The organism is Ectothiorhodospira shaposhnikovii (genome assembly GCF_016584105.1).
GTDB lineage: Bacteria > Pseudomonadota > Gammaproteobacteria > Ectothiorhodospirales > Ectothiorhodospiraceae > Ectothiorhodospira > Ectothiorhodospira shaposhnikovii.
In genome coordinates, this window is the sequence record NZ_NRSM01000022.1 from 1 (window position 1) to 57,671 (window position 57,671).

50 protein-coding genes, 2 tRNA genes, 1 other RNA gene and 2 pseudogenes (1 of these 55 running past the window's edge) are annotated in these 57,671 nt (G+C 60.8%); 27 read left to right on the plus strand and 28 right to left on the minus strand.

Translation table 11 applies throughout. From position 1 onward, the window contains the following. Window positions 1-111 (plus strand): annotated as a pseudogene (locus tag CKO35_RS12365) (adenylyltransferase/cytidyltransferase family protein); the annotation flags it as partial. Between the two features lie 20 nt (window positions 112-131). On the opposite strand, the pseudogene CKO35_RS18020 reads toward CKO35_RS12365, so the two are convergent. The 4 genes and pseudogenes from CKO35_RS18020 to CKO35_RS12380 all read right to left on the minus strand — a co-directional run. Next, window positions 132-374, minus strand: a pseudogene (locus CKO35_RS18020) (transcription termination/antitermination NusG family protein); the annotation flags it as partial. Then, window positions 374-1,981, minus strand: coding sequence for an MraY family glycosyltransferase (locus CKO35_RS12370; RefSeq protein WP_200176456.1), 1,608 nt, complete (start codon window positions 1,979-1,981; stop codon window positions 374-376). The gene CKO35_RS12370 and the pseudogene CKO35_RS18020, both read right to left, overlap by 1 nt. Before the next feature lie 92 nt (window positions 1,982-2,073). Then, on the minus strand, window positions 2,074-4,317 hold the full coding sequence (locus CKO35_RS12375) for a polysaccharide biosynthesis tyrosine autokinase (protein ID WP_200176457.1): 2,244 nt from the start codon (window positions 4,315-4,317) through the stop codon (window positions 2,074-2,076). After that, entirely contained in the window at window positions 4,317-5,573 is a 1,257-nt protein-coding gene (locus tag CKO35_RS12380; protein WP_200176458.1) for a polysaccharide biosynthesis/export family protein, read from the minus strand. Before CKO35_RS12380 ends, CKO35_RS12375 begins: the two co-directional genes overlap by 1 nt. 591 nt (window positions 5,574-6,164) lie before the next feature. Here CKO35_RS12380 and CKO35_RS12385 point away from each other — a divergent pair. The 5 genes from CKO35_RS12385 to pufB all read left to right on the plus strand — a co-directional run bounded on the left by CKO35_RS12385 (window position 6,165) and on the right by pufB (window position 9,836). Continuing rightward, window positions 6,165-7,193, plus strand: coding sequence for a PEP-CTERM sorting domain-containing protein (locus CKO35_RS12385; protein WP_200176459.1), 1,029 nt, complete (start codon window positions 6,165-6,167; stop codon window positions 7,191-7,193). A gap of 141 nt (window positions 7,194-7,334) precedes the next feature. Further along, entirely contained in the window at window positions 7,335-8,513 is a 1,179-nt protein-coding gene (locus CKO35_RS12390) for a lipocalin family protein (protein WP_200176460.1), read from the plus strand. A gap of 100 nt (window positions 8,514-8,613) precedes the next feature. Then, complete coding sequence (locus CKO35_RS12395; RefSeq protein WP_200176461.1) at window positions 8,614-9,060, plus strand: low molecular weight protein-tyrosine-phosphatase; 447 nt, start codon at window positions 8,614-8,616, stop codon at window positions 9,058-9,060. Between the two features lie 436 nt (window positions 9,061-9,496). Then, window positions 9,497-9,682, plus strand: a complete 186-nt coding sequence (pufA, locus tag CKO35_RS12400; protein WP_200176462.1) for a light-harvesting antenna LH1, alpha subunit — start codon at window positions 9,497-9,499, stop codon at window positions 9,680-9,682. Between the two features lie 16 nt (window positions 9,683-9,698). Then, a complete protein-coding gene (pufB, locus tag CKO35_RS12405; RefSeq protein WP_200176463.1) occupies window positions 9,699-9,836 on the plus strand; it encodes a light-harvesting antenna LH1, beta subunit in 138 nt (45 codons plus the stop codon). A gap of 176 nt (window positions 9,837-10,012) precedes the next feature. Here the strand turns inward: pufB and CKO35_RS12410 are convergent, their stop codons facing one another. The 9 genes from CKO35_RS12410 to CKO35_RS12450 form a co-directional block, all read right to left on the minus strand. Then, window positions 10,013-10,351 carry a hypothetical protein gene (locus CKO35_RS12410; RefSeq protein WP_200176464.1) on the minus strand — a complete coding sequence of 113 codons (339 nt, stop codon included), beginning with the start codon at window positions 10,349-10,351 and terminating at the stop codon, window positions 10,013-10,015. A 150-nt stretch (window positions 10,352-10,501) separates the two neighbouring features. Beyond that, window positions 10,502-11,233, minus strand: coding sequence for an LrgB family protein (locus CKO35_RS12415; protein WP_200176465.1), 732 nt, complete (start codon window positions 11,231-11,233; stop codon window positions 10,502-10,504). Next, complete coding sequence (locus CKO35_RS12420) at window positions 11,226-11,585, minus strand: CidA/LrgA family protein (protein ID WP_200176466.1); 360 nt, start codon at window positions 11,583-11,585, stop codon at window positions 11,226-11,228. Before CKO35_RS12420 ends, CKO35_RS12415 begins: the two co-directional genes overlap by 8 nt. A 67-nt stretch (window positions 11,586-11,652) precedes the next feature. Next, window positions 11,653-12,087: a DUF3617 domain-containing protein gene (locus tag CKO35_RS12425; protein ID WP_200176467.1), complete on the minus strand. Its 435-nt coding sequence runs from the start codon at window positions 12,085-12,087 to the stop codon at window positions 11,653-11,655. 532 nt (window positions 12,088-12,619) lie between these two features. After that, on the minus strand, window positions 12,620-15,379 hold the full coding sequence (locus tag CKO35_RS12430; protein ID WP_200176468.1) for a putative bifunctional diguanylate cyclase/phosphodiesterase: 2,760 nt from the start codon (window positions 15,377-15,379) through the stop codon (window positions 12,620-12,622). Window positions 15,380-15,496: 117 nt separating this feature from the next. Beyond that, window positions 15,497-16,201 carry a metal-dependent hydrolase gene (locus CKO35_RS12435; RefSeq protein ID WP_200176469.1) on the minus strand — a complete coding sequence of 235 codons (705 nt, stop codon included), beginning with the start codon at window positions 16,199-16,201 and terminating at the stop codon, window positions 15,497-15,499. 80 nt (window positions 16,202-16,281) lie between these two features. Beyond that, window positions 16,282-17,034, minus strand: coding sequence for a lysophospholipid acyltransferase family protein (locus CKO35_RS12440; RefSeq protein ID WP_200176470.1), 753 nt, complete (start codon window positions 17,032-17,034; stop codon window positions 16,282-16,284). Between the two features lie 53 nt (window positions 17,035-17,087). Beyond that, window positions 17,088-19,403 carry a carbamoyltransferase HypF gene (gene hypF / locus CKO35_RS12445; protein ID WP_200176471.1) on the minus strand — a complete coding sequence of 772 codons (2,316 nt, stop codon included), beginning with the start codon at window positions 19,401-19,403 and terminating at the stop codon, window positions 17,088-17,090. A 149-nt stretch (window positions 19,404-19,552) separates the two neighbouring features. Then, window positions 19,553-21,004, minus strand: coding sequence for a TrkH family potassium uptake protein (locus CKO35_RS12450; RefSeq protein ID WP_200176472.1), 1,452 nt, complete (start codon window positions 21,002-21,004; stop codon window positions 19,553-19,555). Between the two features lie 157 nt (window positions 21,005-21,161). Here CKO35_RS12450 and CKO35_RS12455 point away from each other — a divergent pair, with 157 nt between their 5' ends. The 4 genes from CKO35_RS12455 (at window position 21,162) to CKO35_RS12470 (ending at window position 23,922) form a co-directional block, all read left to right on the plus strand. Continuing rightward, complete coding sequence (locus tag CKO35_RS12455; RefSeq protein WP_242467178.1) at window positions 21,162-21,626, plus strand: hypothetical protein; 465 nt, start codon at window positions 21,162-21,164, stop codon at window positions 21,624-21,626. 82 nt (window positions 21,627-21,708) lie between these two features. Then, window positions 21,709-23,145 (plus strand): sodium:solute symporter family protein, encoded by a 1,437-nt coding sequence (locus tag CKO35_RS12460; RefSeq protein ID WP_200176473.1) that lies wholly within the window; start codon window positions 21,709-21,711, stop codon window positions 23,143-23,145. Between the two features lie 222 nt (window positions 23,146-23,367). Beyond that, on the plus strand, window positions 23,368-23,712 hold the full coding sequence (locus CKO35_RS12465; RefSeq protein ID WP_200176474.1) for a DUF1820 family protein: 345 nt from the start codon (window positions 23,368-23,370) through the stop codon (window positions 23,710-23,712). Between the two features lie 119 nt (window positions 23,713-23,831). Beyond that, window positions 23,832-23,922 (plus strand) — tRNA-Ser (locus CKO35_RS12470). 57 nt (window positions 23,923-23,979) lie between these two features. On the opposite strand, the gene purU is transcribed toward CKO35_RS12470, so the two are convergent. The 3 genes from purU to ffs all read right to left on the minus strand — a co-directional run bounded on the left by purU (window position 23,980) and on the right by ffs (window position 25,850). Then, window positions 23,980-24,837, minus strand: coding sequence for a formyltetrahydrofolate deformylase (purU, locus tag CKO35_RS12475; RefSeq protein WP_200176475.1), 858 nt, complete (start codon window positions 24,835-24,837; stop codon window positions 23,980-23,982). Window positions 24,838-24,858: 21 nt separating this feature from the next. After that, the gene (locus CKO35_RS12480; RefSeq protein ID WP_338031796.1) at window positions 24,859-25,632 is read right to left on the minus strand and encodes an FKBP-type peptidyl-prolyl cis-trans isomerase; all 774 of its coding nucleotides are present in this window, start codon (window positions 25,630-25,632) and stop codon (window positions 24,859-24,861) included. A 121-nt stretch (window positions 25,633-25,753) separates the two neighbouring features. Beyond that, window positions 25,754-25,850, minus strand: an RNA gene (gene ffs / locus CKO35_RS12485) — signal recognition particle sRNA small type. 295 nt (window positions 25,851-26,145) lie between these two features. Here ffs and CKO35_RS12490 point away from each other — a divergent pair. From CKO35_RS12490 to ispG, 4 genes are all read left to right on the plus strand, one after another. Further along, window positions 26,146-27,243: a cache domain-containing protein gene (locus CKO35_RS12490; protein ID WP_200176476.1), complete on the plus strand. Its 1,098-nt coding sequence runs from the start codon at window positions 26,146-26,148 to the stop codon at window positions 27,241-27,243. Between the two features lie 47 nt (window positions 27,244-27,290). After that, on the plus strand, window positions 27,291-27,758 hold the full coding sequence (locus tag CKO35_RS12495) for a DUF8082 domain-containing protein (RefSeq protein ID WP_200176477.1): 468 nt from the start codon (window positions 27,291-27,293) through the stop codon (window positions 27,756-27,758). A gap of 106 nt (window positions 27,759-27,864) precedes the next feature. Next, window positions 27,865-29,616, plus strand: a complete 1,752-nt coding sequence (locus CKO35_RS12500; RefSeq protein ID WP_200176478.1) for a sensor domain-containing diguanylate cyclase — start codon at window positions 27,865-27,867, stop codon at window positions 29,614-29,616. A 104-nt stretch (window positions 29,617-29,720) separates the two neighbouring features. Further along, window positions 29,721-30,947, plus strand: coding sequence for a flavodoxin-dependent (E)-4-hydroxy-3-methylbut-2-enyl-diphosphate synthase (ispG, locus tag CKO35_RS12505; RefSeq protein WP_200176479.1), 1,227 nt, complete (start codon window positions 29,721-29,723; stop codon window positions 30,945-30,947). Here ispG and CKO35_RS12510 read toward each other — a convergent pair whose 3' ends face one another. Then, complete coding sequence (locus CKO35_RS12510; RefSeq protein WP_200176480.1) at window positions 30,948-32,423, minus strand: HDOD domain-containing protein; 1,476 nt, start codon at window positions 32,421-32,423, stop codon at window positions 30,948-30,950. A gap of 117 nt (window positions 32,424-32,540) precedes the next feature. Between CKO35_RS12510 and motA the strand changes: the two genes are divergently transcribed. Then, complete coding sequence (gene motA / locus CKO35_RS12515; protein WP_200176481.1) at window positions 32,541-33,398, plus strand: flagellar motor stator protein MotA; 858 nt, start codon at window positions 32,541-32,543, stop codon at window positions 33,396-33,398. A gap of 6 nt (window positions 33,399-33,404) precedes the next feature. Further along, a complete protein-coding gene (gene motB / locus CKO35_RS12520) occupies window positions 33,405-34,265 on the plus strand; it encodes a flagellar motor protein MotB (RefSeq protein WP_200176482.1) in 861 nt (286 codons plus the stop codon). Here motB and CKO35_RS12525 read toward each other — a convergent pair. After that, window positions 34,255-35,718 (minus strand): carboxysome shell carbonic anhydrase, encoded by a 1,464-nt coding sequence (locus CKO35_RS12525; protein ID WP_200176483.1) that lies wholly within the window; start codon window positions 35,716-35,718, stop codon window positions 34,255-34,257. The two genes, motB and CKO35_RS12525, sit on opposite strands and share 11 nt — an antisense overlap. Before the next feature lie 222 nt (window positions 35,719-35,940). Here CKO35_RS12525 and CKO35_RS12530 point away from each other — a divergent pair, with 222 nt between their 5' ends. From CKO35_RS12530 to CKO35_RS12540, 3 genes are all read left to right on the plus strand, one after another. Further along, entirely contained in the window at window positions 35,941-36,855 is a 915-nt protein-coding gene (locus CKO35_RS12530; RefSeq protein ID WP_200176484.1) for a LysR family transcriptional regulator, read from the plus strand. 65 nt (window positions 36,856-36,920) lie between these two features. Beyond that, window positions 36,921-36,995 (plus strand) — tRNA-Val (locus tag CKO35_RS12535). 381 nt (window positions 36,996-37,376) lie between these two features. Further along, a complete protein-coding gene (locus tag CKO35_RS12540) occupies window positions 37,377-37,667 on the plus strand; it encodes a DUF4282 domain-containing protein (protein ID WP_200176485.1) in 291 nt (96 codons plus the stop codon). A 58-nt stretch (window positions 37,668-37,725) separates the two neighbouring features. On the opposite strand, the gene hslO is transcribed toward CKO35_RS12540, so the two are convergent. Next, on the minus strand, window positions 37,726-38,583 hold the full coding sequence (hslO, locus tag CKO35_RS12545) for an Hsp33 family molecular chaperone HslO (RefSeq protein ID WP_200176486.1): 858 nt from the start codon (window positions 38,581-38,583) through the stop codon (window positions 37,726-37,728). Then, window positions 38,580-38,948 (minus strand): arsenate reductase, encoded by a 369-nt coding sequence (locus tag CKO35_RS12550; RefSeq protein ID WP_200176487.1) that lies wholly within the window; start codon window positions 38,946-38,948, stop codon window positions 38,580-38,582. The genes hslO and CKO35_RS12550 overlap by 4 nt, the downstream gene beginning before the upstream one ends. A 563-nt stretch (window positions 38,949-39,511) precedes the next feature. Between CKO35_RS12550 and CKO35_RS12555 the strand changes: the two genes are divergently transcribed. Continuing rightward, window positions 39,512-40,438: an ABC transporter substrate-binding protein gene (locus CKO35_RS12555; protein WP_200176488.1), complete on the plus strand. Its 927-nt coding sequence runs from the start codon at window positions 39,512-39,514 to the stop codon at window positions 40,436-40,438. Next, on the plus strand, window positions 40,417-42,783 hold the full coding sequence (locus CKO35_RS12560; protein ID WP_200176489.1) for an ATP-binding protein: 2,367 nt from the start codon (window positions 40,417-40,419) through the stop codon (window positions 42,781-42,783). The genes CKO35_RS12555 and CKO35_RS12560 overlap by 22 nt, the downstream gene beginning before the upstream one ends. A gap of 21 nt (window positions 42,784-42,804) precedes the next feature. On the opposite strand, the gene CKO35_RS12565 is transcribed toward CKO35_RS12560, so the two are convergent. Beyond that, window positions 42,805-44,358 (minus strand): methyl-accepting chemotaxis protein, encoded by a 1,554-nt coding sequence (locus CKO35_RS12565; protein ID WP_242467180.1) that lies wholly within the window; start codon window positions 44,356-44,358, stop codon window positions 42,805-42,807. After that, window positions 44,340-44,633: a hypothetical protein gene (locus CKO35_RS18025; protein ID WP_242467181.1), complete on the minus strand. Its 294-nt coding sequence runs from the start codon at window positions 44,631-44,633 to the stop codon at window positions 44,340-44,342. Before CKO35_RS18025 ends, CKO35_RS12565 begins: the two co-directional genes overlap by 19 nt. A 412-nt stretch (window positions 44,634-45,045) precedes the next feature. Between CKO35_RS18025 and CKO35_RS12570 the strand changes: the two genes are divergently transcribed. The 4 genes from CKO35_RS12570 (at window position 45,046) to ppk1 (ending at window position 50,196) form a co-directional block, all read left to right on the plus strand. Then, on the plus strand, window positions 45,046-45,630 hold the full coding sequence (locus tag CKO35_RS12570) for a superoxide dismutase (RefSeq protein WP_200176490.1): 585 nt from the start codon (window positions 45,046-45,048) through the stop codon (window positions 45,628-45,630). 337 nt (window positions 45,631-45,967) lie between these two features. Then, window positions 45,968-47,146, plus strand: a complete 1,179-nt coding sequence (locus tag CKO35_RS12575; RefSeq protein WP_200176491.1) for an acetylornithine transaminase — start codon at window positions 45,968-45,970, stop codon at window positions 47,144-47,146. 10 nt (window positions 47,147-47,156) lie between these two features. After that, entirely contained in the window at window positions 47,157-48,092 is a 936-nt protein-coding gene (gene argF, locus CKO35_RS12580) for an ornithine carbamoyltransferase (RefSeq protein ID WP_200176492.1), read from the plus strand. Window positions 48,093-48,117: 25 nt separating this feature from the next. Continuing rightward, window positions 48,118-50,196, plus strand: a complete 2,079-nt coding sequence (gene ppk1, locus CKO35_RS12585) for a polyphosphate kinase 1 (protein ID WP_200176493.1) — start codon at window positions 48,118-48,120, stop codon at window positions 50,194-50,196. An 8-nt stretch (window positions 50,197-50,204) separates the two neighbouring features. Here the strand turns inward: ppk1 and ppx are convergent, their stop codons facing one another. The 6 genes from ppx to phoB form a co-directional block, all read right to left on the minus strand. Continuing rightward, a complete protein-coding gene (gene ppx / locus CKO35_RS12590; protein ID WP_200176494.1) occupies window positions 50,205-51,704 on the minus strand; it encodes an exopolyphosphatase in 1,500 nt (499 codons plus the stop codon). 96 nt (window positions 51,705-51,800) lie between these two features. Beyond that, entirely contained in the window at window positions 51,801-52,331 is a 531-nt protein-coding gene (locus tag CKO35_RS12595) for a SixA phosphatase family protein (protein ID WP_200176495.1), read from the minus strand. 34 nt (window positions 52,332-52,365) lie between these two features. Further along, window positions 52,366-53,616, minus strand: a complete 1,251-nt coding sequence (locus tag CKO35_RS12600) for an inorganic phosphate transporter (RefSeq protein ID WP_200176496.1) — start codon at window positions 53,614-53,616, stop codon at window positions 52,366-52,368. Between the two features lie 33 nt (window positions 53,617-53,649). After that, complete coding sequence (locus CKO35_RS12605) at window positions 53,650-54,330, minus strand: TIGR00153 family protein (protein WP_200176497.1); 681 nt, start codon at window positions 54,328-54,330, stop codon at window positions 53,650-53,652. Window positions 54,331-54,424: 94 nt separating this feature from the next. Further along, complete coding sequence (phoR, locus tag CKO35_RS12610; protein ID WP_200176498.1) at window positions 54,425-55,792, minus strand: phosphate regulon sensor histidine kinase PhoR; 1,368 nt, start codon at window positions 55,790-55,792, stop codon at window positions 54,425-54,427. Between the two features lie 9 nt (window positions 55,793-55,801). Further along, window positions 55,802-56,494: a phosphate regulon transcriptional regulator PhoB gene (gene phoB, locus CKO35_RS12615; RefSeq protein WP_200176499.1), complete on the minus strand. Its 693-nt coding sequence runs from the start codon at window positions 56,492-56,494 to the stop codon at window positions 55,802-55,804. A 190-nt stretch (window positions 56,495-56,684) separates the two neighbouring features. Between phoB and CKO35_RS12620 the strand changes: the two genes are divergently transcribed. Beyond that, window positions 56,685-57,518, plus strand: coding sequence for a tetratricopeptide repeat protein (locus tag CKO35_RS12620; protein WP_200176500.1), 834 nt, complete (start codon window positions 56,685-56,687; stop codon window positions 57,516-57,518). A gap of 95 nt (window positions 57,519-57,613) precedes the next feature. Then, window positions 57,614-57,671, plus strand: partial view of a ParA family protein gene (locus tag CKO35_RS12625; RefSeq protein ID WP_200176501.1) — the 5' end (the start) only. Its footprint extends 725 nt past the window's final position; only the first 58 of its 783 coding nucleotides appear in the window; its start codon is at window positions 57,614-57,616; the stop codon falls past the right edge of the window.

Sequence of the window (57,671 nt, forward strand, 5' to 3'; positions counted from 1 at the left end):
GCCCACAACCTGAGGCCCCGCCACCGGGGCTCGGTAGTCACCATCGGCAATTTCGACGGCGTCCACCTGGGGCACCAGGCCGTGCTCGGGCAACTGGCCGAGAAGAAGGCGTAGCGTGGGAAGTAGACCTCGCGGATGCGGGTCCAGCGGCGTTGACGACGTTTCCAGCAGGCGTGCAATGGCAGGTAGGTATGGTAGCCCTGCTCCGCCAGGTGGCTGACGGCGATGTGTTCCTGGCGCGGCTTGGTCTGGACCACATACCAGGGGGTGCCGGTGTTGAAGTCCCGAACGAAGGTGCCGATGCCGGGATCACGCACGGAGGCGCGGGTGTCGAAACTTCGTTGGGTCGGGCAGGTTTGCGTGGCGGTCGGCATCAGGTGTCTCCCTCCGTCTTGATGCGTTCCTGTGCGGCCAGCCCTTGGGGGCGGGTTTTGGGAAGTGCCTGGGGATCAGGGTGGGAGAGCCAGTCCATGTCCCGTACCTGGCCGTCCACGATCAGGCCGCGCTGGACGAAGGCGTGGGCTTCGAAAATCAGGGTACAGGCATGGTGGATCCGCCGGTCGCGGCAGCGCTGGTTGGCGTTGTGGGCCAGGTTTTCCTGGCGCGGGTCGTTGTCGCGCTTGCGGGCCACCAGGGCGCGGACGGTCAGGTCCTGGTGGGTGCTCAGGTTGTTTTTCAGGCGCCGGGTGTAGCGGGTGACGGCGTCGGAGTTGGCTTCTTCGTCCTCCAGGGGGATCTCCACCAGGGCATAGCGGATGCCCGACTGGGGGGTGCAGGGATTGTGTTCATAGATCCGCAGGCAGAAGGTTTCGCTGGGGTCCAGTTCCTCGGCCAGGGCGCGCATGAGGGCCTTGGGGTCGCGGGCGGCCTTGTCGCCAATGTAGATCCCGGTGGTGGTCGCCGGCACCAGTGTCATCCGGGTATGCAGACGGCGCAGCGTGGGGACGACCCGCCAGGGGCGGACGGTGAGGTAGAAATACCCCCCGAACAAGGCCAGGAAGCCTGCCAGCATGAGCCATTCCGGGACACCCGCATGGAGCAGCACCAGGCCGGCGGTGGCAAGCACCAGATGCAGCAGGGTGATGAACGCCACCGAGTGGTCCACCCGGAATCCGGCCCGCTGCAGCAGATGGTGCAGGTGGCTGCGGTCGGGGGTGAAGGGAGAGCGCCCCAGCCACAGGCGGCGCAGGATCACGCTCAGGGTATCCAGCAGGGGAATGACGAACAGGGCCAGGGCCGCCACCGGTTGGATTACACTCCCCTCCCCCTGGGACAAATCCACCAGGATCCAGGCAAACAGCAGGCCCAGCAGCATGCTGCCGTTGTCGCCCATGAATACCCGGGCGCAGGGCTGGCCGTGATGCCGCAGGTTGAAGTACAAAAATCCCGCCAGTCCGCCCAGCAGGCACAGCACCAGCATGTAGTAAGGGGAGCCGCCGGCCAGGGCGATGAGCACGGCGATCAGGGCCATGGTGACGAAGGACAGGGTGCCCGCCAGACCGTCGATGCCGTCCATCATGTTGAGGGCGTTGATGCCGCCCACGGTGGCAAAGAGAGTGAACGGGATGGCCAGCATGGCCAGGTGCAGGGGGTGGCCGAGCAGGAGCGGCCCCAGGTCGACCAGGATCACGCCGGCGCCCAGGGTCATGACCAGGGCGGCGCCGGTCTGGACCAGCAGGCGAAGGCGAAACCCCAGCCGGATGAGGTCGTCGGTGAGGCCGGTGATGAAGATGGCGAGCGCCGCCGTGGCCATGAGGAGCCACTGGAAGCGCAGTTCCGGGTGGGTCTGGTCCAGGATGACCACCCCCAGGGCAAAGGCAATAAGGATGCCAAAGCCCCCAACGAAGGGAGTGCTGCGCTTATGGGCCTTGTGGTCCCCGGGATGATCCACCAGACCATAGGCCTCTGAAAAGGCCATGGCCAGTCGGATGGCGGCCACGGAAAAGAGCGCGGCGGCCCCGATGATCAGTAGTTCCAGCACGTTCTGTCTCCTTGGAGCACGTCCGTTCTCCGGCACTCCGACGGCGGGTCGAAGGTGACTGCATAAATCCCTGACAGGGGCGCTTGATCAGGTCATGACCGATAGCCGTAGCGATACACGTAGCCGCGATATCCATAGCGATAGCGCTGGCGATTGACGTCCAGGTCGTTGAAGACAATCCCCTTGACGGCGACGCCCGCCTGGGACAGGCGCTTGACCGATTGTTCCAGTTCATGAATCGGGTGCCGGCCTGCCCGGGCCACCATCAGAGTGGCACCCCCCAGGTTGCGACCGATGATGGCCGCATCGGAAACCGCCAGAACGGGCGGAGCATCGACAATGACGATGTCGAACATGTCAGAAAGGGTGTCCAGCAGGACGGTGAACCGCTGGTGCATGAGCAGTTCCGAGGGGTTGGGCGGGATCTGGCCGGTGGTGATCACCTTGAGTCCGTCCTGAGGGGTGGCGCGGATGATGCGCGGCAGTTCGATGGTGCCGGCGATGTATTCGGTGACGCCCCCTTCCCTTGAGATGGAAAACTCCCGATGCATGTGGCCCTTGCGCAGGTCCGCATCCACCAGCACCACGGTCTTGCCGGACTGGGCCAGGACCACGCCCAGATTCTTGGAAATGAAGCTTTTGCCCACCCCCTGGGACGGCCCGGTGATGAGCAGCGAGCCACGGGAGGCGTCCAGCAGGGCGAAATGGATGGTGGTGCGCAGGCTGCGCAGGCTTTCCACGGCATCGTCGGTGGGACGGGTGACGGCCAGTAGCTGACCGGAGATACGGCCGCGACGGGATTGCCGGGAGATGATCTCCTCCTCCTTGCTGTGAGGAATCGTGGCATAGACGGGCAGGCCCAGGTGTTTCTCAATGGTTTCCGGGTCTTCCACCACCACCCGCAGGGCGCGGATCAGAAAGACCAGGCCCAGGGCGGCCATCAGGCCCAGGATCACGCTGATGAGCAGGATCCGCTGCTGGCTGGGGGCCACCGGGCCACGGGAGACCACGGCGGAATCGATGATGCGGGAATCGCCCACGGTGCCGGCCCGTGCCACGCGCAGTTGCTGGGCGCTGTGGAGCAGGCTGGTGTAGAGGGCGGTGGAGACTTCCACGTCCCGGCGCAGGCGCAGGGCGGTCTGCTGGGTATCCGGCAGTTCGGAGACCTGCCCTTCGAGCTGGTTACGCCGGGTGCTCAGGCGAAGGATCTGGGCATCCAGGGCCACCATGCGGGGATGTTCCGCGGTATAGCGCTGGCGCAGTTCCTCCCGCTGCTGCTGGAGACGGATGATGTCGTTGTCCACCTCGACGATGGAGCCCAGCACACTGCGGGTTTCCATGGTGAGGTCCACGGAGCCGCGGGTCTGTCGGTAGTTGTTGTAAGCGGCTTCGGCGGCATCGAGCTGGCTCTTGAGCAGGGGTAGCTGGGATTCCAGGAAGACCAGGGTGCTTTCCGCCTCGGCGGAACGGTGTTCCACGTTCTGGCGCACGTAGGCGTTCATGATCTCATCCAGCACCGTGGTCAGGCTGGCGCGATCGGGGCCACGCAGGGCCAGTTCCAGCACGCCGGACCCCCTGCCCCGTTCCCGGACCTCGAACTGGCCGCGCAGTGCATCGATGGCGGCGCCCCGGCTGCGACGGCCGACGGTGAATTCCGTGCCGGGGCGTGCGTGCAGTTCGGAGATGAAGATCTGGATGTCGCTGCCGGAGGCGGGTTCACCCACCCGACCGGTGACCAGGATGTGGCCGTCCCGGTCCCGCAGGGTGTACATGCCGTTGTGGCCAGTGAGCAGGGCCATGCCCTGGCCGATGCGGCCGGAGGGCACGTCCAGGCTTTCGATGCGGATGCGCTCGCCACCCCAGGCGTAGCGTTCCAGACCGAACCGGGGGGCGGCCAGCTCGCTGCCGCCGTGGCGTCGGGCAAAAGCATCGCCGAATACGGGGGGATAAACCGGCTGGGCGAAGATTTCCAGTCCCAGACGGTCCACCACCCGGCCCAGGATCATGCGCGAGCGCAGGATTTCCAGTTCGGCGCTGACGGTGACGCTGTCGGACATGATGGCCTGCACGTCCTGCAGGGCGGAGAGACTTTTACCCTTTTCCTCCACCTGCAGCAGGGCATCGGACCGGTAGATGGGGGTGGCGGTGAAGGCGGCGAAGATGCCGCCGCACAGGGCCAGGGCGGTGATGGCCGCGATGAGCCACTTGTACTGCAGGACCGTGCCGATCAGTTCGCCGATGTGGATGGTGTCGCCGTCGTCTTCCACCGGCGCGGCGGGCGGATGACCCACGTGGGGTGGTTCGTTGATGGGGGTATGCGGCGGGGGACGGTTCATCACTGACGCCCCCCGAACAGGGGATAACGCACGCCGCTGACGGTGTTCAGCAGGCTCCAGGTGGGCTGGATGTTGGCGATCACCCGGTTGAAGCGAACGATGTCGGCCACGTCCACATAGACGATGTCACGGGGCTGCATGTGGAAGCGTTCCGCCAGCAGCAGGGCGTCGGGGGATTTGGCGTTGAGGTGGTAGAGCCGGGGTTGCCCGCCCTCCTCGTCACGCATGACGAAGATCCAGCCGGGGTCGGAGCGGTCCTGGTCGACGAAGCCGGCATCACTGAGCACTTCGGCCAAGGTGGCGCGGCGACGGTTCATCACGTAAGAGCCGGGATTTCTGACCTCGCCCAGCACGAAGATCTTGTTGAACTGGCTGTCGAGCACGTTGACGATGTCGCCGTGCTGGAGCAGCGGGTTCTGGGTGATGTCGCCGTCCTCGTACAGGGCCTGGACATTGACCCGATAGGTGGCGCCATCGCGGGTGAGTAGCACGTTGCCGTGGTCGGCCTGTTCGCTGAAGCCGCCGGCACGGTTGACGGCCTCCAGCAGGGTCATGGGGATGTCGTCGATGGCCTGGATGCCGGGTGAGGCCACCTCCCCCACCACGTAGACGCGCTTGCTGCGAAAGGAGACCACGCGCACGTCCAGCTGGACCCGTTCGATCACCCGGGAGAGGTGTCGGATGAGGACCTGGCGCAGTTCGCGCACGGACATGCCGGCCACTTCGATGACGCCCACGTAGGGATAGAAGATGGTGCCGTCCTCGGCCACCAGGGTGCCGGCCTGTTCGGCGGAGCGGAAGGAGCCGGCGGGGATGGTGAGTTCCGGGTGATCCCACACGATCACGCTGATGATGTCGCCGGGGCCGAGCCGATAGTCCTGATGTTGCAGGCCGAAATCCGGCAGGGCGGCCCCCATCACCTGGGTCTGGGCGGCGGCGGCGCGCCCGGGGAAGGCGCCGATACCGTTGTTGAGCTGCTGGATGATCAGCTCGGCGGTGATGGGCCGTACGCTGATGTTGGCGGCGGTGAGCTGGTCGTCCTGGATCACCGGCAGGGGGATGGATGAGGTATCCCGCATGCCGCTGGCGGTGGTGCCCGGCGCCACGGCGCAGGCGGACAGGCTGAGGATCAGCCCGATCGGGATGACGAGGGTAAGCCAGGCTTTCCAGCCCCGACCATGGGTATTCCCGGGCTTGACCGGTGAAGTCCCTGCCCCCCCGGGGCAGTATCCAAGCCACATCCAAGCACTACGCATTGAGATGGTTCCATCAGGCTGTGTCAGGACTGCGCCCTGCCCATCACTCAACCGGGGTAACGATTGTGCCGTCATTGGCCCGGGGCGGCGTTCACATCACCGGATCTCTTCGGTGACCAATCAGTCCTGAGGGTTGCATTATTCGGGGATCAGAAATAGCAAACATCATGCCAAAAATAAAAAATACGGATAAACTGATTGCCGTTCAGTGCAGTTACCGAAATAAAATTTCATGGGCATTGCTGAAGATTTTAAAGTAAACACATTATTTGTAAGCTTATTCGACACAGGACACCATGAGTGACGGGCGCAACGAACTCCGCTCCCAGCTAGAGGCTCGTGGGCGCAACGACAACACACATGTAGAGTATTACTGGCAATGACCGGGAGAAAAGGGTGTGAGATGATGATTGCTGCGGATTGCAACAAGGTTCATGTTTGAATCTGAAATTTGTAATTATTTTCGACGATACGTGACGGTCGGATAAGCGCCCATCATGCCCGCGCAAGTGAAAATTCCTGCTTGGCCAAGCGGGGATCCCTGCCTCTGGATAGAAATCCTGGACTCCCGACTTCGCGGGAGTGACAGCAATGGGGCTGGCCAACATTGTTGGGCCTGGATTCGCCCCAAGCCATGTCGATCCTTTTTACACCTGCTTTTTTCCAAACTCTTTTCCTGCTGACCCGGGCTGGGAAAACTCCTTTATATTCAAAATGGATTATGGAGTGGTGCAAATTTTGCTACCTGCACGGCAGTACATGAGCTTTGCACTCACGAATCAAGGACAAGGAAAGGAAGAACACATGAAAAAGCTACTGACTGCGGCATGCATGACCACCGCCCTGGCGGTCGCGGCACCGGTTTCCGCGGGCTGGATACCGGTGACGGAGAGTCTGACTGGGAACTTGACGATTTCAGGATTGAATGATGGTGATAGAGCATTCACTATCACGGCATCAAATCTTGTCGGGGATGTCGATTTTTTCGCCCTGCCGGAGACCCAGCTGAAGGGAGTGTATGTCAGGGGACAGCTGGATTTGTATGCGCCGGATCTATCGCAGATTCCGTTTCCGATTCCGATTCCGATCCCAACGGATCCAATCTTTTCGGTCACCTCCGCCGGCTTCATGAACATCTTTAAGGGGCTGCTCGGGATTCCGGATCCAGGATTGAATGGCATGGAGATTATTCCGCTGTCATTTGGTCCACTGTCAGCCCAAACCGGATCCGGCTCTTTCGATATTGTTTATGATGGTTTCACAAGCGATGCCTTCATTACCGCGATCAACAATAGCATCGGGACCACGCTGGTCAATACACAGGGATCAGGGGTCTTGACGGTTGCTTACACCTACGAAGGCGACTCTGTGTCCATGGATATTTCCGAGACATTTGACGGCTGGATGGGTTTTGAGAGCCTGCTGAATCTGGCCGGCGAGTATTTGGTTGAAGCCCTCCCGTTCCCTTTTAATCAAATCCCATACACCGGCACCATCGCCGGCAGATTCGAACTAACCAATGCAGACATCAAGTTCGTACCCGAGCCCGGCAGTCTGGCCCTGTTTGGCCTGGGCATGGCCGGCCTGGCGGCTGTGGGGATGCGGCGACGGCGCATGTAGGGGCGGCCCGGCCTTTGTGAGCAGTTCCTGACTCCGAGGGCAGTTCCGACCGTGCGGGAGTTCTGACTCTGTGGGCAATCCTGCCCCTGTGGGAGCGGACCTGAGAAGGCCCGCTCCCACGGCCGAGAGGAAATCAAGCGGATGACTCAGGAAGGTCAAACCACACCCCGACGCAGCGGGCGTTCCAGACATTCCAGAAAGCGCCCTCCCCTCTGGCGACGGTTCCTCGGTCCCTTCATTGCCCTGACCCTGATCGCCACGGTCATCCTGCTGTACTGGGTACTTCTGGTTCCAGGCCCGGATAGTCAGGCACGGCATCACCACGAAGCCCCCATGCCGTCGGCACGGGAACGCACCTCGGCCCTGCCGCCCCTCGTACTCCCCCGAGATGAAGCCCCCCATGTCAGCGCCACCGAATGGTGGTATTACAGCGGCCATCTGTTTGGCGAACAGGGCGAGCATTACAGCTTCCATATCACCGTCTTCCTGCGCGACGGCATCGTGCGGCATACCGTCTTCCATGGCTCGTTCACCGATCACGACAATGATCAGCGCCACACCGCCCAGCACCGCACCGCCGGCATTCCATCCCCGGTCAACACCGAGGGTTTCGATTTCCGTTACGCGGACTGGCGGGTATCCGGGTCTGGTGACGAACATCTGCTCATCATGAACGAAGAAGAGTTCCAGCTGACCCTGAGCCTGACCGACCCCTGGCCGCCAGTCCTGCACAAGGCCCACGGCTCGGCCACCCCGGGTCTGCTGGACTTCGGCGACGCAGGCATCAGCTATTACTACTCCCGCCCACGCATGCAGGCCCGGGGCCAGATCCGGCTGGGTCAGGAGACCCCCACCCCGGTGACCGGGGAGGTCTGGTTCGACCACCAGTGGGGGGATTTCGAAGCCACCAGGCTGGGCTGGAACTGGTTTGCCCTGCACCTGGAGGACGGCACGGAGCTGATGATTTACGAGCTCTATGATCAGCACGGCAGCCCGCTGACGACCCTGGGCACCCGTTCCCGCCGGGGGCATTCGGAAGCGATTTCTTCCGGGGACATTCGGGTCCGCAACCTTGGGGAATGGACCAGTTCGCAGTCAGGCCTGCGTTATCCCGCAGCCTGGGAGATCGAGATACCGGAAGGTCGATTACAGGTCGAACCCCTGCGTCAGAACAGCGAGTTCGATGGCCGGGAAAGTATATTCATGATCTACTGGGAAGGCGGTGTGCGCGTCAGCGGTATCCTGGAGGGCGTGGGTTTTGTGGAAATGAGCGGCTACGACGGCATCATCCCGGCACCCGACATGACCGGAACCCGGTGAACATGGCCACTCATCCCAACCATGAAGTTGTTCACTCATACTTCGGATTGGACGCAACGCTCACCTGCTCAGGCCTTTATCTTTCCCGGATCCATATCGCATGTTCCGACACTTGCTGACCATCTGCACAGGAAATATCTGCCGCAGCCCTCTGGCCCAAGCCTGCCTGGAGGCCATGGCATCGGATTCAGGGCGAGAACTGGTGGTTCAATCTGCCGGGACAAGTGCCCTGGCGGGGCACCCCGCCGAGGAAATCACGCGCAGGCTTGCGGCTCTGCGTGGCCTGAGCCTGGATGACCACAAGGGGCAACAGGTTTCCATCGAGCACCTGCGTTGGGCAGACCTTGTTCTTGTCATGGAGCCACATCACCAGCAGTACTTGCTGGACCTGTACCCGACAGCCCGGGGCAAGATCTTTCTGCTGGGGCACTGGACTGAGCAAGTCATTGATGACCCTTTTCAGCAGGCAGAACACGTCCACTTGCGGATTCATCAGCAAATCCACGAGGCCACGAAAACCTGGATCGATAAAATGATGAAAAGTTGAGACCCGCGTTCCGTATGATGCACGCCCCGCTCTCTCTCACTCAGGGGCGGCATTTTTGCCGGGGATTGGGTCAACTCCGTCCCCGGCCTTTTCCCTGGGCCTGTTTGACCCTGCTCAAGAATTCTTGAAAATCCGTAGCTTTCCTTACGTCGCCTCCATTCTGCCCACTTGACATCCCACGCTGTCAACGTAGACTGACAACCATGCTCAGATCGGGGTTGAGGCCTTCGCCGGATCACCCCGTGAAAGTTGCAAGGCAGAGGAGACTTTCAGGATCGGACTCCCATGACCCACCCTCTGTGGATCGACGAGTGCCGCACCTGAAAACGCACAGTTTTTATTTGGGCTGACTGTTTCCGCGTCAGTGGTCATGTCGGCTTCAAGCGGCCTGGTCTTTCCGTAAGACTTGGTAATCCAACCCAAGAGGGCGTTATCAATGAGTGAGTACAGACCCAGCAGTCCCAGCAACCCCCGTGATGATTGGAAGCTGTGGCTGGTTGTCAATCCTGGCACCTGGCTGATGCCGATCCTGATGGCTGTTCTGGTGGTTGCTCTGGCTGTTCACGCTTTCGTTTACAGCAACGACAACTACAACCCGCTGACCTATTCCGTTTCCGAGTAATCCGAGGACTTTGATCATGGATAACAGCATTTCCGGACTGACTGAAGAGCAGGCAAAAGAATTCCACGAGCAGTTCAAGACCACCTTCACGGTGTTCATGGTTCTGGCTGCCGTTGCTCACTTCCTGGTGTACATGTGGAGACCCTTCTACTAAGAAGGTCCGCAGGTTCGCCGCTCTGAAGTAGAGTAGCCTGGGCAGGCAGAGGTCGGTTCAACATGTTTGCATATGACATGTAAATCCGCCTTCTGCCTGCCCGCTTTGTATTGCCATTCCGTTACCCTGAGTGGTAGTGACCGCAGGCATCAGGATGCACCTGCCGATTTCTGGCGTCAGTCGTTAAGTAATTCCTCTCTGACCTTGGCCATCCCCCCCCGCCCCTTGATACCCTTGTTGGCAGCGATCACAGGCACCCTCATGTTCTTGAGGCGTTCTATCGTATCCCTGTGAAAGGCGATCTCCTTGGCGCGCATGACTTCCACTTGGGCAAGCGCCTCTTCAAGGGTATGGAACCATTCGCCCGAATGGGCATACTCCGGCAGGGTGAATATCTTGCCAACATCGTCGAAGAAAAGGCGGAAGCAGATGGACTTCTCATCTTCCGAAGTGTACTCGGCACCCACTCTGACAATGCCCTTGGTAAGCGCCCATTTTGTTACATAGACTTCCATCGCAATGCCCCAGTGCAGTCGGTGAATGGCAGCGTACCGGTTGGTACCAGACTGATTATATGAGCTCATCAGTGGCGAAACGGCGCAAGCGTCGATAAATCCGCTCCATCCGCCTGAAATGGCGATGAGCGGCAGGCATCCCGCCCAAGGCTATGAACTCAGACCCGGTAGCCAGGGGAGTACCCCCGGCAATAGAAATGCGGTCATGATGCCGGCCAGACTGAGCCCAAGCCCGGCAAATGCACCGGCAGTAGCACTGATGCCGAAGGCCTGGGCAGTCCCGAAACCATGGGCCGAGAGCCCCATTGCGAATCCCTTGACCCGATCATCCTCAATCCCCATGAGACGGATGAGTAAGGGCGAGAGCATGCATCCAATGGCGCCGGTCAACAATACCAATGCCGCCGTAAGAGACGGCAATCCCCCGATTTTTTCAGCAATCCCCATGGCGATGGGGGAAGTCACCGACTTGGGCGCCAATGACAAAAGGGTTACCCGGTCGGCACCAAGAACGGTTGCCATCATGACCGCGCTTGCCGCGGCAACACATGCACCCGTCATCCCGGCGATGAGCAGGGGAAACAGCAGTTTCCGTATCTCATGACGGAATTCAAACAGGGGAATGGCGAGGGCAACGGTGGCGGGCCCCAGCATGAAGTGGATGAACTGAGCGCCGTCGAAATAGGTATCGTAATCGGTACCCGTGAGGAGCAGGATGCCCATCAGCAGGGCCATCGACAGCAGCACGGGGTGCAGCACCATACTGCCCCCCAGACGCCGGTTCAGCCAGAGGGATGCCAGAAACACCACCAGGGTCATGGTGAGCCATAGCAGAGGGCTGGCAGCCAGGAAGGCCCAGATATCAATGAATTCCTCATTCATCCGATCTGCTCCGGAATCGGATCAGGGCAGACAGAATCGCCATGGTCACCACCAGCGCCAGGGCCGTGCTGACCACCAGTGCCGCCAGGATGGGCATCCAGTCACGGGCTACCAGACCGAAGTGGGCCATCAGACCCACACCGGCGGGCACAAAGAGCAGGGCCAGGTGGCGCAACAGGAAATCACTGACCTGCTTCAGCCCGTCGGGAATCTCGCCGCGAACCATAAGCCCCACAAACAGCAACAGCATGCCAAGCACGGGACCGGGGAAAGGCAAATCGAGCATCTGTACCGTAATTTCACCCGCAAGCTGGCACAGCAGGATCAGTGTGATGGCCTGCAACATGGTCATGACCTCCCTGTCATACGCCCCTGCCCCACCAGAAAATCACCGCTTGCCTCAGGCCGTGGCGGCCGACTCAGGGGCAGTCTCCGACGCGGCGGGCCTGGATATCCGTCTGCAGAGGCATGATGCCCATGGGGGTTTCCAGCTCCGCGTTCACCTGCCCGCTAAGGCGGTCACCCTGGAACGACATGTCGGCCTTCATGTGGACTTCCATGTCATGCTGACGACACACGAGATCGTAACTCATGGATGAGGATGTCACCTGTAGATTGGACATTTCGCAATCATCGCTCAGATCCATGAACTGAGGTCCCTTGGCAATGTCCTCCGCAGTGATGCACTGGCGGTTGGTGGTGGTCTGGCCCGGGAAGGGGGAATCCCCCAGCAAACGGGAAACATTGGTGAACTCCCAGTCTCCGGGCTGGATGTCCAGATCCACGGCGACAGCCCCGCCGGACAAGGTCATGAGGGCAATGAACGGGAGGACCGCATGGCGGAAAGGCATCATGAAAAGGCTCCAAAGGGGCAGGATTGTGCGGAAATGGTACTGGAGCAGCGACAACCTGTCACGCGCCCCCCCCCACGTGCCATCACGGTCAGCGCGGGACCGGGCACCAGCCGGGAAAGCAGGCAAGTTTTAACCGTTTCGCGGATCATGGATTCAATTTTTAAACGGCAACAGCGCGTGCTGATACCGGCCCGAGACAGATTATGCACAACCGCGGCCTCAATAACCCATCCACCCAACCTTGTCAACCGATGCCTTCCAGATACAGGCCAAAAATCGCCATCACTTTGATTTTAAATGATAAATAAGCAATGATCATTTCATGACCATTCTGATACAGGCAGCGTAACGGCGGGGCCCAAAGGCAGTTTCTTACATGCTATCCACATATTTATCCACAGCTTCTGTGGATAGTGCGGTTTCTCCAAACCGCGACGGGAACTTAGGTTCATCCGATGGCAAACCACTTGAACGATATCTGCTGGCCGGTCAAGGAAACTGCCGTCTTCGTTCCCCCCTGACAGCCTTGAATCTAGGCCTTCAGGCTTGACCGCTCCACCCGGGCCAGACACTCCAGCACCTTGTCACGGGCCTGGTAGAGCGCCTCCAGCCGTACGGCTACCGCTTCGGGCCCGGCGCCCTGCGCCCTGAGAGCGACGATGGCGCGCAAAATGGCATGCACTTCAACATGAGCGGTCCACAGTTCGGAAAAGGCGCCATTCATGCCGTAGCGGGCCGTGCCGCTGCCGTTGTACCAGCGCACAAAGCGGGTGTTGGAAAGGTCGTCAGGCGTTTGAACGCCCTTCTCCAGGCTGAGCACCACGCCTTCCAGCCAGCGCTGGTACCCACGTACCGCTACCGCAATAACCAGATCGCCATCCAATTTTTCTTCCATATGCATGGAAAGCACGGATCGCTTCTGGGCCCATTGGCTGATCCAGGCGGGCAAGTACTCCGCGGGCATGGGCCTGGCAATGCCGAATCCCTGGACACGACGGCAACCCAGCCTGACGAGAGTGACGGCCTGGGCCATGTTCTCGACGCCCTCGGCAATGATTTCCTTGTTGAAGGTCAGTGCAAGGCCCACCATGGTTTCAACGATTTCCAGATCATTGGGGTCATCAAGCATGTCCTTGACGAAGCTATGGTCAATCTTGAGTACATCCACCGGCAGGCTGCGGAAATAGGCCAGGGAGGAGAAGCCCGTGCCAAAGTCATCCAGAGCAAAGCGAACCCCCAGCTTCTTGCATTGGGCAATCACGCCGCCGGCCGCAAAAAGGTCGTTAAAGGTTGCCGTCTCCAGGATTTCGCATTCCAGGGAATCCCTTGGCAGTTGCGGATACTTCAGCAACAAGGATTCCAGTTTCCGGACAAAATCCTTGTCCAGCAGGTGATCCGCACTGACGTTGACACTGACGCCAAGGTTTAATCCCTGTCCATGCCATTGGGCCATCTGCCACAGGACCTGCTCAATGACCCAGTAGCCCAGAAGGGGATCCAGTTCGCTGCCGGAGAGTTCCGTCATGAAACTGGCAGGCATGAGAAGCCCCCGCTCGGGATGCCTCCAGCGCAACAGGGCCTCGGCACCCAGCACCCGCCCGCTGACAAGATCCACCTTGGGTTGGTAATGCAGCACAAACTGCCCATCCCGCAACCCGGCTTCCATGCACTTGATGAACTGAACCAGACTCTGAAGCCGAAGTTTTCGCTCCAGGTCAAATACGGCGTAACGGTTCTTGCCCGCCTGTTTTGCCTGATACATGGCCTGATCCGCATGCCGGATCAGGGTATCGGCATCATGATCGTCGCTTGGGAAGAAGGTAACGCCCATGCTCGCCGACAGGCGCAAGGACAATCCGCCCAGCTCGGTCGGTTCGGCCAGGGCCATCAACAGACGATTGAACAGCGATCGCGCCTCATCTGAATCCTCAAGATCATTCAGCAGGATGACGAACTCGTCTCCACCCAGTCTGGCGAGTGTGTCTTCGATCCGGAGCATGCCTTGCAGGCGCTCGGCGATGACCAGCAACAGCCGATCACCCATGGCATGGCCAAATCGATCGTTGACAGGCTTGAAACCATCCAGGTCCAGATAACAGATTGCAAGCGATGAACGTGTTCTGCGTGCCCGGTCGATAGCCTCGGTTATCCGCTCCGCCAACAGTCGGCGGTTCGGGACGCCCGTCAGAATATCGTAGTAGGCCAATCGATCCAGCTCCTGCTGGTGAGCCGAGACGCGGGTTATGAGGTCATTGAATGCCGCCACGAGCTGCCCCAGTTCGTCACGGGCGTGGAAACGTGGCAAGGAAAACCGCTGCAAGGGACCCGCGGGCAACTGTCGCGCGTGATCTGCAAGACGGCGCAGGGGAACACCCACATAATGGGTAAGAAAGAGCAACAGAGACGCCATCACCAGGATGACGAGAGTACCCATCATGGCCATCGCCTTGACCAGGATGCGGGCATCGTCATGGGGGTTCTCCACGCTCATGACGATGGCCATGGGGTCGTCCAGAGTGGCGAGGGTCAGGGGGCGCACTGCATGGTATCCGGAAGAATCGCGAATGTACTCATCCCTATCCATGTTGCCGGACAGCAGTTTCCGGAGAGTGGAAGCCTTTACGTCATCCGACTGCGCGGCCGCAAAATAATGTCCATCAATGACCAGCCCGACATCCTGCAGACCCGCAAGGGTTCGCACACGATAAAACAAGGGCGACCAGTCAGACAGTATTACAGCCCCATGCAGACTGGCCACACGCCGACCTGATTGAAAATCCCGAAAATGACGTGTCACCACCAATAGCAGGCGAGGCTGATCCCGGGCATCGATCATCACATGGAAGCGGGTTCGGGCCAGCCCCGGGGCGTTATCGATCTCCTGGCTTGCCAGCCATGACAACAGTTCCGCATCAAGATGGGCGGAAAATCCACCGGCAATCCAAGTGGGCTCCGTTTCACGGCTGATCACGAATCCATCGAACAGGGCCATCAGATCAAATCGGGCCTGATGCAGAAGCAGGCCCTCAGCCACCACAAGATTCCCATCCAGCACTGCTTGCCGCAATGGGTTCAGCCGCATGATCTCATCGGCTTTGTGCTGGATCATTTCGATCTCCTGATCCAGGATCAGTTTTGCCAGTGCCGCACTGCGGTCAAAGCCTTTTTCAAGATCGGACAGGGTGACCTGTCGGGTTCCATGAATGGTCAGAACAATGATCAGTACACCGAACACGACCATGCCACCACCCATCGCCATGACGATGGTGCCGATCAGAGAACGTCTGTCCATAGAATAAGTTGGCCTTGCCGCGGATCATGCATCAGATGGTCGCATGATCTCACGGCCAACGGCCCATGGGCTGGCCGGGGTACCGAAAGGCTCGTTTTTTTGGATGACCGATATGATTCAGCCCAGGAGCGCCATGCCGCTGCGCAGCCATTGGAAGAGTTCATGGGGAAATGGCAGCAGCCACATCAACCCGCCCAGGACGGCAACAGCCAGCAGTGATCCCGCGGGAAAGTCCGGCTCCCAGATCTTGAGCGCGGAACCAAAGGAACGCTTGATGCGGGCATTATTGATATCCACGCTGTAAATCTCGTCCAGCACCAGATGAATCAAAAATCCCAGAAACAATGCAGTTCCCTGTAGCCAGACCAACAGAGGTTCCGTGGCGAGGCAATGTAACCCCATATAGACCCAGCCCAATGCCCACAGCCCCCCCACCACCAGGCTGTGACATAAACCGCGGTGACGACTGATTTTCTGGAACAGCAGTGAGCAGGGATAGCGGACCAGCAACCAGGCGAGGAAACCTGCGGCAACGGCCTCGCAGGACAGCGCCTGGCCAGGCAGGAAGATCCGCGGTCCGGTTTGCAGCTGGAGTACCACACTGGCGGCGACAACGGCAGCGCCCAGGGCCAGCAGGGAAAAAAGCCAGCGCTGAGGCCGGCCACCATCCACATCAATATCCGGAAGCAGGGTTCCCGCAATCAGGAAAACACCAAGGATCAGGCTGTCCGACCAGGACAGCATCCCGGTGACGGCAATCCCCGAAGCAATTCCCGTGGCCGCCATGCCGGCCACCGCCACGTGGGTTGCGAAGTTAGCCATAATTGATTGTTATTACCTAAATCATCAACAATCAAGATATCGTAACATTATGGCTGAATGAATGGACAGTATCCTGGATATCATGCATTCCGGCCAGGCTGCATGATGTCGGCGGCCTGGTCACGAATCCACTGTTCCACGCGGGCATTGAGCCCCTTGACATCCCCCGCCTCACAGGACATGGGTGGGCCGATGCGAAGAAAAATGGTGCCCGGATAGCGCATCAAGGAGCCATGGGGCCAGCAGTCTCCGGCATTGTGGGCCACCGGCAGCACCCGCCTCCCGGCACGACACGCCAACATCGCCCCCCCGGCATTGAAACGCCCCAGCTGTCCAGGCTGCTGACGCGATCCCTCCGGATATATCACCACGCTGATACCCTCATCCAGTCGTTCCTTACCGGTCTTGAGAATGGTCTTGAGGGCGCTGGCCGGACTGCCCCGATCGATGGGGATGGGTTTGAGCAATGCAAGCCCCCAGCCGAAAAACGGAATTTTCAGAAGTTCTCGCTTCACCACGGTAGCCTGGGGGGATACCAGCAGCTGGAGATAGAAAGTTTCCCACTCGCTCTGGTGGTTGGACATGATTACAAGGGGTTCGTCCCTGGGAACATGCTCAAGCCCCTCCACCTGGATATGAATGCCATTGAGGGTGCGCAGCAGCCACATGGTGGCCCTCGTCCATAGATTGACGAATCGATAGCGCTGCTCAAAGGTCTGAAATGGGGCCGCCAGCAGACTGATCATGCTATGGACAATACCCATGAGGTTGTAAAGCAGGAAAAACAACAGGCTGCGCAGCCGGATTTCAAAAGTGGGCGCGAGCTGGGGCATGGGTGACTCCATCCTGATCAATGAGACAATTTCTATGTTTCCACTGGGGAAGATCAAACCGGGGCTTGCATGGCAATCCAGGCCTGGCCCAGACTCAGCCCACCGTCATTGGGTGGAGACCACTGGGGTTTGTAGACCCGGAACCCCGCTCCGGTCAGACGTTCCACCAGGTCCTGCATCAGGACCTGGTTGAGGCAGCATCCCCCTCCCAGCACCAGATCCTGAACACCCTGATCCAGCGCCGATTCAATCAGCCAGCAGGCCAGGCCCTGCGCCACCGTGGCGTGGAAGACCCCCGCACCGGTTCCGGGGTCCATGCCGTCAGCAAGCCGTGCCAGCAGAGGCATGAAATCCAGCACGCCCCGATCCAGATTCCAACCCCCGGACATGGGTACCTCGGGACCATGGCTTGCGGCCATGCCTTCCAGCAGCATGGGGGCCTGCCCTTCGAAACGGGCCACCCACTTCACTCGTAGCAGGGCTGCGGCAGCATCGAACAGACGCCCCAGGCTGGTGGTCAGGTGAGGGTTGCGATCACCGCTCATCAGTTTCGGCATGCCCAACGCCGCGGCAAACACTTGATAACGATCCGGGATTTCATCAGAACGCCCCAGGGCATGTAGCACCGCGGCAGCCATGCGCCAGGGCTCCCGGGTCGCCAGATCGCCACCAGGAAGGTGCAGTGGACGCAAATGCCCAAGGCGCTGGTACCTTGCACCATCGATGCGCAGCAACTCCCCTCCCCAGGCGTTACCGTCATCACCCAGCCCATAACCATCCAGGGCCAGCCCGATGACGGGACGGTCCAGTTTGTGCTCCGCCTGCACCGCGGCCAGATGGGCGTGGTGATGCTGGACCCTTAACAGGGGCACATCCAGTACCTTGGCCAGACGCATGGCCAGCCGTGTGCTGTAATAATCCGGATGGAGATCGCAGGCAATCCGTTCCGGGCGAATACGCAGCAGCAGCATCAGGTGCTCCACGGTCTCGTCCAGCGCCCGACAAGTGGCCGGACTGTCCAGATCCCCCACGTGCTGGGAGAGAAAGGCCTGCTGGCCACGGGTAATGCAGGCGGTGTTATTAAACCAGGCGCCGGTAGCCAGCACACAAGGACCGGCTCCAGGCAGGCGGACAGGCTCAGGGGTGTATCCCCTGCCCCGGCGCAAAAACCCTGGCCCTGCCGCCGTCATGCGCACCACGCTGTCATCGCATCGCACCCGAATATCCCTGTTGTGCACCAACAGCGCATCGGCAATCTGCCCCAGTCGCTCCACTGCCCTTTGATTACTGGTGATGACCGGTTCTCCAAAAGGATTGGCGGAGGTGCAGACCAGCAGTAGAGACTGAGGTTCTTCCTGCAACCAGTCCGTACCGTCAGGACGGCCGGCCGCTTCGTGAAATAACAGATACTGCAACGGGGTATAGGGCAGCATGACCCCCAGGCGCTGCATGCCCGGCGCCACCCCCTCCAGTGAAACTCCGGCATCCATCCTCCGGCGCAGCAGCACAATGGGACGTGCATACCCCTTGAGCAGGGCTTTTTCCTCGGCCTGGAGATGGACCAGATCGCGAATCGAGGGCAGATTGGCGGCCATGATGGCAAAGGGTTTTTCTTCCCGTTGCTTGCGGGCCCGCAAGCGGGCGACAACCGCCTCATTGCGGGCATCGCACATAAGATGGAATCCGCCCAGCCCCTTGACTGCCAGGATCTTGCCATCCCGGATCAACCCCATCGCGGCCTGAATGACATCCTCCACGTGCAAGGGCATGCCGGAAGGATCCAGCAGGCTCAGTCGAGGACCGCATGCCGGGCAGGCATTGAGCTGTGAATGAAACCGTCGCTGACCTGGACTCTGATATTCCCGGTGGCATGCGGGGCACATGGTGAAGGCTGCCATGCTGGTGTGGGCACGATCGTAGGGAATCGCCGTCATGGCCGTGTAACGGGGGCCGCAATGGGCGCAACCGATGAAGGCGTCCCGGTAGCGACGGTTTTCCGGATCGAAAAGCTCTTCCAGGCAATGAGGGCATATGGCGGCATCCGGTGTCATACCCGTGGTGATGACACCGCCCACGCTGGGCATGATGGCAAACCCCTTCATTTCAGGGATGGGTTCCACATGATTGGCCTCCACCACATCCACCCGAGCCAGGGGAGGTGGATGATTGGCAAGCCGGTGCAGGAACTGGTCCACCCGCTGCCGCCCGCCCTGGACCATGAGTTCCACGCCGGCGGGATCATTACGTACCCAACCGGAAAGCTCCAGCTCAGTGGCCAACCCGTGAATGAAAGGACGAAAACCGACCCCTTGAACCTGTCCTCTCACCCAGACACGAAAACAATAATTGATGATTTTATTCTTTGACATAAGGAAAATATTATCGGGAGCATCGTTTTATTGACATCCCCTCGCCCGGTCCATTACGGGTTCATTCACAAAAAATCACTGATCGCGTCATCGGATCGGATGAATCCACCATTTCTTGCCGGTTCGGACCGGCGGACGGCTCAGGAGGTTCAGTGTCTCCAGAAGGCCGGAGTGAACAGAACCAGCAGGGTGAACACCTCCAGACGTCCGAGCAGCATGGCAAACATCAATACCCACTTGGCCGGATCACTGATACCGCTGTAATTTTCCGCCACATCACCCAACCCGGGTCCCAGGTTGGTGATGTTGGCGGCAACCGCGGAAAAGGCCGTTACCTGGTCCAGTCCTGTTGCCATCAGGATCATCATCATGAGACCGAACAGGGCCACATAGGTGGCAAAGAACCCCCACACCGCGTCCACCACCCGATCGGGGACAGGCTTTCCGCCCACCTTGATGATGACCTGGGCCTGGGGGTGAATCAGGCGGATCACTTCCCGATACCCCTGCTTGATCAGCAGCATGAACCGGATCACTTTGATCCCCCCGCCGGTGGACATGGCACAGCCGCCGATGAAGGCCACCAGCACCAGCAGGACCGGCAGGAACACGGGCCACTGGTCAAAGCTGTCGCTAGCAAAACCCGCCGTGACACCGATGGAAACGGTATGAAAGATGGCCTGGTGCAGGGTGTCGCCCCAACCGCCGTAGTAATCGGTCAGCATCAGGGTGACGGTGACCACAACCCCCGTGGTCACCATGATGCCGATGAACCAGCGCACCTCGGGTTCCCGCAGATAGTGCCAGAAGGAACGGGTCCGCCAAGCCAGAAAGTGCATGGCAAAGTTGATCCCGGCGATGAGCATGAAGACCACGCAGATCATGGAGATCAGCGGACTATCGAAATGCCCGATGCTGGCGTCGTAGGTGGAGAATCCACCGATGGCCACGGTGGAAAAACTGTGACCGATGGCATCAAACCAGCTCATCCCCGCCGCCCAGTAGGCAGTGGCGCAGGCGATGGTCAGGGTGAGATAGATGTACCACAGGGCCTTGGCGGTCTCGGCGATGCGGGGGGTGAGTTTGGAATCCTTGACCGGCCCCGGAGTCTCGGCCCGGTAAAGCTGCATGCCCCCGACCCCCAGCATGGGCAGGATCGCCACCGCCAGCACGATGATGCCCATGCCGCCCAGCCACTGGAGTTGCTGACGGTAGAAACGAATGGATTCCGGCAGATGTTCGATACCGGTCAGCACGGTGGCGCCGGTGGTCGTGAGCCCGGACATGCTTTCAAAGGCGGCGTCGGTGATGGAGATGTTCGGGGCATGGGAGAGGGTCAGCGGTAGCGCCCCTGACAATCCCAGCACGGTCCAGAACAACACCACCACCAGAAAACCGTCGCGGGTCCGCAATTCCTGGCGCCGACGACGCACCGGAAGCCAGATGAAGGTACCGACGGCCAGGATCACCCCGAAGGAAACCAGAAACGGCACCAGCCCCTGATCGTCATGGATGAACGCCACCAGGGCCGGCGGCAGCATGGTGACGCTGAACAGCATCAGCAGCAGCCCGACGACACGGAGCACCGAAGACCAGTACATGAGTGATTCCAGGGGAGTTCAGGGGCGCATAAATTAGGCCACAAGGGGTGGGTGGTGCAAACAGTTTGGGGATTTTATGGCTGCGGAAGCGGCCTTGACCCTGCCTTCTCGGGGGACTAGGGTAAAAAAAGTCAGGGACCTGCACGCGGAGATCGCCATGCCACATCGCCATGTACCCCCTGCCCTGTGGGCAATCCCACTGAGCGCCGTTCTGTTGTTGCCCTCACCCACCCTCGCCCAGAACGTGCCCACGCTGGACAGCACCACCCAGACCGCCCGCGCCGGCTATTATCAACTCCGCTGGGGCATGGAAGATGCCGACGGGGCAATCTACCGGCTGGAAGAATCCCGCTCCGCCGATTTCCAGACAGCGCAGATCCTCTACGAAGGGGCCGACAGGGCCACCGTGATCAGCGGTCGGAGTGACGGCACCTTTCACTACCGGGTTCAGGCCACCCTGCCCGACACCACCCGCTCTCCATGGAGTTCGCCCCTGACGGTGGAGGTCGCCCATCATTCCCTGCTCCAGGCGCTGACCCTGTTCGTCATCGGTGCCGTGGTATTCCTGGCCACCCTTGCCCTCATCGTCACCGGCACGCGCCGGCACCAGGAACCTGCCTGACGCCCGATGCATGACTTGCCTCCCCCATCGCCATGCCACCTGAGGGTCCACCACCGCCCGGACGCCCCGTGAGGAAAAGACCATGAGCATTCAGGAAACCGCCATTCTGGAACCGGGACTGGCCTGGTTGCTGATCGCCCTGTTCACCGCCCTGTACGTGGGCCTGGGCTGGTTCTTCGGCCGTCGGGACAAGGAACTGGACCAGTTCGTACTGGCCGGGAGAAAGGTGGGGCTGGCGGTGGGGACCGCCACAGCCATGGCCACCTGGGTCACCAGCAACACCACCATGATGGCCCCGCAGCTGGCCTATCAGATCGGCCTGTGGGGCATGATCGGTTATGCCCTGGGCTCCGTGGGTCTGTTGCTGTTCGCCCCGCTGGCCAAACGCATTCGGCTGCTCATGCCCCACGGCTATACCAGCGGCGACTTCGTCCGTCTGCGCTACGGCCATCTAGCCTGGCGGATCTTCCTGGCCATTTCCATCTTCTACAGCTTCGGCTGGCTGGTGAGCCTGGGCATGGCCGGCGGCGTGCTCACCCACGCCCTCTCCGGCATCCCCTACTGGCAGGGCATGACGGTGATCCTGGCGGCCTGCGTGGCCTACACCCTGATCGGCGGCTTTCGCGCCGTCATCGGCACTGACTTCATCCAGTCGATCCTGATCCTGGTCGGCCTGGTGGCCATCGCCTGGCTGGTGATCGGGCGCATCGGCTTCGACGAGATTCACCTCAGCCTGCAGCTGGAACGACCGGAACTGCTCACCCTGCTGATGCCGGCGGCGATCATGTTCCTGTTCAACAACCTGCTGTTCGGCATGGGGGAGATCTTCCATTCCAACGTATGGTGGACCCGGGCCTATTCCTTCCGCGAGGGGGTGGGCATGTGGGCCTACCTGCTGGCAGGCATCTTCTGGGCGCCGATCCCCATCGTCGCCGGTTTCATCGCCCTGGCCGCACCGGCGCTGGGGGTGAACATTCCCGCCGCCGACATGGTGGGGCCCATCGTCGCCTCGGAACTGCTGGGGCTGGCGGGGGCCATCATCGTGCTGGTGATGGTGTTCGCCGCCCTGGCCTCCAGCCTGGATTCCCTGCTGGCGGCCACGGCCATGCTGGTGGTGCGGGACATCTACTACCGGCACCTGCGCCCCCAGGCCACCGCGGCCCATCTGCGCACCGCCACCAAGGTCACCATCCTGCTGCTGGGGATCATTGCCTGGCTGCTCTGCCTGCCGCGCATCACCACCCTGGCGGAACTGCTGCATTTCACCGGGGCCTTCGTGGCCAGCACCATCTGGCCCATCGCCGCCGGGCTGTACTGGCGCCGGACCAACCGCATCGGTGCGTCCCTGGCCATGGTGATGGGTAGCCTGGCAGGGATCAGCGCCTATTTCCTGATCGGTTTCTATGTGGGTGCCCTGGTGGGTGCGGCCGTGTCCATGGTGATCGTGCTGCTGACCACCTGGCTGTGGCCCCAGTCCTTTGACTGGGAAACCCTCAAGGAACCGCCGCCCAGACACTGAACCCGGGAGCATGCCATGGCATCCGTTGAATTCCTGACCGTGCTGATCGTCACCTCCACCGTCATCACGACCCTGTGCATCCTGGTACTGCTGGGACTGGTGATCCGGGACTGGCGCAACGGGACCCTGTGGTAGACGCGGGCGCATCGGTCCGCTCTGATAGAATGCCCTGCCCGCCCCATCCGGGCGGTGATATTCCGTCATCCCCTTTGCAGAGGCGACATGGCCAGTTCCAAGCATATCTATCGAGTCTGTTTCATCAATCAGGGCAAGGTGTACGAGGTCTTCGCCCGCCAGGTGTACCAGAGTGAGATGTATGGTTTCGTGGTGGTGGAAGAGCTGATCTTCGGCGAGCGCAGCGCCATCGTGGTGGACCCGGGCGAGGAGAAGCTCAAGACCGAGTTCGCGTCCGTCACCCGCAGCCTGATCCCGATGCATGCCATCATCCGCATCGATGAGGTGGAAAAGGAAGGTGTGGCCAAGATCAGCGAGTTGGGCGCCAACGTCACCGCCTTCCCCGCCAGCTACCTGCCCCAGGGCGGGACTCCTCCGCGCAAGGACAGCTAGAAAAAAATCGGCAAAGGGATTTGCCAAAGCCGAAAGATTCAGGTATCTTTCGGCACCTTGATCGGGACGGGCCAGGCCCACCGGATCAATCGCTGCCACTGCGCGGCGAAACAATCAGCGGAGAGGTGGCCGAGCGGTCGAAGGCGCACGCCTGGAAAGTGTGTATACGGTAACCCCGTATCGAGGGTTCGAATCCCTCCCTCTCCGCCATACAAAAGTACAAAAAAGCCACCGGAAACGGTGGCTTTTTTGTTATCGGCCCGGTGTTTAATCAAACACCACCGTCTTGTTGCCGTGCACCAGCACACGGTCTTCCAGATGGTAACGCAGCCCCCGGGCCAGCACGGCCCGCTCCACGTCGCGGCCCAGTCGCACCAGATCGTCCACCGTGTCGTCGTGACGGACCCGGATCACGTCCTGCTCGATGATCGGCCCCTCGTCCAGTTGATCTGTCACGTAATGACAGGTGGCGCCGATGAGCTTCACGCCCCGTTCAAAGGCCCGGTGATAGGGCCTGGCGCCGACAAAGGACGGCAGGAAGCTGTGGTGGATATTGATCACGCGCCCGGCATAACGGGCACACATGTCCGGGGGCAGAATCTGCATGTAGCGGGCCAGCACCACCACGTCCGCCCGGGCCTCATCCACCAGTTGGGAAACCCGGACAAAGGCCGATGCCTTGTCCTGCCGCTCCACCGGGACATGGTGGTAGGGAATGCCGTGCCACTCCACATAGTCCCGCATGTCTTCATGATTGGAAATCACACAGGGGATGTCCATGGGCAGATCCCCGGAACGCCAGCGGTAGAGCAGATCCGTCAGGCAGTGGTCCAGCTTGCTCACCAGGGGTACCACGCGCCGGGGCTGGCGTGCGTCGGTGACGTGCCACTCCATGGCGAATTCCAGGGCGATGGGCGCGAAGGCCTGGCAGAAGCCATCAAGATCGAAGGGCAATGTGCCGGCGTCGATCTCGTAACGCATGAAGAACCAGCCGGTGGAGGCATCCGAGTGCTGGCTGGCCTCGGTGATGGAACCACCGTGGCTGGCCAGAAAGCCGCTCACGGCGGCAACGATGCCTACCCGATCAGGACAGGAAATGATCAGACGATAACGATGAGGTGACATGAACCAGGATCCCTTCCGCGCTCAACAACGCTGCCCGGACTGCAGGCTGGGGCAGTCGCTGCTGACAGTGCGCCCCTCCCCCAACCAGCCCAGGATGCCGTCGGTGACATTCATCACCCGGGTGTAAGCCGCCTCTTCCGCCATGAATCGGGCCAGCACCCCGGTGCGATTACCCACCCGGCAGATGAGCACGAAGGGCTCATCCCGCTCCACCACCCGGGTCAGATGCCGGGGGAAGCTGCGCACGAAGCGGCCGTTGGCGTCAAAGGCGGTGATCAGGTAGCTGCCTTCCACCACCCCGGTTTCGCGCCATTCCTCCGGACGCCGGATATCGATGACCTTGACCCCGGCGGCAATCAGTTCGGCCAGTTCATCATTGCTCACGTTGGTGAAGGGCGGCGGCTCCACCGCCACCAGTTCCAGTTCGAAACGCAGGGTGGCATTGGGCGGGATCACCCGGCCGGCGCCGCGCTCGCCGTAGGCCAGTTGGGGCGGGATGATCAGTTCCCGCTTGCCGCCGGCCTGCATGCCCACAAGACCCATCTCCCAGCCGGGGATGACCTGCCCCTGCCCCAGAATCAGGCTCAGGGGCTCTCCCCGCTCATGACTGGAATCAAACCGGGTGCCGTCTTCCAGCCAGCCGGTGTAATGCACCTGCAGGGCATGGTGGCGATCAGCCCGTGGACCGTCACCGGTCTCAAGATCACGGATCTGGAGTTCGGCGGCGCCCGCACCGGCAAATGGCAGCAGGCAGCAAACCGCAAGAAACAGCAGGGAAAACAGGCGGGATTTGATCACGGCGAATCCGGGCTCCATGGTCACTTCAGTGGTGGCATCATGGTAGCTGGCCGGGCACGGGCAAGACCAGCCCTTGTGCCAGGCTTGCCTCGACAGCTAAGAGATTAAGGGTGGCAACCCACATCAGCCACACCCCGGCGCCCAAGTCCACTGTTACCGTTGCTCCCTTCCGGGCCTGGCGGGGTTCACAGCTTGTTGTCGCGAGGGGACCGATGCAGGTCACCATTGCAGGTGCTTGGCGGCATCGGCGTCTCCGCCCAGTCCCGCCAAAGGATTCGTGATTATCCGTACAGGCAGCCACCGAGTCAACCTGACCGGCGAACGGGGCGCCGAAATCCGTGCTTATCGGGACTTTAAGCTCGGTCGTCGGTGCGCAGGGAACCATTCGAGCTAAAATCCCTGTTTCCTGTTTAGACTGTGGGCATACAACACCGGGGCTTGGTTCACCCGATACCTTCCGGTCAAAGAAGATGCCTCGCCACTTCGATCATTACTCAAGAGCGCTGGAAAATGTCAACAGAACGGAAAATCTTCCGGATCAGGATTTTTCATAAAGTCCTTGTCACCATGATGCTGGTGGCCTTCATCCCCATTGCGGGAGCCCTGTACATCGCCGTCAATCAGATCGAGCGAAGCTGGCGTGACAACGTGGGTCAGCAGATCATGATTACCAGCCAGGGCCTTGCGGACCGCATTGATGGCTGGCTGGACATGAACCTGAGGGTTCTGAGTCAGAACGCGGCCCTGCCTGATATTCGCTCCATGGAAACCGAGCGCCAGAATCCAGTACTCAAGGCGCTGGACGATACCTATGAATGGACCTATCTGGCGTTTACCGTCGCCCCTGACGGCCAGAACGTAGGCCGCAATGACGACAACCCACTGACCCAATACGGCGACCGCAGCTACTTCAGGCAGGTCATTCAAGGCAGTCCCGTGGGACAGCAGGTGCTGATGGGCCGCACCAGTGGCAAACCCGCCCTGATACTGGCCAAGCCAATTCACAATACGGCGCAGGACGGGCGCAACAGGCTGGCGGGCGTGATCGCAACCGCCCAGCATCTGGTGGATGTATCCGACGCCACCGCACAGGCCAGGCTCGGTTCGACGGGTTACATGATGGTGCTGGACCCTTCACGCCAGCTCATCGCCCACGGCCGGCCCGAAGAGGTCGAGGGTCAGCTTCAGGACTATAGCTGGCACCCGATCCTGAGCGCTCCCGGAGCCGATCAGCGCCCCGTGATCATTGAGCACCAGGGACAACGTCTGGTAGGGTTCAGGCAGGACATCGGGCTGGGATGGACCATCCTGATCCAGCAGAATTACGAGGAGGCTTTCGCTCCCCTGATCAATGCCAGAAAGGACGCACTCACCGTTGGCGCCGTGACCCTGCTGCTCGTGGTCCTGATCGCCTTCATGCTGGCACGTCAGATTTCCAGCCCCATTGTCAAACTGACTGAGGCGGCGGAAGGGCTCAGTCGCGGCAAATTCGAACACGAAATCGTCGGCACCGCCCGTGGAGACGAAATTGGTGCCCTGGCCCGAGCCATCGAGCGCATGTCAGTGAGCATAAGAATCGCCCTTGAACGCCTTCGCAAACCCACCTGAACAGCGGCGCAACATGACTTCCTGGGCTGGCAAAAAGGTAGATCGCCATGGATAGAAACAGCGTATTTTCGAAGACCAGCAAGGGCAAGGCCGCCATCAATAACAAGGACAGGGCGCTCTCCATCGATGCGCGCCGCATTCTGATCATGGTGAATGGCATTCGGACCACCGGAGAACTGCTGGACCAGTTCTCCGGTCATGCCGATGTCGAAACCCATCTTCAGATCCTGTTGTCCGAGGAATTCATTTTCGAGAGCATTCCTGGAAGCGGCAAGGGAACTGCCGGCACCCTTGCCAGCAAGCCGATCGATTCCAACACCCCTCTCTCGGAACCGCTGATGCAGCTGCTGGAAAAGGAGTTCATTGAATTCATGGGGCCGATGGGTTCGCTGATATGCGAGGAGGTTTGGCCCGGCGTGGCCACAATGGAGGAGGCCATGGAAGCCCTTTGCCGTCACCTGGATAGCCCGGAACAAGCCAAGGCCTTTCGCACGAATGTCATGAAGACCACCTGAGTGGGTCAACCCACCCAAATCAAAACCTGATTTCAAAAATCAATACCAAGGGCTGCTCCAAAACACAGACTGTTGATTCATCATCCTTCCCGCTGGATGTGCTCAGATGAACGCGCAGGACCCCCTTGAGGTCTTGAGAGAGAGTGAAGCACGGCTCAGAGCCTTGGCAGAGGGTGGCCAGGCCCTGATATGGACTGCTGGCCTGGACATGAAGTGCGACTGGTTCAATCAGGTCTGGCTGAACTTCACCGGCCGCGCCATGGAAGAAGAAGTGGGTGATGGCTGGACCACCGGGGTACATCCGGACGACTATGATCGTTGCGTAAACACTTATGTGAATGCCTTCAGGCACCGCAAGGCCTTCAGCATGGACTACCGCCTGCGCCATCATGAAGGAGAATATCGGTGGATACAGGATGATGGGCATCCCCGGTATGGCCCTGGCGGCGAGTTCATCGGCTATGTGGGTCATTGCCTGGACATCACCCGCAGAAAGCATGCGGAACTGATGAACCATCTACATTGGCAGGTGCTCCAGATGGTCATGGAACGCGCGCCCCTGGCACGGATTCTGGGCATCATCACCGATGGCATCGAAGTCCTGCTCTCGGAAAGAAGGGCCCTGATTCAGCCCTTTCACGATGGCCGCAGCCCCGCCATCATGGACTTCATTCCGGAGAAAGTCCGCAACAGTCTAGGACACGCCGACGAGATTGCCCAAAGACGTCTCATCGTGGCGGAGATCGCCATTGAGCAGAACTGGGCATGGCCTTCAAGCCATCACTCGGGCTTTCTGGTACGCGCCTTCTGGTGGGAACCCATCAGGAACAGGCAATCCACCGTGCTGGGACACATCATGATATGCCGGGATACCCCGGGCATTCCGGATCCCCAGGAAATAAACACCCTCGCGATGTTTTGCAACCTGGCCTGCCTGGCCATTGAACAAAGCCTGCAACAGCAACGGCTCGCCCTGATCGAGACCGCCTTTCAAGCGGCGGGAGACGCCATTTTCATCACCGATGCCAATGGCCTGATCCTTGATACCAACCCCGCCTTCACCCTGCTCACCGGCCACACACGGGATACGGTGCTTGGCAAACCTCCCTCCCTGCTGCAATCCAGACACCAGGAGCAACCCTCCCAGGCACCTGATCCATGGGAAACCCTATGGAACGAGGGTGGCTGGCAGGGGGAACTCTGGCACCAGCATCGGAATGGATCCATCTTTGCCACCCGGACCACCCTGCGTTCGGTACCGGATGAAGATGGCCAGACAAGACATTTCGTGGGTGTCCTGTCAGATGTGACCGAACGCAAGGCCCTCCTGGCACGGCTTGAATACAGCGCCAGCCATGACCTGCTGACCGGCCTGCCTAACCGTGCCCTACTGCAGGACCGGCTGCATCAGGCCATGGCACAGGCAGATCGTCATGACCAGAAGATGGCGCTTGTGTTCATGGATCTGGATGGATTCAAGCATGTCAACGATCAGTTCGGACATGCGGCCGGGGACGAACTGCTGGTTCACATGGGGGAATGCCTGTCCTCATGCCTGCGTCTGGGGGATACTCTCGCGCGTGTGGGAGGTGACGAATTCGTCGCCGTCCTGGTGAACGTGAAAAGCGACCGTGACGTGGAGACCGTCCTGAAGCGGATGCTTGAAGCTGTCCGTCGGCAACCAGCATTCATTCCCGGTGCCCCCGTCTCACTGAGCATGGGCGTGACATTTTTCCCCCAACCCACCCCCGCAGATGCCCGGATGCTCATGGCCCAGGCAGACCAGGCCATGTATCTCGCCAAGCAAAAAGGGAAAAACCGCTACTGCCTTCATGCCTTCCGTCGACACACGCCCTGATCTTCCCGACCATTGCCCCGTTCCTGCCGCAACACCTCGCAGACCCCTCAAAAATCAAATCCTGATAAGATTGCACAACTCCAAGAACGGGATCCTTGCCGCTGATGAATGCCCATATTCCTGGTTACCGTCGCCATACCACTGTCCCCGTCAGAGTCGGCCATGTGGTGGTCGGCGGTGATGCTCCGGTAGTGGTACAGTCCATGACCAACACCGATACCGCCGATGTGGCCGCCACCACCCGCCAGGTGGCCGACCTGGCCCGGGGTGGTTCCGAACTGGTAAGAATCACGGTCAACACCGAGGAGGCGGCCGCGGCCGTTCCGCGCATCCGTGAAGGCCTGGATGCCATGGGACTGAATGTACCCCTGGTGGGGGATTTTCATTTCAACGGCCATCGACTGCTCAGCAAATATCCGGCCTGCGCCGAGGCCCTGGCCAAGCTGCGCATCAATCCGGGCAACGTTGGTCGGGGAGCCCGACGAGACACCCAGTTCGCCCAGATGATCGAGATGGCCTGCCGTTACGACAAGCCGGTGCGCATCGGCGTCAACTGGGGCAGCCTGGATCAGGAACTGCTGGCCCGCATGATGGATGAAAACACCCGCAGGCAACCGCCGCTGGACATTCAGGACATCAATCGCGAGGCACTGATCGAATCCGCCCTGAGCAGCGCCCGGCGGGCCGAGGAAATCGGCCTGCCCCATGACCGTATCCTGCTCTCCTGCAAGGTCAGCGGCGTGCAGCCGCTGATCCGCCTCTACACGGACCTGGCCTCCCGCTGCGACTACCCCCTGCACCTGGGGTTGACCGAAGCAGGCATGGGCGTCAAGGGCATCGTGGCCTCCACCGCCGCCCTGGCGGTGCTGCTTCAGCAGGGCATCGGCGACACCATCCGTGTCTCCCTTACCCCGGAACCGGGTGCCGAGCGGGTCAAGGAAGTGATCGTGGCCCAGGAAATCCTGCAGAGCCTGGAACTGCGCAGGTTCATCCCCGCCGTGGTGGCTTGCCCTGGCTGCGGACGCACCTCCAGCGATTATTTCCAGCATCTGGCCCAGGACATCCAGAACCACATCCGTCGCAACATGCCGGAGTGGAACAAGCGCTATCCGGGGGTCGAGGAGATGACCGTGGCGGTGATGGGCTGCGTGGTCAACGGACCGGGGGAAAGCAAGCATGCCAACATCGGCATCAGCCTGCCCGGCACCGGTGAGATGCCGGTAGCCCCGGTCTATGAGGATGGCGAAAAGACCGTCACGCTCAAGGGCGACCATATCGCCGAAGAGTTCCTGCTGCTGGTGGAGAAATACATCGAACGCCGCTACGGCTGATCAACGCAGCGTCCTTATCGGCTCTACCCTGGGCCGGGGCTTGGCTCCGGCCTCTTGATCCAGTCTCAGCAGTTCGGCCTGGGCCAGTGCCACCAGACGATTGAAGCCGGAGAGGGCCTTTTTATCCAGGGCACAATCATCGAACCTCCGGTCGGCATAAACCAGCCCCAGCGGCCGATCACCCGCAAACAGGGAATGGGCAAAAAATGCCCTGACCCCGATGATGTCCCGGAGAGACTGCGGTACCTGGTACCACATTTCATCCACGTTGCCCGGATTCAGCCAGAACGAGGCCGGCCGCTTCATCAAGACCGTCAACAAATGACGACCGTAGAGGTCAATGGTCATCCGGTTGAAATCCGGTTCATAATCGGTTCCCACCATGGATACGGGAACCAGCTGGTTCTCAGCCTCGTCCAGGCGGGCGAATACCACCCGATTCAGTCCCACCCCCTGGTGCAGCCCCGCCAAAAGCACATCCAGGACTTCCCCTTCATCGCCCAACTTTCCGGATTGCAGCGTGGCTTCTGCCTGATCCAGGCTGTCACGCCTGGGCGCCAGACAGAACACAGGGCGCTGCGAACTGATACCGCTGATCCACTGATCCCTGATCAGTTCAGCCTCCAGATCGGGTACTGCCGGAAGATCACCGTAAAGGTTCAGGTTAAGGTTGAACTCTCTCGAAACCCTGTTGAGTTGCTCCACCACGGATTCGATATCCGCATCCAGGTACTCCATCACCAAACGCAAATCCCTGGCCTGCACGGGACAGCACCACCCGCCAATGGCGTGACGTGCCAGCTTGGCCGCCAGCATGACGCCCAGGGGACGCGGATGACGGGCATTGGAAGGACACATGCAATGCCGCACAAGATCAGGCAATTTCCACAAACCCGCAAGACGGTGGCCGACCGCCTTCAGGCTCAGGTTCAGCGCCACATATTCCGCTTCATGGGGCAGAACCTCTGTGTTTTCCATGAGGGAGAGATAGCGAGCAATCCGCCGTTCCTGATGCACCGCCAAAGCCAGTTCGCCCAAATTGAAGAGCAGGGCTGCCAGTGCAACTTCACCCGGAACCATGTCATTACGCAGGGTGCCCCAGGATTCAGCCAGCATAGCGGCGTAAGTAGCCTGCGCGGCCAGCTGGAAATAGCGTTCCCGGGCGGCGGGATCAAGCAACTGATCCAACGGCCTGGACTTCTCCAGACAACGATGGATACCCTGGATGCCGATCATCATGGTGGCCTCATCCAGGGACACCACCTCGGTACGGAAATGCCGATGAGGAACCGCATTTGCCATGCGGATGACATTGAGTGCCAACCCCACGTCCCACTGTATCAGGCGCGCCACCAGACGCATGCTGGAAAGCGCGTCCGACTCAAGGTCACCCAGCAAGAGCGCTGTACCCGGCAACAAGGGAAGATCCTGCCCGCCAAAGGCACCGAGCCATTCATCCAGCTGCCGTTTATCCATTATCACGCCCCTTCAAATTGAGCAGTACTTCACAGGGATATATTCGTTTATTATGGACCGTATTCTCTCATCCTAGCCAGCCCAGGCCCACACCGGATAACAGGAGGAACACGGTCAGTGAATCTCATTCTAGGCTCAATCATCGTTACCGTTGCCGTTCTTGGCGGGTGGTCCCTCCATGGCGGGCAGCTCATCCTGATCTGGCAGCCCTATGAGTTCGTGATCATCCTGGGGGCAGCCCTGGGCGCCTTCGTGATCGCCAACCCCATGAAGACGATCATCAAGGTCTTCGCCCTCATTCCCAAGCTGATGGGTGGCCCCGTCTACAAGAAAGATGATTACATGGAACTGCTGGGCCTGATGTATGACCTGTTCACCAAGGCACGCAAGGAAGGATTGATGGGCATCGAGGGGGATATCGAAGAGCCGGAAAACAGCCCCCTGTTCGAAAAATATCCGCGAGTTCTCAAGAACCATCATGCGGTGGAGTTCATTTCCGACTACATGCGCCTGGTCGTGAGCGGCAGCATGAATCCGTTCGAACTGGACAACCTCATGGACATCGATATCGAAACACACCATCACGAAGCCGCTGAACCCGCCCATGCCGTATCACGGGTGGCAGACGGCCTGCCCGCCTTCGGTATCGTGGCGGCGGTGCTGGGCATCGTCAACACCATGAGCGCCCTGGATGGCCCCATCGACAAGATCGGCGGACTGGTGGCTGCCGCACTGGTGGGCACCTTCACGGGTATCCTGCTGGCCTACGGCTTCGTGGGTCCGCTGAGCAATGCCCTTGAGCGACGCGCCGATGAAGAATCCAAGTACCTGGCGGTTCTCAAGGCCTGTATTCTTGCCAACGTGCAGGGTTACAGTCCTCAGGTGGCAGTAGAGTTCGGGCGCAAGGCCATGGCCTCCAACATGCGCCCCAGCTTCATCGAACTGGAACAGCATCTGCGCGGCAACAAGGGGTAGGCAGCCTTGGCAATCGAGGAGAAAAAACAGCCGATCGTCATCAAGCGGATCGTCAAGCACGGCGGTCACCACGGCGGCGCCTGGAAGATCGCATTTGCGGATTTTGCCATCGCCATGATGGCCTTCTTCCTGCTCTTGTGGATTCTATCGGTCACCGATGACATGCAGAAGGCGGCAATCTCCCAATATTTCCAGGATCCTTCCGCCGCCATGGGGATCAGCCCCACCCCGCCCCACCCCACCGATGGCCAAGGCGCCTCACCCTCCATCATCGACTTTGAGGGCGCAGTCGACATGGAGCGGGTTGAGGAACTGGCCCAGGAACTGGACCGGCAACGGCTGGAAAACCTCAAGGAAGTGCTGGAAGAAGCGATGGAACAGAGCCAGGCGCTGGAGCCCTTCAAGGATCAGTTGCTGCTTGACATCACGCCGGAGGGCCTGCGCATTCAGATCGTCGACAGGGAAAATCGTCCCATGTTCGATCTGGGCAGTTCCCAGCTCATGAATTACACCACGGCCATCCTCAGAGAGCTGGGGTCCATCATCAACCAGGTTCCCAACAAGATCAGCATCACCGGCCACACGGATGCCCGCCCCTTCATCCGGGCCAACTACAGCAACTGGGAACTGTCCGCCGACCGGGCCAACGCGGCCCGGCGCGCCATGCTGGCGGGAGGCATGGAAGAAAACAAGGTGGGCAGGGTGGTCGGACTGGGTTCCACGGTGCTGTTTGACCGGGAGAACCCGGAAAACCCCATCAACCGTCGCATCAGCATCATCGTGATGAACCAGGCGACCGAGGCCTCCATCCTCAAGGAGGCCTCGGTGGAATACCAGGGCGATCAGATACTGCCGTTCACGCCCTGAGTATTTCCCGACTCTCCCGGGCCAGGAATTCCAGCCCACCGCCGGCACCCCTGGCCCGGAGAGCCCCTTGACAGACCAGACCGCCCTTGACTACCAGGGCGGCATAACGGTCTTCGATGGCCTGACAGATCTCACGACAGCGGGCCGCCTCCCTGTCCCGACTCCCTGGCTCCCGGGGATCATACAGACGATGCACCAGAACCGGTATCGGAAGACCCAGTCGTGCGGGTCCTTGCCTGAGTATCCCCTGTATCCCTATATCCAGGGCCTCCCCCATCACCTCCATGGGAGCGGGCCCGACACACCAGGCCAGATTGCGCAACTGGACCTCGTCCAGGGCATCTCCGACGATGACCAGCCACTCCGCTCGCTCAACCTGCTCATGCAATCCGCCCTTGTAAAGACGCAGGTAGTCAAGCTGTGACAGGTTACCCTGGAGCAGACGTGTCATCAGCCTCACAAGCCCCTCTCTGGGAGGCTCCGCCGGACCGGCTTCCTGATCCTGACGATCCCGGATGGCGTTATGTATGCTCTGATAGAGTCGCAACGAGGCGACGCGGGGCTCCAAGGACAAGGTCTGCCGATACAGAGTCAGACTGTCGATATAAACATCGGCCCGCATCCGTCCCAAAGCATCAGGCACATGGATCCGGATACCGTCCGTATCCGTGTCAACGCCGATCAAAAGGGTATCCACCGGTGGCGGCCTGGAAAGCCCCGCGCCAATGGATTCCCTGAAAACCTGCAGCCGATCCAGCAGCAAGTCGGCATGGCTCTCGGTACTGCCAGGGCATTCACAGGATCTGGCCGCAGGTTCGGTCGATCTGAAATGATAGACACACACCTTGAGATACCTGGAAGGAACATCGGCTGGAACAGGGATGCCCTCCAGGTGCCGAAGCAGCTCACAGTAGCGCCAGTGCTCAACCTGGCTATCCACATCAAACACCCCGCCCACCCTGGCGCAATGACGGATCTGCAAACCGGGCAGGCGCAGAATCAGACGCTTGAGCCCCATGAGACGGCCGTCCGGGCACGTGCTGACCACCATGGCATGGATGTCACAATCCAGCAGCTCACCCAGCACACTTTCCACGTCCAGCATGGGTGCCGGGCAGTCGCGCCAGGCGCCGTCCACCATCTGGGACAGGATCTGAAAGATCCCCTGGGCATAGAGCAATCGCACATCCAGGCCTCCCACCCAGGACCTTTCCACCACCTCCGCGGGCCACTCAAAGCCAAGCCGTTCCTGCGCCATGGCCTGAATTTGCCGGGCGTGATCGGGCCCCATGGACTGGTACTGCATTTGCCTGAGCGCGGGGATCAATGCTGTCAGTTTTCCCTGAAAGGCCTGTTCGAAGGCATACAGTCTGCCGTGATCGAAAGGCTCCGCCAGTGGATGGTGGGCTTTGCCGGTGTTCTCTCCGGCTCCCTGCTCCAGTTCCGTATTCACTACCTGGACACCTCATTTTTGTCATTGAGAACAGGGTCCACGGCCAAGACATTCGGCGCGTACCCCTGATACACGAATTTTAATCTGCTTCCCATTAAGCAATACTCACGGATGTGGCTTTGACCAGACGCAGGGCCATTCCATGGAGAATCCCAAGGCCGAACACGGGCAATACCCTTCGTCTGGCGGAGGACCATCCTGCCCCATGGAGGCAACGGCACAATGAATTTCACCTTTCGACAACTCAAGGCCTTCGAAGCCGTGGCCAGACACCTCAGTTACACCAGGGCTTCGGAAGAGTTGCATCTTACGCAACCGGCCGTGTCCATGCAGATCAAGCAGCTCGAAGAACATGTGGGCCTGCCCCTGTTCGAACAGATCGGCAAACGGATCTATCTTACCGATGCCGGCAAGGAGCTTTATCACTACAGCTGCACCATCGCCAATCAGCTGGCGGAAGTGGAGATGGTTCTCAGCGAAATGAAGGGGCTACGACGAGGACATCTGAACATAGCCGTGGCCAGCACCGCCAATTATTTTGTTCCACGCCTGATTGCCGCGTTCCATCAGCGCCATCAGGGGATCTCCGTGACCCTGGAAGTCACCAACCGTGAGTCCCTGCTCAAGCTGCTGGACATGAATGCCATGGACCTGGCCATCATGGGCCAGCCGCCCTCCGGCGAGCCGGCCGCCCACCCCTTCCTGGAGAACCCGCTGGTGATCATTGCGCCACCGGACCACCCGCTGGCGCGGGAAAAAAACATCCCGGTAGCACGTCTGGCCAGTGAGCATTTCGTGGTACGCGAAGAGGGATCGGGGACCCGGGGCGCCGCAGAACGGTTTTTCGAAACCCACGGCATCACCCTGCTGGCCACCCAGCAGATGCACAGCAGCGAGGCCATCAAACAGGCGGTGGAAGCCGGACTGGGCCTGGGCCTGCTGTCCCTCCACACGCTGGAGATGGAACTGATCCTGAAACGTCTGGTAGTGCTGGACGTGGAAGGCTTCCCCATTCAGCGCCAATGGTATGTGGTTCATCCTCGGGGAAAACGTTTTTCCGGCGTGGCCCAGGCCTTCATGAAATTCACTCTGGAGGAGGCCGGGCACCTCCTGAAGACACCCGAGTGGCGGAATTAAAAAACCCCTTTAGGCGTGTTGACAGGCCCCAGGGGCCTCCCTATAATCACGCCTTCTTCGCACTTGGGCGGTTAGCTCAGCGGTAGAGCACTGCCTTCACACGGCAGGGGTCAGTGGTTCGATCCCACTACCGCCCACCAAATTGAAGTACAAGCAGTACCAGGAAGATCTCTAAGCCCCCGGAAACGGGGGCTTTTTTGTTTCCGCACGTCCGCCACCACGACCCGGCTCGAAAACATTCCTGATGTCAAAGAAGAAGAAATGTTGCAAGAAGTACAAAAAGAGCAAGCGCTGCAAGGAATGCCCCAAGCGCAAAGGCTGATCTGCCGACACCCTGAGGCAGAGCCATGCTTCCGGAGATTTGGAAATCCCTGACCGCAGCCATGGGTAGCGCATCATCACCACGATGACGGCGCTTTCCCTATCGAGCCACTATACTATCGGCGGAGCCTCAAATTCGGTCGAGGCGTGCGCCGGGCTGCCCAGCCGCATTCTGGCTGCTTTCATCGATCGGTGTTCGCATGCCGGTCCAATTCAGGAAGAAATCAGGTGAGAGAAAACTCATGAAAGACTACCTGCTGTTTCGCAAGATGATCACTCCACCCTTCATCCACATTATTTTCTGGGTGGGCGTGGCCGCCGTCGTGATCGGCGCGCTGGGTACCATGTTCGGACAGAGCTTCCTCGGCGGGCTTGTGATGCTGGTTCTGGGCGTGGTGTTCTGGCGCATCAGTTGTGAACTGATGCTGGTCCTGTTCAGCATTCACGACCGGCTCTCGGAGATTGCAAAAAAGCCGGGCACCGGCATTTAAGACCACGCACCCGGTGCCTCGGCTTTAACTTGGCCGAGGCACCGGGGCGGCACTTCCACTAGTGCAGGGTCCGGGGCGTCTCGTCAAAGATGGCGGTTACCGCTTCCTTGTCCAGCCGATATTCCCGGTTGGCCAGGTCATCCCGGACGATGACCGCGCCCTGCTCCTGCAGAACCGACTCCACTTCCTCACGGCCCAGGGAGCGGAGCAGTGAACGGACTTTGCTCCAGTCCTCGGGGGTGTCGTGAATCACGCTTCGAGGCTCAAAGACCCTGACCGCCTCCTCGGGGAAAAGACGTGTCAGCAGGGAACTCACGGGCAGATTGATGAGTTCATCGTCGGTGATCGTGGATGCCAGATGTTCGATGCGATTCCAGCCATCAGGGTCACGCTCATCGGCTGCGGGAAGTTTCTGCAGAAACAGGCCCGCCGCCCCTTCTGACGTCGCGGTCAGGAACAGTCTGGAGGGCAATTGCTCGGACAGGCTGAGATAGTGCTCGAAAATCTCACCGATGCCTTCCCCCTCCAGAGGGACCACACTCTGCCAGGGCTGACGCATGCTGGGAAGGTCCAGTGAAAGTACCAGACGACCTTCACCCAATAACGCTCTGGCCGACCCCGACTCAATGTCGCCGGCCGACTGGGCCAGGGCTCTCAGATTCAGCCTTGCGTCACAGTCCACAACCAGCAGGGAAACCGGACCGGCGCCCCGGAGCTGGAAAGTGACACGCCCCTGCTGTTTCAGGGCCTCGGTGATGAAAAGGGAAGTAACGCACATTTCACCCAGCAGATGGGTCACCGGTACGGGATAGTCACGTTCGGCGATGATCTTTCGCCACACCGGCCCGAGCTGGACAACCGCCCCGCGAATGTCCAGATCCTCCAGCAGGAAACGCTGCAACAGGTCTTGGCTCATCCCAGCACCTCCCGGTAACGATCGGCATCAAATCCCATCAACAGGGTTTCACCCCATTCAAGAACGGGTCTCCTGATCAGCGTGGGATGACGGGTCATCAATGCGCAGGCACTGGCTTCATCGAGGGCTTCACGCTCGGCCTCGGCCAGCCTGCGCCAGGTCAGTCCACGGCGGTTGAGCAGTGACTCCCAACCCACCATGCGGCACCAGTCCGGCAACCGGGCGGCCACTACACCGGTCTTCTTGTAGTCGATGAATTCATAGTCGATACCATGGCTTTCCATCCAGGAAAAGGCCTTTTTCATGGTATCGCAGTTCCTGATGCCGTATAGACGACAGTGATGCTGAACACTAGGACCCGACATGTGGCAGAAATAGCTCCGAATTGACTGAATGGGATTCCCATGGAAGCACTGAAAAAGTCTTCTGTCGTCACGCCCGCTCAGGGAGAGGATTTTTCGATCCGTGACCAGATCCCCGCTACGCGGGTATGACGTATTCATGGCCTCCTTATTGTAACCAGCCCGCTCCGTTCATGGGAAACGGTGTCAGGACCTGTTCCAGATGGATTCGAAGATCAGGATTCACCCATGCTGCAGGTCGGGGCAATGGTGACAACCCTGGCCAGGGCAGCATGATCCTCGAGCGCCTATACTTGGTCAATAAATTACAAAAACATCAAACCGCCCGCGCCGCTGAATTTCAGTCACGATCCAGCAACCATGATCCCGTTTGGCTTGACCCTGCCCATGCCCTGAAGGCATCCCTTGCTCTCTGAAATCACTGCACGGGAACTTATGAAATGAATCGCTTACCCAAAAATAAAACCATAAACATAATACGGACACTATTCATTGCAATCTGCCTCATCCCGACGTTACTGACATCCGCCCATGCAGAAGAAAAATCCTTCAGGATCTTTCATGTCATGAGTTTCGATTCCCCCTGGCGATGGACGGACGGCCAGTTTGCGGGCTTCAAGGAAGGACTCGGAGATGCCGATGTGGAATACAAGATATTCCAAATGGATATCAAGCGACATGCCTCACGGGAAGCACAGGCGATAAGAGGTGCCAGTGCCCGTGAAATGATTGATGCCTGGTCGCCGGACCTGCTCTACATTTCGGATGATGCCGGCATTGATCATGTCGCCAGACACTACGCGAATACCCCCATGCCCATTGTTTTCAGTGGCGCCAACAAGACGCTGGCAGAGCACAGTCTTGAGGGCACCAGCAACATCACCGGCGTGCTGGAATACGAGCATATCCCCGAGTCCATCCGCCTGCTGCAAAACCTGGTGCCTGATGTCAGACGCCTGGCCGTGATCACGGATACCGCATCCCACTGGGCTCCAGTGATCCAGCGCATTCATGGGAGCATGTCCGCCCTGCCCGGCATCGAACTGGTCGCAGTGGATGTGGTTGTCAGCTATGCGGACTTTCAGAAGCACGTGATTGACTACGAACAGACCGCCGACGCAGTCATGTATCTGGGAGTCTTCAATTTTCTTGATGAGGAAGGCAACACCGTACCCTACGAGGCCCTGCAACGCTGGGTAGTGGAAAACAGCACGCGCCCGGATATCAGTTTCTGGATCGATCGCATCCATTTTGGCGTGCTGGCATCCGTGACTGTGTCTGAACTGGAACAAGGCATCGCGGCGGGCAAGCTGGCCCGGACCATCCTGATCGACGGGGTTCTTCCAGCCGATATCCCCCCGGAGCCCACGGTGAAAGGACGTCCGGCCATCAATCTCGCCCGCGCCAGGCAGCTGGGCATCAATGTCCAGTCCACCGAGTTGCTCACATCCGAGATCATCATGGAGTTTCAGTGGGAAAGACTGCACGACTGAAACTTGGATTGCGGGCCAAAATCCTGCTCATCGTGGCCACGGTCGTGCTGGTGGCCATGGTCACCAATACCCTGGCTTCCAGCTATCTCTTCACCCGCCAGCAGACCGAATCCCATTTACTTTGGGCCCAGGCCATCTCGCGCATACTGGGCGGGCAGCTTGAGCGCATACTGTTCCTTGGCATTCCGATTGATGATCTGCAGGGATTCGAGCGCCAGTGCGCCGAGGCCGTTGAACGCAATGGGGATATCTCTTACGCCTTCGTGGTCTCCGCCACGGGCAACATGCTGTTTCATAACCTTCAGGCGGAGGGACAACCAAAACCTCCCGTTCCCCCGGCTGTGGCGGAAGGCATCAAGCAGGGAATGGTGACGATCCATAACCCTGATGACAAGAGCTATGCCGTCATTCAACCGGTGATGGATCCGAGGGGAACCAAGGTGGCCGATGTGATCGTGGGCTTTCCCAAGGAAGTCATCGAGGAGGCCAGAAGCCAGCTCCTATGGGTCACCACGGGGATCGACCTTGGCGTTTTCATCATCAGTTTCGGGATCCTGTTCATCGCACTCTCCAGGTTCGTGATTCTGCCCCTGTCCCGGATCGTGCGCTCCCTGGAGGACATTCAGCCCGGCAACATCGGCAATACCCGCAAGCTTCCCGAGGGGGGAGAAGATGAAGTGGCCATCATGAGCCGGGCATTCAACCGGCTGCTGGAGCGTCTGGCGCAACATGAACAGGCCCTTGTGAAGGCCAAGGAGATGGCGGAAAACGCGAACCGGAGCAAATCCGAGTTTCTCGCCGTGATGAGTCATGAGATCCGCACACCCATGCACGCCGTGCTGGGCATGAACGAATTGCTGCTCCGATCCCCCCTGAATGAAACCCAGGCCAGTCATGCCAGCAGCATACGGCGCTCCGGGCGCGCCCTGCTCTCCGTCATCAACGATATTCTGGACTTTTCCAAGATTGAGGCGGAAAAGCTGACCCTGGAAGGCGTGGACTTTGATCTGCTGTCGGTGGTTGAAGACGCCGTTGACACGCTCAGGGGAAACGCCATTCAAAAACAACTGCAATTGACCTGCGAGCAACCCGGCTTGTCGGTTCCATTACATGGTGACCCCGTCAGGCTCATGCAGGTACTGCTCAATCTTCTGAGCAACGCCATCAAATTCACACACCGGGGCGAAGTGTGCATGCGCCTGATGGCTGAGGGGCCTCCCCCTTCACATCTACCCATCGGCAGCCAGTACCTGCTGATCGAGGTCCGTGACTCAGGCATCGGGATTCAGAAAACAGCACTGGAGCGGATTTTTCAGCCTTTTTCTCAGGCGGACAGTTCCATCACCCGTCAATATGGGGGTAGTGGCCTGGGACTGGCCATCGTCCTGCGGATTATCAAACTGATGCACGGGGAATTATCCGTGGACAGTGAACCCGGAGTGGGTTCCTCCTTTTTCCTGCGCGTACCATTTGCTGCCGCCGAGAAGGAACTCGGGATCACCGGCACTGCACCGGAAATCGGCTCCAGTTTTTCCCCTCATATACGGGTTCTGCTGGCGGAAGATGACCCGGTCAATCAGCAGGTGGCCAAGGCCATGCTGGAAAATTCAGGCTGTCGGCTGACCTTGGCCGCGGACGGAGAGCAGGCGGTGTCATTGGCACAGTCCCGTGCGTTCGACCTCATTTTCATGGACTGCCACATGCCGGTTCTGGATGGATTTTCCGCCACGCAAAGGATACGTGATCAACCTGGCCCCTCCGCCCGAACGCCCATCATCGCCCTGACCGCAGACGTATTGCAGGAAACCCGGGAGCGGTGCAGGGACGTGGGCATGGACGACTACCTCGCCAAGCCGTTTTCCCTGTCGGACCTGAACACCATGGTGTCCCGCTGGCTCAACTCGGGGACCTCCGCCGACCAGGAGATGACGGAAATGGACTTGAGCGAGAAACACTCGCGGGAAAATGCCATCAAGCCCTTTGATCCCGCACCACTGAATCAGATTGCACGGTTAAAGCGGGCCAGGGAACGCCAATTGATCAGGTGTACAGTGGAACTCTACCTCTCCGAAGCCGGCTGTCTCGTGGAAACCATTCTTGAGTCCGCTCACAACAGGGACTGGAGCAGTCTCCGGCTTGCGACCCATCGCCTCAAATCCAGCAGTGCCAATGTAGGCCTCATGGCAGTCTCCGAGTCGGCGGCTGAACTGGAATCCATCCTTCGCACCACAAGAGACGATGCTATGGTTTTCAATATAACCAGAGAATTGAAACAGTTGAGCGCTGCAGGCAGGGAGGCACTGCAGCACTATGTTGACACTCAAGAAAACAGCCCCCCTGCATGAAAGCAGCACAAGCCAAGCCCATCAAATCCTGAAACGTCCCACCACCAGCCGGAGTTCTTCCGCCAGTTTGGAAAGGTCATGACTTGCCTGGGAGGTCTGCAGCACGTTTTCCTTGGCATGCTGCGCCACCTCGTTGATCCGGTGGATGCTCTGGTTGATGTCATGGACCGTGGCGCTTTGTTCCTCGGCCGCGCTGGCGATCTGCTGAGTCATGTCATTGATGTGGGTCACCGCCTGGGTAATGCGGTCCAGGGTATTGCCCGCCTCACCAGCCTGGGTCACGCTGTGATCCGCGCCGGTCCGGCTTTCTTCCATCACCTTTACGGCGGATCTGACGCTGGCATGCAGTTTCTCGATCATGCTCTGAATGTCCGAGGTGGATTTTTGCGTGCGGCTGGCCAGTGTCCTGACCTCATCCGCCACCACCGCAAATCCCCTGCCCTGCTCTCCCGCCCGTGCTGCCTCTATGGCGGCATTGAGCGCCAGCAGGTTGGTCTGTTCCGCCACATCCCGGATCACCTGTAAAATCGAGCCGATGCTTTCGGTATCCTGGCGCAGGGCCTCCATGGCTTCCGCCGTTCGCGTGACATCACCCGCCAGTTTCCGGATGGCGCCAACCGTCGTGTCCACCACCGTTTTGCCGCCCCTGACGTCGGACAGGGTCTGCAGGGCACTGTCCGCCGTGGACTGGGTACTCCGGGCCACCTCTTCCACGGTGGCAGTCATCTCGTTCATGGCCACCGCCGCGCTGTCCATCTGATGCGCCTGCTGGTCCATGCCCCGTTCCGTTTCTGCATTGATCTGGGAAAGCTCGGTGGATGCGGCTGCCACTTCATTGGCGTAGTTGGTGATGTCGCCCATCATGCTGCGCAACTGGCCCTGCATTCTCGCAATGCTGGCCAGCAGACTTCCGGTGTCCCCCGGTTGCAGATTCACCTGGGTGGTCAGGTCTCCCGCGGCCACCTGTTGCACCACCTGGGCCGCGTAAACAGGCTCCCCCCCCAGGATGCCTCGGACTGCCCTCACAACAACCAGACTGATGATCACCGCGATGATCACCATGGTTCCGGCAATGATGATCAGATTACGCAGCATCGCCCTGACCGGGGCCATGGCGTGGTATTCCTCTTCCTCCAGGATCAGCCCCCAGCCCAGCATCGGGATGTAGTTGTAGCTGCCGATGACCGGGACGCCGGCGGCGTTAAGATAATGACCCAGACCGGTTTGCGACTGACGAATCCCCCTCACGGCCAAGGTATCCACCGGCGCGTTGGTCTGGCCAATGGACGCCGCCGGGGTCAGCGGCATGCCATCGGCTCCATTCACCAGATACACTTCCACAAACTCTCCCACGCTAAGGGCGCTGACCTGGACAAAGATCGTCTGCAACTGCACGGCACCCCGCATGACCCCGACGATGCGCCCCCCTTCACGGATGGGGATCGCCACGGTGCTCACCAGATTACCGGTGGCCCTGGAAAGGACGGGGCGGGAAAACACATCCTCGCCGGCAATGGCGCGCCGGAACCAGTCACGATCCGGCACCTGGAAATCACTTACCTCGCTGCGGGACATGACCCGACTGCGCCCCTCGAAAGCGGCGCCGGCGATGCCCTGCCCACGCCGGCCAGGAAACGCATCTCGTCCTGGCGAACCGTCAGCCAGCGGGTGAACGCCTCGGTATTCATTGCCCCGATGCCCTGGAGTTCCTCTTCAACCGCCGAGGTGAAGGCCGCCCGGTACTGAAAATAGACCGCAACGGAAACCGACAGGATGCTCGCCAGCACCAGGGTAACCAGGATCATGATCAGACTTCGGCCAAAACCCAGCCATGCAATCAGGTGTTTCATACTCCCCTCCCCCGATGGAAACCTTGATCGAGACGATGTCTGGCCCAGTCGGCATTGATTAAGACTGCCGGGACGCCCTTCCAATTTAGAACGAATCTAATATTAGGCATGAATTGCCTTTTTTTCCAGTGCCCTCCGGGTAACTTCGCCCTTAAGGTAGGATAGTCCCGATATCTGGTAATTTCTCGCGATACCGGCTTGATCACCCGTCAACTCCCCACCCTGGAGGACGGCCGGACGCCATCCTGAAGAATCTCGGCCCGGTACCAAGGAAGCATGCGGCCGCGGACGGCTTGCATACCCCGACACAAACAGTCAAGGTTTGCATTGTGCCCTTGCCCTGACCTATCTTTAGACTTTATCCAAAACACAATGATCGTTGCGTAAATCGCTTCACGAGGAGAAAACCGGTATGACGCACCAACTGCCCGATCTGCCCTATGCCAAGGACGCCCTGGAACCCCACGTCTCCGCGGAGACCCTGGAGTTCCACCATGACAAGCATCATGCGACCTACGTCACCAACCTGAACAAGCTGATCAGCGGCACCGAGTTCGAAAGCCTGTCCCTGGAGGAGATCGTCAGGAAGGCCCCTGCCGGCGGTATCTTCAACAATGCCGCCCAGGTCTGGAACCACACCTTCTACTTCAACTGCCTGAGCCCCAACGGCGGTGGCGAGCCCACCGGCGCCCTGGCCGAGGCCATCAATGCCGCTTTTGGTTCCTTTGCCGAATTCAAGGACAAGTTTGCCGCCGCAGGTGCGGGCAACTTCGGTTCCGGCTGGACCTGGCTGGTGAAGAATGCCGACGGTAGCCTGGAGATCGTCAACACCAGCAACGCCGCCACCCCGATCACCGAGGCCGGCAAGACCCCGCTGCTGACCATGGATGTGTGGGAGCATGCCTACTACATCGACTACCGCAATGCCCGGCCCAAGTACATCGAAGGCTTCTTCAACGTGGTGAACTGGGACTTCGTCGCCGACAACTTCGGCTGACTCTCACCACCTTCATGGCGACGCGCCCATGATGGCGAAAGACAATCGGGGCGCCGTACCAGACAGGCTCCTCTCCCCTTGAGGGGAGAGGAGTGGCGGTGAGGGGAAAAGACCGGCATGACGGCAGTCCGGTAATCCCCCATTCGCGGACAGGCCCGCTCCCACAATTCAGCGTCGTGTCTTCGCCATACCCATGGAGGATTCAAGGCCTTTGCGCCCTGGGTCAGGGCATCGTATGATGCACGTTTGAGTCATTTCCTAACCGGCGCCCTGGGCGCCCGTGAACAGCCGGCAGCCATGGGCTGCCTTTTTTCGTTTTTGGAGGGGAGCAAGCCGAATGTCAGACGCCCTCATGCAGAACTACAAGCGCCAACCCGTTGCCTTCGTGCGGGGAGAGGGCCCCTGGTTGTGGGACGACCAGGGCCGGCGCTATCTGGACGCCCTGTCCGGCATCGCCGTCTGCGGCCTGGGCCATGCCCATCCGGCCGTGACCAGGGCCCTGTGCGAACAGGCCGGACAACTCATCCATACCTCCAATCTCTACGAGATTCCCCATCAGACCCGGCTTGCCGAGCGTCTGACCGCGCTGGCCGGCATGGATCGGGCCTTCTTCTGCAATTCCGGCGCCGAGGCCAATGAGGCCGCCATCAAGCTGGCCCGCCTGCATGGCCATCACAAGGGCATCGCCCGCCCCACCGTGATCGTCATGGAAGGCAGCTTCCACGGCCGCACCCTGGCCACCCTGACCGCCACCGGCAATGCCCGCATCCAGGCAGGTTTCGCTCCCCTGGTGGAAGGCTTCATCCGCGTGCCCCATGGTGATCTGGCCGCGGTGGAAGCCCTGGCGGATCACCCGGACGTGGTGGCCATCCTGGTAGAGCCGATCACCGGCGAAGGCGGCATCCGCATCCCCCCGGAAGGGTATCTCAAGGGACTGCGGACGCTCTGCGACCGGACCGGCTGGTTGCTGATGCTGGACGAGATCCAGGCCGGCATCGGCCGTACCGGGACCTGGTTCGCCTTCCAGCATGACGGTATCACCCCGGATGTACTGAGCCTGGCCAAGGGCCTGGGCAACGGTGTCCCCATCGGCGCCACCCTGGCGGCGGGGGCGGCCGCCGACCTGTTCACCCCCGGCACCCACGGCACCACTTTCGGCGGCAATCCGCTGGTGTGTCGTGCAGCCCTGGCAGTACTCGACACCCTGGAGCAGGATGCCCTCCCGGCACAGGCCGACACCATGGGGCGGTATCTGGTGGCGGCCTTCCGGGATCGCCTCGGCCGGCACCCCGCCGTGCGGGACATCCGCGGCAAGGGCCTGATGCTGGGCATCGAGCTGGATCGCCCCTGCGCCGAGCTGGTGGGCCTGGCCCTGGAAGCCGGCCTGCTCATCAACGTCACCGCGGAGCGGGTCATCCGCCTGCTGCCGCCCCTGATCATCGACCGGGCCGAAGCGGACCAGATCGTGGATACCGTCTCTGATCTGGTGGAACGGTTCGCGGCCCAGGCCGCCTGAGGAAATGCCCATGGCTGTGCGTCACTTTCTGTCCCTGCTGGACCTCTCCACCGAGGAACTGCGTCACCTGATCCACCGCGCCATGCAGATGAAGGCGCAACTGCGACAGGGCGAGGCCTACGAACCCCTCAAGGGCAAGACCCTGGCGATGATTTTCGAGAAATCATCCACCCGCACCCGCGTCTCCTTTGAGGTGGGCATGCAGCAACTGGGGGGACATGCCATCTTCCTGTCCCCCAAGGATACCCAGCTGGGCCGGGGCGAACCCATCGAGGACTCGGCCCGGGTGCTCTCCCGCATGGTAGACATCGTCATGATCCGCACCTTCGAGCACGAGAAGGTGGAGCGGTTCGCCGCCAACTCCAGGGTGCCCGTGATCAACGGCCTCACCGACCTGGAGCACCCCTGTCAGTTGCTGGCGGATCTGCAGACCTGGTTCGAGCTGCGGGGCGACATTGCCGGCCGCACGGTGGTGTGGGTGGGGGATGGCAACAACATGTGCCACAGCTACATCCACGCCGCCGAGCGCCTGGGCTTTGAACTGCGCATTGCCTCCCCGGAAGGCTATGACCCGGACCCGGTGATCCTGGCCGCCGCCGGTCGCTGCGCCGCCATCGTGCGTGACCCCATGGCAGCGGCTAAAGGGGCCGACCTGATCGTCACCGACGTCTGGGCCAGCATGGGACAGGAGCAGGAACAGGCCGCCCGCCGCCGGGCCTTTGGGGATTATCAGGTCAATGCCGCCATGATGGCCCAGGCCGCACCCGACGCCCTGTTCATGCACTGCCTGCCCGCTCACCGGGAAGAAGAGGTTTCCACCGAGGTGCTGGAAGGCCCGCAAAGCGTGGTCTGGGACGAGGCGGAGAATCGCCTGCACGCCCAGAAGGCCCTGATGGAATTCCTGCTGGTGGGCAACGGCAGACAACAGGGGCTGTCACAGGAATGACATTCTGATGGTATAGACTGTGCGGATGACCGAGACCGAGATCGATCTGACCAATCCGGAGCTGTACCTCAACCGTGAGCTGAGCCTGCTGGCCTTCAACCAGCGGGTTCTGGAGCTGGCCAAGCAGGATACGATTCCGCTACTGGAACGGCTGAGGTTTCTGTGCATCTCGTCCACCAACCTGGATGAGTTCTTCGAGATCCGGGTGGCGGGGCTCAAGCAGCAGTTGCAGCTTGGGGTGAACACCCCGGGGCCGGACGGTCTCAGTGCCACCGAACAGCTCGCCCGGGTGGGACAGCTGGCGCACACCCTGGTGGACGACCAATACGCCACCCTCAACGAGATCCTGATCCCCGCCCTGGCCGAGCAGAACATCCACTTTGTTCGCCGCACGCGCTGGAGCAACGAGCAGGCCGCCTGGGTCAAGGATTTCTTCGACCGGGAACTGTTACCGGTGCTGTCCCCCCTGGGACTGGACCCGGCCCATCCGTTCCCGCGCATCCTCAACAAGAGCCTCAATTTCATCGTTACCCTGGAAGGCAAGGATGCCTTCGGCCGGGAAAGCCGCATGGCAGTGGTCCAGGCTCCCCGCTCCCTGCCCCGCCTGGCCCGCCTGCCACGGGAACTGGCCAAGGGTGATTACGATTTCGTGTTTCTTTCCTCCATCCTCCACGCCCATGTGGGGGAGTTGTTCCAGGGCATGACCGTCACCGGCTGCTACCAGTTCCGGCTGACCCGCAACTCGGACCTGTTCGTTTCCGAGGAAGAGATCGACGACCTGCTGATGGCCCTGGAAGGTGAACTGCCCCAACGCAATTACGGCGAGGCAGTGCGGCTGGAGGTGGCGGACAACTGCCCGGCCAAGGTGGCGGACTTCCTGCTGCGCCAGTTCAAGCTGGGGCCAGACGACCTTTATCAGGTCAACGGCCTGGTGAACCTGAACCGGCTCATGGCCGTGCACGAACTGGTGGAGCGCCCCGATCTCAAGTTCCCCTCTTTCGTGCCCGCCCTGCCCCCGGTCCTGACCGGGTCGGCGGACATCTTCCATACCATCCGGCGCGGGGATGTGCTGCTGCATCATCCCTATCAGTCCTTCGTCCCGGTGGTGGAATTCATGCGCCAGGCAGCCCGGGATCCGGACGTGCTGGCCGTCAAGCAGACCCTGTACCGTACCGGCGTGCGCTCCCAGCTGGTGGACATCCTGGTGCAGGCCGCCCAGGCGGGCAAGGAGGTCACGGTGGTGATCGAGTTGCGCGCCCGGTTTGACGAAGAGGCCAATATCCAGTTGGCCAACCGCCTGCAGGATGCCGGCGCCCATGTGACCTACGGCGTGGTGGGCTACAAGACCCACGCCAAGCTGGCCATGGTGGTGCGCCGGGAAAAGGACCGTATCCGGCGCTATGTGCATCTGGGTACCGGCAACTATCATGCGGGGACCGCCCGGGCCTACACCGACTACGGTCTGCTGACCGCCGACAAGGTGATCGGCGAGGACGTGCACAAGGTCTTCCAGCAACTCACCGGCCTGGGCAAGGTATCCAAGCTGAAGAAGCTGCTGCAGGCCCCATTCACCCTGCACTCAGGGATGCTGGAGCGGATCGAGCGGGAGATCGAGCATGTACGCTCGGGCAAGCCGGGGCGTGTCCTGGCACGGATGAACTCCCTGATCGAACCCAAGCTGATCCAGGCCATGTACCGGGCCTCCCAGGCGGGAGTGCGGATTGACCTGGTGGTGCGGGGGGTATGCTGCCTGCGGCCCGGGGTTCCGGGGGTTTCGGACAATATCCGGGTACGTTCGGTGATGGGGCGTTTTCTGGAGCACTCCCGGGTGTTCTATTTCCAGAACGGCGGTGAGGCGGAGATCTTTCTGTCCAGCGCCGACTGGATGCCGCGCAATTTCTTCCGCCGGGTGGAGGTGGCCTTTCCGGTGGAGGTACCGGAACTGCGGGATCGGGTGCTGCAGGAATCCCTGCTGGCCTATATCTCGGACAACACCCAGGCCTGGGCGCTGCAGCAGGACGGCAGTTACCGTCGTCTTAAGGCGGCCTCCAACCACAAGCCCCGCTCGGCCCAGGACGAGTTGCTGGGCAAGCTCACCGGCTGATCTTGCCGTCACTCCACCTTGAGCTTGAAATGGGCCGCCTTCAGGTGGCCTGACTCCCGCTCCAGATCCGCCCGGGTCAGGGGGTTGGCATCCAGCCAGCCAGGCGCGAACCGCAGCTTGAGGCCCTGATCCTTCGCCTTCAGGCCCTCCAGGGCCGGCACGGCGTCCGTGCGGGAGCGGTGCAGCAACACCGCCAGTCGCAGCAACACCGCCAGGTACATCATGGAGCGGCGCTCCAGGATCGGCAGGTCGTCAAACAGCTTGACGGGAAACTTGCGCCGGTGGGCACGTACCAGCAAGGCGATGCGGCGCTGCCCTTCCAGGGTAAAACCGGAAAGGTCCGCGTTCTCCACCAGATAGGCCCCATGTTTGTGAAACTGGCTGTGGGAGATGGACAACCCCAGTTCGTGCAGGCGCGCCGCCCAGGTCAGGGTATCGGCATGGTCCTGGTCCAGTCCCCAGGTTTCCGCCACGGGGTCCAACAGCTTCAAGGCCGTCTGCTCCACCCGACGGGCATGATCCGGCTCCACCTGGAAGCGCTTCATGATGCCGTCAATGGTACGGGTGCGCACGTCCTCGTGGCTGATGCGCCCCAACAGGTCGTAGACCAGCCCCTCCCGCAGGGCGCCGTCCGATACCCGCATCTGCCCGATACCCAGGGCCTCGAAGACCGAAAGCAACACCACCACCCCACCGGGCAGCACCGGGCGACGTTCCTCGCTCAGGCCCTTGAGTTCCACCTTGGCCATGTCCCCGGCCTTGATCAGGGTCTGACGCAGCAGGTGCAACCCTTCCAGGGTGATACCCTCCCGGCTCCAGCCCTGTTCCCGCATGATCTTGTCCACCGCCAGCATGGTGCCCGAGGCACCCAGGGCCTCCTGCCAGCCCACCCGCCGATAAGTTTCCTCAATAGGTTGCAGCTCCAGCCGGGCACCGATCTCGGCGGCACGCCAGGCCGTTTCGGTGATGATGCCCTTGGGGAAATAGAGCCGCCCCATGCTCACGCAACCCATGTGCAGGCTTTCGGTGTGACTGGGTTCGAAGCGCTCCCCCAGGATCAGCTCCGTGCTGCCGCCGCCGATGTCCACCACCAGCCGCCGGCCGCCGTCATCCGCCAGGCTGTGGGCCACCCCCAGATAGATCAGGCGGGCTTCCTCGCGGCCGCCGATCACCTCAATGGGATGTCCCAGGGCACGGGTGGCCAGTTCCAGGAACTCATCGGCGTTGCGGGCCTTGCGCAGGGTGTTGGTCCCCACTGCGCGCACACTGCCCAGAGGCAGGTCACGTACCCGCTGGCCGAACTGATGAAGACAGTCCAGGGCCCGGGTCACGGCCTCGGGGCCGATGAAGCCGCGGTTATCCAGACCGCTGGCAAGGCGCACCGACTCCCGCAGACGGTCGAGCATGTGCACTTCGCCGTCACGGACACGGGCCACGATCATGTGAAAGCTGTTGGAACCCAGATCGACGGCGGCGACGGTCTCGGGGGGCTTGCGGCGTCGGAACATGGAAGTCTCCCTCTCTTGTGGGGCCAGATGAACGCCCCTCAAGGGGTCGAGTCTAGCAAGGGAAGATGTCGGGAAGATAACAGCGAGACGGGCCTGTCAGGCCAGCTTGCGCAACTGCCCCTGGGTCAGCAGCCACTGGAGCATGGCCTGGCCCGGCTGCCGGCCCCGGGTCACGTCCAGGCAACAGGCCCCACCCTTTTTCATCCGCACCAGCGATCGCTGCTCCCCGGCCAGCAGCCATCCGGCCAGCCGGGAGAGGTGCGGTTCGTGTCCGACCACCAGCAGAGTCGAGCGGGCGGGCTGCTCCTGCAACCACTCCGGGAATGAGCGGGGGTCCGCCTCCGGAATCAGGGTCGGCGTGGACACGATCTCCGTCCCCGGAAACACCTCCTTGAGGATCTGGGCCGTCTGGGCCGCCCGAACATGGGGGCTGGTGACGATGGAGACAGGCCCCTCCACCAGACGGTGAAGCCCTCGTGCGGCACGCCGCATGCGGCTGATGCCCTCTTCCGTCAGGGGACGCAGATGGTCCCCCTGGCCGGTGACGGAAAACTCGGCGGCATCTCCGGCCTGACTGTGGCGCACCAGGACCAGATTGCGAAGCGGATGGCCTGTCTTTCGCGACATGGGTCGGTCTCCCCTGGAAGGGCTTTTGACAAGCCTAGCTGAAAGCAGCCCGGATGATGAGGAAGAAAATGATGGACAGCAACGCCCCCGCCGGCAGGGTGATGATCCAGGACATGAAGATCGCCCGCACCACGCTGAGGTTGATGGCCGCGATTCCCCGCGCCAGCCCCACGCCCAGGATGGCCCCCACCAGGGTATGGGTGGTGGAGATGGGCAGCCCGGTGCCGGAGGCCAGTACCACGGTCATGGCCGCCGCCAGGGTGGCGGCAAAGCCGCGGCTGGGCGTGAGCTGGGTAATCCCCGTACCCACGGTGGCGATCACCCGATGGCCGTAGGTCACCAGTCCCAGCACAATCCCGCATCCACCCAGGAGGAGGATCCACATGGGCATGGCGGCCTGTACCGACACTTCGCCGGTCTGCACCACGCTGACCACCGCCGCCAGGGGACCGACCGCGTTGGCCACGTCATTGGAGCCATGGGCGAAGGCCATGGCGCAGGCGGTCACCAGCATCAGGACACCGAAGACCTTTTCCACGTTGCTGAAGTGGAAATCCCGGTCATCGGCCGGATCGAAACGCAGGCGGCGGATGGCCAGCAGGCCCAGGCCCGCCGTCATCAGGGCAAACACGGCGGCAATGCCGTAACTCTGGAAGGTGGTGAAGTCCAGCCCCAGGTGGGTCAACCCCTTGAGCAGGGTGATGAGGGCGGTGAAGAATGCGGCGAGGAAGATGTAGAAGGGAACGTAGCGCTTGGCATTATCCAGGGGATTGGGAGTGTCCAGTATCAGGACCTGGACACTGCGGAAGAGGACGAAGGCGACCACCCCCGACAGGGCCGGCGACAGGACCCAGCTGATGGCGATGGCGCCCACCTTGCCCCATTGCACCGCTTCCATGCCGATGGCCACGATGGCAAAGCCGATGATGGCGCCGACGATGGAATGGGTGGTGGATACCGGCCAGCCGAAGATGGAGGCCACCAGAAGCCAGGTCCCCGCCGCCAGCAGGGACGCCAGCATGCCGAAGACCAGGATCTCCGGTGTCCCGGACAACAGGTTGGCGTCCAGCATCCCGGAACGGATGGTCTGGGTCACCGCCCCACCCGCCAGCCAGGCGCCGGCGAACTCGAAGATGGCGGCAATGATCACCGCCTGCTTGATGGTCAGGGCCCTGGATCCCACCGAGGTGCCCATGGCATTGGCTACGTCGTTTGCGCCCACACCCCAGGCCATGAAAAAGCCGAAGATGCACGCCAGGACGATGAATAGCGTCGCGTATTCCATAGGATTGTCAGTTTTTTGTAGGTCTGAAGGAGATCAGTGGGCCAGCATGAGTCGCAGGCGACTACCGACCCGCTGAGCCAGGTCGGCCAGGTCACCGATCTCGTCGATGATCCGGTACATGAAGATCACATCCACCGGTGGCAGGGAGCGTTCCATGGCAAAGAGTTCGGCACGAACCCGGATCTGGATCCGGTCGGTATCGTGCTCGATGGTATCCAGTTCCTTGAGGATGGACTCCATCACATCCACTTCATGTCCCCGAAAGCCGGTCTCCACCAGGTCTTCCAGTTCATGCACGGCCTGGGAGGCCTTGCGGGTCGCCTCGGTGCTGCGATCCAGGAAGTCCCTCAGCAGGGGGTGGAGAGTGTCGGGGAACGTCATCCGCCGGCCCAGGATCAGGCCGGCGATGTCCTTGGCGGTATTGGCAATGCCGTCCTGGACGGTGAGGGCTTCCAGGACATCCCGGCGTGACATGGCCAGCATCATGCCCTTGGGTAGATGCTGGCGCAGATCCTTCTTGAGCAGGTCCGCCTCGTGTTCCAGTTCGGCGATGCGATTGCGCAGGGATTCGGCCTGTTCCCAGTCCTGGGCCATGACCGCCTCCATGAAGGCGGGCAGTTCAGCCACACAGGCCTGCACCTTTTCGGCATGAAGCTGCAGGGGGCGGACCGGCGACTTTCCGAACAGATCGAAGAAATAACTCTTTGGAGGCATGGGGTAACCAGACCTGGAAAACGGCGATTGTAACGGAATTATGACGCCGGACGGGAGTTTCTGGCCCGACATTCACGCCGCTGTCATGAAATATTCATATTGGTCCGTCCGACACCTCCCTGGCCCGCTCTGCCCGGGCACCCTCGCTGCCGCGCCGCACAATCCGGTCACGCCCGAAATGACAGGTGAAGGTACTGCCCTCCCCCGGCGTGCTCTCGATCTCCAGGCGGGCGCCGTGGCGCTGAAGCACATGCTTGACGATGGCCAGACCCAGTCCGGTACCGCCGGTATTGCGGCTGCGATCCGAGTCCACCCGATAGAAGCGCTCCGTCAGACGGTGGACATGCTGGGGGGGGACGCCGATACCGGTATCCCGGACCTGGAAATGGGCGCCATGCTCATCTTCGTGCCAATGCACACTGATGGTGCCGCCATCGGGCGTGTAGTTGATGGCGTTGGTGACCAGATTGGAAAAGGCGCTGTGCAGCTCGGTATTGGAGCCCCGCAACCAGAGGGCCTCATCCACCTCCAGGGACAGACTCTGCCCCCGCTCACCAATGAGCATGCGCGCCTCTTCCTCAATGCCGTGGATCAGGGCGGGAACGCTCACCGGTGACTGCGCGGTGGCCGCGGTATCCCGGGTCTCCAGTCGGGACAGGGTCAGAAGATCCTCGATGATGCGCCGCATGCGCACCGCCTGGGACTCCATGGAACGCAGGGAGCGCCGGATTTCCGGCTCCAGGGACTCCTCATCCGCCAGCGCTTCCAGGTACCCGGCGATGACCGTGAGCGGGGTACGCAGCTCATGGGAGACATTGGCGACAAAATCACGCCGCATGGATTCCAGCATGTGCAGACGGGTAACATCCCGCACCGATAGCAGGAACTGCTTGTCGCCGTAGGGCACGATGCGGGCAGACAGCATCACCCGCTCGTCCGGCCCGCGGGGAAACTCCACCGCATCGCTGTAGTCCCCCGAGTACATGTAGCGGACAAACTCGGGATGACGCAGCAAATTGGTGACACGCCGACCGATGTCCCGGGGGGATTCCAGTTCCAGCAGACTGATGGCGGCGCCGTTGAACCACTCGATGTCGAAGCGGCTGCCCAGGATCACCGTGGCATCCGGCATGGCGGCGCTGGACTCATGGAAACGGTTGAGCAGCTTGGCGATCTTCTTCTTGCGCCGTCGACTGCGTTGGTAGAGCCGGTACTGCTCGTAGATCAGATCACCCCAGACCCCGCCGGCATGGGGCGGCTCGGACCGCTTGCCCACCTGAATCCAGCGATGGAAGCGGCGCAACTGACGCAACTGCCAGGCCACATAGGCGGACAGGGCAAGCACCAGCATCCAGGCCAGATGGCCGAACAGGGCACCCAGCACCAGACCGGCAAGAATGAAGCCGGCCAGACGCCAGAATTCCACCTTCCAAGGACTGCCTGAACGGGAATCCAGAAGCATGGGCCGGGCCTACGTCTGCTGGGAGAAGCGATAGCCGGCACCGCGCACCGTCTGTACGAAACGGTCGCAGCCGGAGGGGGCCAGCACCTTGCGCAGGCGCAGGATGTGGACATCCACCGTGCGCTCCTCCACATAGGTATTGCGCCCCCAGACCCGGTCCAGCAGCTGGGATCGGGAATAGACGCGCTCGGGATGCGTCATGAAGAAGTGGAGCAGACGGAACTCCGTTGGCCCCATCTCCAGGGCCTCGCCGCCCACGGTCACCCGGTGACTGGAGGGGTCCAGGGTCAGACCGTCCACGGTGATGGGTCGGGACTGTTCTTCCGGGATACTGCGCCGAAGGACCGCCTTGATCCTGGCCACCAGCTCCCTGGGGGAAAAGGGCTTGGTGATGTAATCATCCACTCCGGCCTCCAGGGCGCCCACCTTGTCATCCTCCTCCCCCCGGGCGGTGAGCATGATGATGGGCAACTCGGCGGTGTATTCCTCGCGTTTGAGGCGCCGGGCCAGATCAATGCCGCTGGTGCCGGGCAGCATCCAGTCCACCACCACCAGATCCGGCAGCCGTTCCGCCAGCCGGGTATGGGCCTCATTGGCATCGCCGGCCTCCACCATGCGGAATCCGGCCCGAGACAGGGCAAAGCCCACCATCTCGCGAATGGCCGGCTCATCCTCGACCAAAAGTATGGTCTTTTCACTCATACGTTCATCATCCTTCAACCTGTCTTTGACGCGGCTATTACAACGAGAATTTATGACATGATGGTGACATTGCAATGACTGCAACCACCGACCGCCCCTTTCCAGGTTGTCATGCCACGGACACATTGCGGAATTAAAGTGACGAATCCGTTAAGAATTGGATTCCCGATCAGACCCCCAAGAGAACGCCATGCGCATTCTGCTTTTGACCCTATTGCTGCTGTCGACCTGCGCCGTGGCGGCAAATCCAACAACGGATCCGGATCCCGAGGCACAGGCCCACCACTATCTGGCGCAGGACCCACCAGCCCATGATCAGGCCAGAGCCCTGTTCATGCAGGCCGCCGAGCAGGGTTCACCCACCGCCATGGCCTACCTGGGATGGATGTTCGAACACGGCCACGGAACGGCACCCGACGGTGAACAGGCGGTGTACTGGTACGGCCAGGCCGCCCGTGCGGGCGCCCTGCCCTATGCCATGCATCTGGGCTGGATCCATCTGAGGGGCGAACTGGTCCCACGGGACCGGGAAACCTCGGAAGACTGGTTTCGATACGCCATCGACCAAGGGCATGCGCCCGCCCGGGTGGCGCTGGCCTCCATCTGGATCGCCGACGCCCTCGGAGGACGTGATCCGGATCTGGCCCTGGAGGCGGAGGCCCTGCTGTTACCGGCCATGGAAGCCGGTGAAGTGCTGGCCCTGTATTTCCTGGCACGACTCTATATAGAGGGAATCGGCAGCGTGACGGCGGATGACGACAAGGCCTTCCACTACACCCGCGAGGGTGCTCGACAGGGGCACCCCCGCATGCAGGCCTGGCTGGCCATGATGCACGCGGACGGTCGGGGCGTGGCCGCCGATCCCGTGGCCGCCATCCAGTGGTCGAATCTGGCGGCGGCGGGGGGCGATGAACTGGGAATGGAACTGCGCCAGGCACTGGAATCCCGGGCCACACCGGAACAGATCCAGGAGGGCCGGGGCCGGGCGGTGACCTGGGCCCTCTCCCATGGGCAGCCGGACTAACAGTCCTCGACCCCGGAGGCGCCTTTGTCTAAACTGCCTCACCAACTGAGACATGGACACCCTGTCCATGCGGAATTGCGGTTGGGAGCAGTCAGATGAGACGCGTGATCTTCAATCAGAAGGGGGGGGTGGGCAAGTCCACCATCACCTGCA

Coding starts and splice junctions, on each gene's coding strand:
- CKO35_RS12425 (WP_200176467.1), bottom strand. CDS start 12,087: ATGATGCCTTTCCGCCATGCGGTCCTCCCGTTCATTGCCCTCATGACC.
- CKO35_RS12450 (WP_200176472.1), bottom strand. CDS start 21,004: ATGTACTGGTCTTCGGTGCTCCGTGTCGTCGGGCTGCTGCTGATGCTG.
- phoB (WP_200176499.1), bottom strand. CDS start 56,494: ATGAGTGAAAAGACCATACTTTTGGTCGAGGATGAGCCGGCCATTCGC.
- pufA (WP_200176462.1), top strand. CDS start 9,497: ATGAGTGAGTACAGACCCAGCAGTCCCAGCAACCCCCGTGATGATTGG.
- CKO35_RS12620 (WP_200176500.1), top strand. CDS start 56,685: ATGCGCATTCTGCTTTTGACCCTATTGCTGCTGTCGACCTGCGCCGTG.
- CKO35_RS12570 (WP_200176490.1), top strand. CDS start 45,046: ATGACGCACCAACTGCCCGATCTGCCCTATGCCAAGGACGCCCTGGAA.
- CKO35_RS12395 (WP_200176461.1), top strand. CDS start 8,614: ATGTTCCGACACTTGCTGACCATCTGCACAGGAAATATCTGCCGCAGC.
- argF (WP_200176492.1), top strand. CDS start 47,157: ATGGCTGTGCGTCACTTTCTGTCCCTGCTGGACCTCTCCACCGAGGAA.
- CKO35_RS12550 (WP_200176487.1), bottom strand. CDS start 38,948: ATGTCGGGTCCTAGTGTTCAGCATCACTGTCGTCTATACGGCATCAGG.
- CKO35_RS12540 (WP_200176485.1), top strand. CDS start 37,377: ATGCCGGTCCAATTCAGGAAGAAATCAGGTGAGAGAAAACTCATGAAA.
- CKO35_RS12415 (WP_200176465.1), bottom strand. CDS start 11,233: ATGAATGAGGAATTCATTGATATCTGGGCCTTCCTGGCTGCCAGCCCT.
- phoR (WP_200176498.1), bottom strand. CDS start 55,792: ATGCTTCTGGATTCCCGTTCAGGCAGTCCTTGGAAGGTGGAATTCTGG.
- ppx (WP_200176494.1), bottom strand. CDS start 51,704: ATGTTCCGACGCCGCAAGCCCCCCGAGACCGTCGCCGCCGTCGATCTG.
- CKO35_RS12455 (WP_242467178.1), top strand. CDS start 21,162: ATGCCACATCGCCATGTACCCCCTGCCCTGTGGGCAATCCCACTGAGC.
- CKO35_RS12575 (WP_200176491.1), top strand. CDS start 45,968: ATGTCAGACGCCCTCATGCAGAACTACAAGCGCCAACCCGTTGCCTTC.
- CKO35_RS12605 (WP_200176497.1), bottom strand. CDS start 54,330: ATGCCTCCAAAGAGTTATTTCTTCGATCTGTTCGGAAAGTCGCCGGTC.
- CKO35_RS12495 (WP_200176477.1), top strand. CDS start 27,291: ATGGATAGAAACAGCGTATTTTCGAAGACCAGCAAGGGCAAGGCCGCC.
- CKO35_RS12390 (WP_200176460.1), top strand. CDS start 7,335: ATGACTCAGGAAGGTCAAACCACACCCCGACGCAGCGGGCGTTCCAGA.
- ppk1 (WP_200176493.1), top strand. CDS start 48,118: ATGACCGAGACCGAGATCGATCTGACCAATCCGGAGCTGTACCTCAAC.
- purU (WP_200176475.1), bottom strand. CDS start 24,837: ATGTCACCTCATCGTTATCGTCTGATCATTTCCTGTCCTGATCGGGTA.
- CKO35_RS12430 (WP_200176468.1), bottom strand. CDS start 15,379: ATGGACAGACGTTCTCTGATCGGCACCATCGTCATGGCGATGGGTGGT.
- CKO35_RS12595 (WP_200176495.1), bottom strand. CDS start 52,331: ATGTCGCGAAAGACAGGCCATCCGCTTCGCAATCTGGTCCTGGTGCGC.
- CKO35_RS12385 (WP_200176459.1), top strand. CDS start 6,165: ATGGGGCTGGCCAACATTGTTGGGCCTGGATTCGCCCCAAGCCATGTC.
- CKO35_RS12500 (WP_200176478.1), top strand. CDS start 27,865: ATGAACGCGCAGGACCCCCTTGAGGTCTTGAGAGAGAGTGAAGCACGG.
- CKO35_RS18025 (WP_242467181.1), bottom strand. CDS start 44,633: ATGAAACACCTGATTGCATGGCTGGGTTTTGGCCGAAGTCTGATCATG.
- CKO35_RS12565 (WP_242467180.1), bottom strand. CDS start 44,358: ATGTCCCGCAGCGAGGTAAGTGATTTCCAGGTGCCGGATCGTGACTGG.
- hslO (WP_200176486.1), bottom strand. CDS start 38,583: ATGAGCCAAGACCTGTTGCAGCGTTTCCTGCTGGAGGATCTGGACATT.
- CKO35_RS12600 (WP_200176496.1), bottom strand. CDS start 53,616: ATGGAATACGCGACGCTATTCATCGTCCTGGCGTGCATCTTCGGCTTT.
- CKO35_RS12380 (WP_200176458.1), bottom strand. CDS start 5,573: ATGCGTAGTGCTTGGATGTGGCTTGGATACTGCCCCGGGGGGGCAGGG.
- CKO35_RS12460 (WP_200176473.1), top strand. CDS start 21,709: ATGAGCATTCAGGAAACCGCCATTCTGGAACCGGGACTGGCCTGGTTG.
- CKO35_RS12435 (WP_200176469.1), bottom strand. CDS start 16,201: ATGGCTAACTTCGCAACCCACGTGGCGGTGGCCGGCATGGCGGCCACG.
- hypF (WP_200176471.1), bottom strand. CDS start 19,403: ATGTCAAAGAATAAAATCATCAATTATTGTTTTCGTGTCTGGGTGAGA.
- CKO35_RS12465 (WP_200176474.1), top strand. CDS start 23,368: ATGGCCAGTTCCAAGCATATCTATCGAGTCTGTTTCATCAATCAGGGC.
- CKO35_RS12440 (WP_200176470.1), bottom strand. CDS start 17,034: ATGCCCCAGCTCGCGCCCACTTTTGAAATCCGGCTGCGCAGCCTGTTG.
- CKO35_RS12420 (WP_200176466.1), bottom strand. CDS start 11,585: ATGACCATGTTGCAGGCCATCACACTGATCCTGCTGTGCCAGCTTGCG.
- CKO35_RS12490 (WP_200176476.1), top strand. CDS start 26,146: ATGTCAACAGAACGGAAAATCTTCCGGATCAGGATTTTTCATAAAGTC.
- CKO35_RS12555 (WP_200176488.1), top strand. CDS start 39,512: ATGAGTTTCGATTCCCCCTGGCGATGGACGGACGGCCAGTTTGCGGGC.
- ispG (WP_200176479.1), top strand. CDS start 29,721: ATGAATGCCCATATTCCTGGTTACCGTCGCCATACCACTGTCCCCGTC.
- pufB (WP_200176463.1), top strand. CDS start 9,699: ATGGATAACAGCATTTCCGGACTGACTGAAGAGCAGGCAAAAGAATTC.
- CKO35_RS12375 (WP_200176457.1), bottom strand. CDS start 4,317: ATGAACCGTCCCCCGCCGCATACCCCCATCAACGAACCACCCCACGTG.
- CKO35_RS12410 (WP_200176464.1), bottom strand. CDS start 10,351: ATGGAAGTCTATGTAACAAAATGGGCGCTTACCAAGGGCATTGTCAGA.
- CKO35_RS12530 (WP_200176484.1), top strand. CDS start 35,941: ATGAATTTCACCTTTCGACAACTCAAGGCCTTCGAAGCCGTGGCCAGA.
- CKO35_RS12510 (WP_200176480.1), bottom strand. CDS start 32,423: ATGGATAAACGGCAGCTGGATGAATGGCTCGGTGCCTTTGGCGGGCAG.